The organism is Nostoc sp., from assembly GCF_036919495.1.
Taxonomy (GTDB): Bacteria; Cyanobacteriota; Cyanobacteriia; order Cyanobacteriales; family Nostocaceae; genus Nostoc.
This window is the reverse complement of the sequence record NZ_JBALBZ010000045.1, coordinates 1-57,671: the sequence shown is the minus strand read 5'-3', so window position 1 is coordinate 57,671 and position 57,671 is coordinate 1. Positions and strand designations below refer to the sequence as shown.

At 40.9% G+C, this 57,671-nt stretch carries 55 protein-coding genes, 1 tRNA gene and 2 pseudogenes (1 of these 58 running past the window's edge); 29 read left to right on the top strand and 29 right to left on the bottom strand.

The features are described from left to right. A protein-coding gene (locus tag V7K25_RS05795) for a BON domain-containing protein (RefSeq protein ID WP_335155910.1) crosses the window boundary here: on the top strand, positions 1 to 224 show its 3' portion. It extends 145 nt beyond the left edge of the window; only the last 224 of its 369 coding nucleotides appear in the window; its start codon lies off the left edge, out of view; it ends in the stop codon at positions 222 to 224. Positions 225 to 292: 68 nt separating this feature from the next. Here V7K25_RS05795 and V7K25_RS05790 read toward each other — a convergent pair whose 3' ends face one another. The 6 genes from V7K25_RS05790 to V7K25_RS05765 form a co-directional block, all read right to left on the bottom strand. After that, entirely contained in the window at positions 293 to 1,228 is a 936-nt protein-coding gene (locus V7K25_RS05790; RefSeq protein WP_335155908.1) for an alpha/beta fold hydrolase, read from the bottom strand. A 276-nt stretch (positions 1,229 to 1,504) separates the two neighbouring features. Then, positions 1,505 to 2,494 carry an arsenosugar biosynthesis radical SAM (seleno)protein ArsS gene (gene arsS / locus V7K25_RS05785; RefSeq protein ID WP_335155906.1) on the bottom strand — a complete coding sequence of 330 codons (990 nt, stop codon included), beginning with the start codon at positions 2,492 to 2,494 and terminating at the stop codon, positions 1,505 to 1,507. Between the two features lie 47 nt (positions 2,495 to 2,541). Then, positions 2,542 to 3,501, bottom strand: coding sequence for an inorganic phosphate transporter (locus V7K25_RS05780; protein WP_335155904.1), 960 nt, complete (start codon positions 3,499 to 3,501; stop codon positions 2,542 to 2,544). A 196-nt stretch (positions 3,502 to 3,697) separates the two neighbouring features. After that, a complete protein-coding gene (gene arsM / locus V7K25_RS05775; protein ID WP_335155902.1) occupies positions 3,698 to 4,666 on the bottom strand; it encodes an arsenosugar biosynthesis arsenite methyltransferase ArsM in 969 nt (322 codons plus the stop codon). Positions 4,667 to 4,891: 225 nt separating this feature from the next. Beyond that, positions 4,892 to 5,566, bottom strand: coding sequence for a response regulator transcription factor (locus tag V7K25_RS05770; RefSeq protein WP_335155900.1), 675 nt, complete (start codon positions 5,564 to 5,566; stop codon positions 4,892 to 4,894). A gap of 195 nt (positions 5,567 to 5,761) precedes the next feature. Further along, positions 5,762 to 6,049: a Mo-dependent nitrogenase C-terminal domain-containing protein gene (locus tag V7K25_RS05765; RefSeq protein ID WP_335155898.1), complete on the bottom strand. Its 288-nt coding sequence runs from the start codon at positions 6,047 to 6,049 to the stop codon at positions 5,762 to 5,764. A 299-nt stretch (positions 6,050 to 6,348) separates the two neighbouring features. Between V7K25_RS05765 and V7K25_RS05760 the strand changes: the two genes are divergently transcribed. Next, entirely contained in the window at positions 6,349 to 6,966 is a 618-nt protein-coding gene (locus V7K25_RS05760) for a class I SAM-dependent methyltransferase (RefSeq protein ID WP_335155896.1), read from the top strand. 98 nt (positions 6,967 to 7,064) lie between these two features. Here V7K25_RS05760 and V7K25_RS05755 read toward each other — a convergent pair whose 3' ends face one another. Beyond that, positions 7,065 to 7,577: a GNAT family N-acetyltransferase gene (locus tag V7K25_RS05755; protein ID WP_335155894.1), complete on the bottom strand. Its 513-nt coding sequence runs from the start codon at positions 7,575 to 7,577 to the stop codon at positions 7,065 to 7,067. Between the two features lie 259 nt (positions 7,578 to 7,836). On the opposite strand from V7K25_RS05755, the gene V7K25_RS05750 reads away from it, so the two are divergent. The 6 genes from V7K25_RS05750 (at position 7,837) to V7K25_RS05725 (ending at position 12,380) form a co-directional block, all read left to right on the top strand. Then, a complete protein-coding gene (locus tag V7K25_RS05750) occupies positions 7,837 to 8,031 on the top strand; it encodes a hypothetical protein (RefSeq protein ID WP_335155892.1) in 195 nt (64 codons plus the stop codon). Between the two features lie 451 nt (positions 8,032 to 8,482). Then, positions 8,483 to 8,812, top strand: a complete 330-nt coding sequence (locus V7K25_RS05745) for a hypothetical protein (RefSeq protein WP_335155890.1) — start codon at positions 8,483 to 8,485, stop codon at positions 8,810 to 8,812. A 72-nt stretch (positions 8,813 to 8,884) separates the two neighbouring features. Continuing rightward, complete coding sequence (locus tag V7K25_RS05740; protein WP_335155888.1) at positions 8,885 to 9,433, top strand: GIY-YIG nuclease family protein; 549 nt, start codon at positions 8,885 to 8,887, stop codon at positions 9,431 to 9,433. A gap of 48 nt (positions 9,434 to 9,481) precedes the next feature. Next, a complete protein-coding gene (locus V7K25_RS05735) occupies positions 9,482 to 10,936 on the top strand; it encodes a protein kinase domain-containing protein (RefSeq protein ID WP_335155886.1) in 1,455 nt (484 codons plus the stop codon). A 789-nt stretch (positions 10,937 to 11,725) separates the two neighbouring features. Then, on the top strand, positions 11,726 to 12,085 hold the full coding sequence (locus tag V7K25_RS05730; RefSeq protein ID WP_335155884.1) for a Mo-dependent nitrogenase C-terminal domain-containing protein: 360 nt from the start codon (positions 11,726 to 11,728) through the stop codon (positions 12,083 to 12,085). Positions 12,086 to 12,107: 22 nt separating this feature from the next. Next, the gene (locus V7K25_RS05725) at positions 12,108 to 12,380 is read left to right on the top strand and encodes a cupin domain-containing protein (RefSeq protein ID WP_335155882.1); all 273 of its coding nucleotides are present in this window, start codon (positions 12,108 to 12,110) and stop codon (positions 12,378 to 12,380) included. Between the two features lie 62 nt (positions 12,381 to 12,442). Here V7K25_RS05725 and V7K25_RS05720 read toward each other — a convergent pair whose 3' ends face one another. Further along, positions 12,443 to 13,003 carry a hypothetical protein gene (locus V7K25_RS05720; RefSeq protein WP_335155880.1) on the bottom strand — a complete coding sequence of 187 codons (561 nt, stop codon included), beginning with the start codon at positions 13,001 to 13,003 and terminating at the stop codon, positions 12,443 to 12,445. A 106-nt stretch (positions 13,004 to 13,109) separates the two neighbouring features. Between V7K25_RS05720 and V7K25_RS05715 the strand changes: the two genes are divergently transcribed. Continuing rightward, on the top strand, positions 13,110 to 13,856 hold the full coding sequence (locus tag V7K25_RS05715; RefSeq protein ID WP_335155878.1) for a creatininase family protein: 747 nt from the start codon (positions 13,110 to 13,112) through the stop codon (positions 13,854 to 13,856). Positions 13,857 to 14,036: 180 nt separating this feature from the next. On the opposite strand, the gene V7K25_RS05710 is transcribed toward V7K25_RS05715, so the two are convergent. The 4 genes from V7K25_RS05710 to V7K25_RS05695 form a co-directional block, all read right to left on the bottom strand. Further along, positions 14,037 to 15,449, bottom strand: a complete 1,413-nt coding sequence (locus V7K25_RS05710; RefSeq protein WP_335155876.1) for a hypothetical protein — start codon at positions 15,447 to 15,449, stop codon at positions 14,037 to 14,039. Between the two features lie 344 nt (positions 15,450 to 15,793). After that, positions 15,794 to 16,588 carry a hypothetical protein gene (locus tag V7K25_RS05705; protein WP_335155874.1) on the bottom strand — a complete coding sequence of 265 codons (795 nt, stop codon included), beginning with the start codon at positions 16,586 to 16,588 and terminating at the stop codon, positions 15,794 to 15,796. 538 nt (positions 16,589 to 17,126) lie between these two features. Next, positions 17,127 to 19,394, bottom strand: coding sequence for a pentapeptide repeat-containing protein (locus tag V7K25_RS05700; RefSeq protein ID WP_335155872.1), 2,268 nt, complete (start codon positions 19,392 to 19,394; stop codon positions 17,127 to 17,129). A gap of 9 nt (positions 19,395 to 19,403) precedes the next feature. Next, positions 19,404 to 20,408 (bottom strand): zinc-dependent alcohol dehydrogenase family protein, encoded by a 1,005-nt coding sequence (locus tag V7K25_RS05695; protein ID WP_335155869.1) that lies wholly within the window; start codon positions 20,406 to 20,408, stop codon positions 19,404 to 19,406. Positions 20,409 to 20,923: 515 nt separating this feature from the next. On the opposite strand from V7K25_RS05695, the gene infC reads away from it, so the two are divergent. The 3 genes from infC to V7K25_RS05680 all read left to right on the top strand — a co-directional run bounded on the left by infC (position 20,924) and on the right by V7K25_RS05680 (position 25,120). Continuing rightward, positions 20,924 to 21,457: a translation initiation factor IF-3 gene (infC, locus tag V7K25_RS05690; protein WP_109010020.1), complete on the top strand. Its 534-nt coding sequence runs from the start codon at positions 20,924 to 20,926 to the stop codon at positions 21,455 to 21,457. A gap of 281 nt (positions 21,458 to 21,738) precedes the next feature. Then, positions 21,739 to 24,744 carry an MFS transporter gene (locus V7K25_RS05685; protein WP_335155867.1) on the top strand — a complete coding sequence of 1,002 codons (3,006 nt, stop codon included), beginning with the start codon at positions 21,739 to 21,741 and terminating at the stop codon, positions 24,742 to 24,744. 169 nt (positions 24,745 to 24,913) lie between these two features. Then, positions 24,914 to 25,120, top strand: a complete 207-nt coding sequence (locus V7K25_RS05680; RefSeq protein ID WP_335155865.1) for a hypothetical protein — start codon at positions 24,914 to 24,916, stop codon at positions 25,118 to 25,120. Positions 25,121 to 25,512: 392 nt separating this feature from the next. Here the strand turns inward: V7K25_RS05680 and radC are convergent, their stop codons facing one another. Together radC and V7K25_RS05670 are read right to left on the bottom strand one after the other, a co-directional pair. Next, complete coding sequence (gene radC, locus V7K25_RS05675; RefSeq protein WP_335155863.1) at positions 25,513 to 26,244, bottom strand: RadC family protein; 732 nt, start codon at positions 26,242 to 26,244, stop codon at positions 25,513 to 25,515. 686 nt (positions 26,245 to 26,930) lie between these two features. Further along, entirely contained in the window at positions 26,931 to 27,869 is a 939-nt protein-coding gene (locus V7K25_RS05670; RefSeq protein ID WP_335155916.1) for a phosphoribulokinase, read from the bottom strand. Positions 27,870 to 28,265: 396 nt separating this feature from the next. Between V7K25_RS05670 and V7K25_RS05665 the strand changes: the two genes are divergently transcribed. The 3 genes from V7K25_RS05665 (at position 28,266) to V7K25_RS05655 (ending at position 32,153) form a co-directional block, all read left to right on the top strand. Continuing rightward, positions 28,266 to 28,928, top strand: a complete 663-nt coding sequence (locus V7K25_RS05665; RefSeq protein WP_335155861.1) for a class I SAM-dependent methyltransferase — start codon at positions 28,266 to 28,268, stop codon at positions 28,926 to 28,928. 153 nt (positions 28,929 to 29,081) lie between these two features. Further along, positions 29,082 to 30,461 (top strand): AAA-like domain-containing protein, encoded by a 1,380-nt coding sequence (locus V7K25_RS05660; RefSeq protein ID WP_335155859.1) that lies wholly within the window; start codon positions 29,082 to 29,084, stop codon positions 30,459 to 30,461. Positions 30,462 to 30,590: 129 nt separating this feature from the next. Then, on the top strand, positions 30,591 to 32,153 hold the full coding sequence (locus tag V7K25_RS05655) for an AAA-like domain-containing protein (protein WP_335155857.1): 1,563 nt from the start codon (positions 30,591 to 30,593) through the stop codon (positions 32,151 to 32,153). A gap of 42 nt (positions 32,154 to 32,195) precedes the next feature. On the opposite strand, the gene V7K25_RS05650 is transcribed toward V7K25_RS05655, so the two are convergent. The 3 genes and pseudogenes from V7K25_RS05650 to V7K25_RS05640 all read right to left on the bottom strand — a co-directional run. Continuing rightward, positions 32,196 to 32,372: a hypothetical protein gene (locus V7K25_RS05650; RefSeq protein ID WP_335155855.1), complete on the bottom strand. Its 177-nt coding sequence runs from the start codon at positions 32,370 to 32,372 to the stop codon at positions 32,196 to 32,198. Beyond that, positions 32,362 to 32,616: a transcriptional regulator gene (locus V7K25_RS05645; RefSeq protein WP_335155853.1), complete on the bottom strand. Its 255-nt coding sequence runs from the start codon at positions 32,614 to 32,616 to the stop codon at positions 32,362 to 32,364. The genes V7K25_RS05650 and V7K25_RS05645 overlap by 11 nt, the downstream gene beginning before the upstream one ends. Further along, a pseudogene (locus V7K25_RS05640) lies at positions 32,606 to 32,830 on the bottom strand (type II toxin-antitoxin system HigB family toxin); the annotation flags it as partial. The pseudogene V7K25_RS05640 and the gene V7K25_RS05645, both read right to left, overlap by 11 nt. A gap of 245 nt (positions 32,831 to 33,075) precedes the next feature. Here V7K25_RS05640 and recQ point away from each other — a divergent pair. From recQ to V7K25_RS05620, 4 genes are all read left to right on the top strand, one after another. After that, positions 33,076 to 35,235 (top strand): DNA helicase RecQ, encoded by a 2,160-nt coding sequence (gene recQ, locus V7K25_RS05635; protein ID WP_335155851.1) that lies wholly within the window; start codon positions 33,076 to 33,078, stop codon positions 35,233 to 35,235. Positions 35,236 to 35,286: 51 nt separating this feature from the next. Beyond that, positions 35,287 to 35,859, top strand: coding sequence for a Uma2 family endonuclease (locus V7K25_RS05630; RefSeq protein ID WP_335155849.1), 573 nt, complete (start codon positions 35,287 to 35,289; stop codon positions 35,857 to 35,859). 12 nt (positions 35,860 to 35,871) lie between these two features. Next, positions 35,872 to 37,068 (top strand): MFS transporter, encoded by a 1,197-nt coding sequence (locus V7K25_RS05625; protein ID WP_335155847.1) that lies wholly within the window; start codon positions 35,872 to 35,874, stop codon positions 37,066 to 37,068. Between the two features lie 202 nt (positions 37,069 to 37,270). After that, positions 37,271 to 37,972, top strand: a complete 702-nt coding sequence (locus tag V7K25_RS05620; protein WP_335155845.1) for a hypothetical protein — start codon at positions 37,271 to 37,273, stop codon at positions 37,970 to 37,972. A 91-nt stretch (positions 37,973 to 38,063) separates the two neighbouring features. Here V7K25_RS05620 and V7K25_RS05615 read toward each other — a convergent pair whose 3' ends face one another. The 4 genes from V7K25_RS05615 to V7K25_RS05600 all read right to left on the bottom strand — a co-directional run bounded on the left by V7K25_RS05615 (position 38,064) and on the right by V7K25_RS05600 (position 41,444). Further along, positions 38,064 to 39,575 carry a radical SAM/SPASM domain-containing protein gene (locus V7K25_RS05615; protein WP_335155843.1) on the bottom strand — a complete coding sequence of 504 codons (1,512 nt, stop codon included), beginning with the start codon at positions 39,573 to 39,575 and terminating at the stop codon, positions 38,064 to 38,066. Next, complete coding sequence (locus V7K25_RS05610; RefSeq protein ID WP_335155841.1) at positions 39,568 to 40,131, bottom strand: hypothetical protein; 564 nt, start codon at positions 40,129 to 40,131, stop codon at positions 39,568 to 39,570. The genes V7K25_RS05615 and V7K25_RS05610 overlap by 8 nt, the downstream gene beginning before the upstream one ends. Before the next feature lie 76 nt (positions 40,132 to 40,207). Then, complete coding sequence (locus tag V7K25_RS05605) at positions 40,208 to 41,101, bottom strand: trypsin-like peptidase domain-containing protein (RefSeq protein ID WP_335155839.1); 894 nt, start codon at positions 41,099 to 41,101, stop codon at positions 40,208 to 40,210. A gap of 1 nt (position 41,102) precedes the next feature. Continuing rightward, positions 41,103 to 41,444: a CU044_2847 family protein gene (locus V7K25_RS05600; protein ID WP_335155837.1), complete on the bottom strand. Its 342-nt coding sequence runs from the start codon at positions 41,442 to 41,444 to the stop codon at positions 41,103 to 41,105. A 706-nt stretch (positions 41,445 to 42,150) separates the two neighbouring features. Here V7K25_RS05600 and V7K25_RS05595 point away from each other — a divergent pair. After that, positions 42,151 to 42,573, top strand: coding sequence for a CVNH domain-containing protein (locus V7K25_RS05595; RefSeq protein WP_335155835.1), 423 nt, complete (start codon positions 42,151 to 42,153; stop codon positions 42,571 to 42,573). Positions 42,574 to 42,681: 108 nt separating this feature from the next. Here V7K25_RS05595 and V7K25_RS05590 read toward each other — a convergent pair whose 3' ends face one another. Next, positions 42,682 to 42,927, bottom strand: coding sequence for a hypothetical protein (locus tag V7K25_RS05590; protein ID WP_335155833.1), 246 nt, complete (start codon positions 42,925 to 42,927; stop codon positions 42,682 to 42,684). A 276-nt stretch (positions 42,928 to 43,203) separates the two neighbouring features. On the opposite strand from V7K25_RS05590, the gene V7K25_RS05585 reads away from it, so the two are divergent. Together V7K25_RS05585 and V7K25_RS05580 are read left to right on the top strand one after the other, a co-directional pair. Then, positions 43,204 to 45,180, top strand: a complete 1,977-nt coding sequence (locus V7K25_RS05585; protein ID WP_335155831.1) for an AMP-dependent synthetase/ligase — start codon at positions 43,204 to 43,206, stop codon at positions 45,178 to 45,180. A gap of 42 nt (positions 45,181 to 45,222) precedes the next feature. Further along, positions 45,223 to 45,672, top strand: coding sequence for a YlqD family protein (locus tag V7K25_RS05580; RefSeq protein ID WP_012412623.1), 450 nt, complete (start codon positions 45,223 to 45,225; stop codon positions 45,670 to 45,672). Between the two features lie 48 nt (positions 45,673 to 45,720). On the opposite strand, the gene V7K25_RS05575 is transcribed toward V7K25_RS05580, so the two are convergent. After that, positions 45,721 to 46,242 (bottom strand): hypothetical protein, encoded by a 522-nt coding sequence (locus V7K25_RS05575; RefSeq protein ID WP_335155829.1) that lies wholly within the window; start codon positions 46,240 to 46,242, stop codon positions 45,721 to 45,723. 455 nt (positions 46,243 to 46,697) lie between these two features. Between V7K25_RS05575 and V7K25_RS05570 the strand changes: the two genes are divergently transcribed. Next, positions 46,698 to 47,993 (top strand): dihydrolipoamide acetyltransferase family protein, encoded by a 1,296-nt coding sequence (locus V7K25_RS05570; RefSeq protein WP_335155827.1) that lies wholly within the window; start codon positions 46,698 to 46,700, stop codon positions 47,991 to 47,993. A gap of 331 nt (positions 47,994 to 48,324) precedes the next feature. Continuing rightward, positions 48,325 to 49,185, top strand: coding sequence for an Rpn family recombination-promoting nuclease/putative transposase (locus V7K25_RS05565; RefSeq protein WP_335155825.1), 861 nt, complete (start codon positions 48,325 to 48,327; stop codon positions 49,183 to 49,185). 88 nt (positions 49,186 to 49,273) lie between these two features. Here V7K25_RS05565 and V7K25_RS31545 read toward each other — a convergent pair whose 3' ends face one another. Together V7K25_RS31545 and V7K25_RS05560 are read right to left on the bottom strand one after the other, a co-directional pair. Then, positions 49,274 to 49,378, bottom strand: coding sequence for an ATP-grasp domain-containing protein (locus V7K25_RS31545; RefSeq protein ID WP_442948063.1), 105 nt, complete (start codon positions 49,376 to 49,378; stop codon positions 49,274 to 49,276). A 96-nt stretch (positions 49,379 to 49,474) separates the two neighbouring features. Further along, entirely contained in the window at positions 49,475 to 50,656 is a 1,182-nt protein-coding gene (locus tag V7K25_RS05560; RefSeq protein WP_335155823.1) for an RtcB family protein, read from the bottom strand. Positions 50,657 to 50,991: 335 nt separating this feature from the next. On the opposite strand from V7K25_RS05560, the pseudogene V7K25_RS05555 reads away from it, so the two are divergent. The 3 genes and pseudogenes from V7K25_RS05555 to V7K25_RS05545 form a co-directional block, all read left to right on the top strand. Next, positions 50,992 to 51,399, top strand: a pseudogene (locus V7K25_RS05555) (methyltransferase type 11); the annotation flags it as partial. Then, positions 51,396 to 52,124 (top strand): HAD family hydrolase, encoded by a 729-nt coding sequence (locus tag V7K25_RS05550; RefSeq protein WP_335155821.1) that lies wholly within the window; start codon positions 51,396 to 51,398, stop codon positions 52,122 to 52,124. The pseudogene V7K25_RS05555 and the gene V7K25_RS05550, both read left to right, overlap by 4 nt. A 65-nt stretch (positions 52,125 to 52,189) precedes the next feature. Beyond that, positions 52,190 to 52,262, top strand: a tRNA-Ala gene (locus V7K25_RS05545). Between the two features lie 180 nt (positions 52,263 to 52,442). On the opposite strand, the gene V7K25_RS05540 is transcribed toward V7K25_RS05545, so the two are convergent. After that, on the bottom strand, positions 52,443 to 52,988 hold the full coding sequence (locus V7K25_RS05540; protein WP_335155819.1) for a shikimate kinase: 546 nt from the start codon (positions 52,986 to 52,988) through the stop codon (positions 52,443 to 52,445). A gap of 138 nt (positions 52,989 to 53,126) precedes the next feature. Between V7K25_RS05540 and V7K25_RS31540 the strand changes: the two genes are divergently transcribed. Next, positions 53,127 to 53,330 carry a DUF5615 family PIN-like protein gene (locus V7K25_RS31540; protein WP_442948064.1) on the top strand — a complete coding sequence of 68 codons (204 nt, stop codon included), beginning with the start codon at positions 53,127 to 53,129 and terminating at the stop codon, positions 53,328 to 53,330. A 536-nt stretch (positions 53,331 to 53,866) separates the two neighbouring features. After that, entirely contained in the window at positions 53,867 to 54,061 is a 195-nt protein-coding gene (locus V7K25_RS05535) for a hypothetical protein (RefSeq protein ID WP_335155817.1), read from the top strand. 19 nt (positions 54,062 to 54,080) lie between these two features. Here the strand turns inward: V7K25_RS05535 and V7K25_RS05530 are convergent, their stop codons facing one another. The 3 genes from V7K25_RS05530 to V7K25_RS05520 all read right to left on the bottom strand — a co-directional run. Next, the gene (locus V7K25_RS05530) at positions 54,081 to 54,779 is read right to left on the bottom strand and encodes a LapA family protein (RefSeq protein ID WP_335155815.1); all 699 of its coding nucleotides are present in this window, start codon (positions 54,777 to 54,779) and stop codon (positions 54,081 to 54,083) included. 166 nt (positions 54,780 to 54,945) lie between these two features. Next, a complete protein-coding gene (locus V7K25_RS05525) occupies positions 54,946 to 55,566 on the bottom strand; it encodes a flavin prenyltransferase UbiX (RefSeq protein WP_100901789.1) in 621 nt (206 codons plus the stop codon). Between the two features lie 17 nt (positions 55,567 to 55,583). Next, the coding region (locus V7K25_RS05520) for a ribonuclease R family protein (protein ID WP_335155812.1) at positions 55,584 to 57,671 on the bottom strand (2,088 nt) is incomplete at its 5' end.

Here is a 57,671-nt window from a genome sequence, read left to right as displayed (position 1 = left end):
GCGGCGAATATGACCAAAGTGGTTTGGCAAAGCGGGTAGCCTTGGCATTTGATGAAGACCCCCAACTCGATGATGTTGATACCCTTTGGGTTGCTCAGACTGGTAGCACTGTAGTGTTAAAAGGTAAAGTTCCCAGTCAAGAAATTCTCAACAAAATGATTTCTGTAGCTCGTTCTGTTAGTGGGGCTACAGATGTTGACACTAACCAAGCCACGATTAGCTAGGTGTTAAGCAATTCAAAATTCAATAGTGACTGCGATCGCACTCATAATATTTAGGGAGTAAGCAACGGTTAGCGATGCCTGCGGCGGGCTACGCCTACGCTAACCCACCCCTCAATCCAATCTAAAATAGCTTGGTTAACTTGTTCAGGACATTCATCATGGGGACAATGACCCACGTCTTCTAAATTTAGCACTTCCAATTTCTCGTTATATTGGGCAAATTGGTTAGCAAGGGCTGGGGGAACAAACCGATCCTTTTGTCCCCAAATTAACAGCATGGGAATTGTTAAGGTTGGTAATACTGTCTTGACACTGGGACTAAAGTTAATACCGATCGCAGCTTTGAACAAAGCACTGAAAGCTCTGGCGGAACCTCTATCTTGGGGAGGCCCCGCTAAAATTTCTATAAGTTCATCGGTAATCGCCTCTGGATTAGCGTAGGCAAGACTAGCCCAACGACGCAGCACCCCAGGACGGCGCACGAAGTTAAATACAGGTTTAAGAATTAACGGCGAAGCGACTATATTTTTAATTGCTCTGACAACTGGTTGCAGTACAGGCGGAATTGCTTCTTGCTCTAGTGAAGGATCGGGTAAACTCATCATCACCATACCCAGCACCATATCGGGGTGAGTGGCGGCGGCAGCCATAGAAATCAGTGAACCGTTGGAATTGCCCACCAAAATTGCTGGTTGACGGATAAATGTTTTCCAGAAATCGTAAACTTGCTCAACCCAGAGTTCGATGCTGTAATTAGCTGCGGCTTTTTCAGAAGCGCCAAAACCTAGCATATCGATGGCATAAACTGTGTGATGCTCACCCAACACTTCTAAATTATGTCGCCAATGACCAATAGAAGCGCCAAAGCCATGTAGCAATATCAGTGGTGTTGTCTTCTGGTGATTTTGGCTAGGGCGAATGTAAGTGTAGCGTGTTTGCCAGCCGCGCCAAACCCAGTCTCTTTGATTACCAACCCGTTCCTGCCAGTGTAATGTTGTGGTCACAGTCTCCTTTAATTCAGCAGCGTGAAAATACTATTATAAAACGTTCTTTAACTGAGACAGAGGTTGGGGGCTATAGGCAGTTACCTATTGTGATGGAATATGTGAAAGAGGTATTTACAGAGGATATTTTAAATAATAACCACAACCTAAAATGCGATCGCTCTATATTCAACTAGAGTTTTTCAGATTTTCCTATAATTGTTGATGGAATAATTTTGTGGTTTTAGATTTATAAAAGTCTTAAAAAATGAGTTGGTTACGCTATTTTATTTGTCTTTAGAGCAAAGCACCACCACAACTAGAACCACATCCAGCAGTACAACCATAGCAATAAGCAGCAGTTTGTATCTCACTAATCAGGTCTAAACTGTCAGCTTCTAAGAGTTTGCTAACCGTCAAAGTTTCACCATTATGATTTTTTGCAGGCAAATTCATCATTTGGTTAAAATCGCAATCATATACATTGCCTAGATAGTCGATTGAAACTTCATCGCGGCACATCAAATGTTCAACTGTGCCAGGATTAAAATGCGACTCTAAAAACTGTAAATAGCTGGTGTACAGTTTTCTTCGTTCTAAATGCATTTTGGTTCTACCAACTGGTAGGTTGGTAATGGTGAAGAGGTTGCTAAACACAATATTAAAATGTTCTTGTAAGAACATTTTGTAATCTCGTTCTAGGTTGGTCTGTTCCGGAGCTAAGGAAAAATTTTCATTTGTGGGTAACTGGGGATTAAATACCAAGTCCAAAATTAAATTTGGCTCTTTACCATAGCCGAGTTGGTTAAGCCACTGCAAAGCTTTGACGGAACTATCAAAAACACCAGCGCCGCGCATTTTATCAACATTATCTGCTAGGTAGCAAGGTAGGGAAGCCACAACTCTTATTTGGTGTTGAGCGAAGTATTCTGGTAAATCAGCAAATCCATCTTCAAAATAAATGGTCAAATTAGACCGGACTATCACCTGCTTATCAGTTGCTCTTGCGGCTTCTACCAATGGCTTAAATCCATAATTCATTTCTGGTGCGCCACCAGTCAAATCTACAATTTTAATTTCGGGGAATTTATGGATTAGCGAAATCAATTGTTCGCAAACTTCAGGAGAAAGTTCTTCTGTACGTTTTGGCCCAGCTTCGACATGACAGTGTGTACAGGCAAGGTTACAACGCTTACCTAGATTAATTTGTAAAACAGTGATCCCCTTTTTTCTAAAAGGAGAATTGAGTTTGTTTTTAAATGGTGTAACTTTAGATTGAGTTTGCATTAATTGCTATTCCTTAAATATGGCAAAAATATATTCAATCAATTTTTCTAACCTTGCAATAATCGGTAGGTTATTGCACTAATAATTGCAGCAGTAGGTAAAGTTAAAATCCACGATAATAGGATCTGATAAAAAACACGCATATTGGCTTTTTTGCTAGTCAATCCTACTCCAAAAATAGAACCAACTGAAACGTGAGTGGTAGAAACCGGAAGCCCAAACTGACTAGCTGCAATTACCAGAATTCCAGTTACTATATTTGCTGATAAGCCTTGAGTATGATTCAATGAGGTAATCTTTTCACTCATGGTTACTGCAACTTTTTGGGAGTTGAGTAAACCGCCAAGTGCCATTGCGATCGCAATCGTGATCATTCCTCCCTGAATCGAAAAATACTCAATAACTAGAATGAGTGAAAAAATCTTGGGAGTATCATTTAATCCTCTAGCAAAACTGACAATTCCAGCGCTGAGAAAATGGCAAGTATCAATTATTTTATGATTAACTGATAGATTCCATTTTGAAATTATATAGTTATATAAACTGAAAATTCCTGCCCCCAAAGGAATAGCAATAATTGGACTGAGTAATAGAGGCAAAATAAAAGAAGTTCCCAAAGCTGCAAAATTAACTTTGAGTCCGATCGCAACTAATCCAGCGCCAACCAGCGCACCCGTTAAACTGTGAGTTGTGGAAATGGGAAACCCCATGAAAGTGGCTATCAGTACAGTTAAACCAGCTGCGATCGCAACTGCCAAATGAAACTCTGGTGAATTAGCGATCGCATCAGGCACTAGTCCTTTACCAGAAAAGTTTTTAATTAGTGTACTTGCCACAAAAGTCGCAGCAACTGCACCAGCAAAAGTTGTAAAAGTTGCCCATAAAATTGCTGTTTGATAGCTACAAGTTCGGCTACCAAACAACGTTGCTACCCCTTTAAAATTATCATTTGCACCATTAGAATATGCTAAAAAAAGCGTAGCGATAAATAAACTAATTAACAGCATTTTGGAGTTTATAAAGAAGAAATCAGAATCCATAATCCAGAATTAAGAATGCAATTTGTAAAATATTCAAATTATGCATTCATACCCCAGTCGTACAGAATAATTCTGTTAGCGGTAGCGGGGCATTTAGCCCATTCTGACCGGAGGCGGAGCGGCTCCGGCTCCGCTCCTGACACCTGAATTCTTTTTTACAAAATTAACAGCAACCACCACCGCTATAGTGCCAGGTTGAATTGGTCACAATTATTTCTGCTGGCTTAATAGCCGCAAGTTTAGCAGCAGTTTTATCACACACTGCGGCCGGAATCCCCCGTTGGAGTATATGACCTGCTGAATCGTCGAAAAAGGGTTCTAAGCCAGCATAAACTGCTGTTTTTCCTGTAAAGATACAAGCACCATCTTCTGGAATAGCAACTTTAAAGGAAACAGAATCCAGACTTTCTAAAAGTAGGTGTTCTTCTAAATTATAAGTTTGGGAATCTAGTAGACGGTAAGGACGACGGGCGCGAATTTCAACTTGACCAAAGCCAGCATTTGTAATCCTTTCAGTATACTGTTGATATGTGAGTGCGCCTGATAAACACATGGCTCTTAGTCGGTCATCTTGTTGAAGATGTACTGGAATTTCACTAGTAGCAATTGGATCGCTCATCTGCAAACGTCCGCCTGGTTTTAATACCCGATAGGCTTCTTTTAAAGCACGGGTTAAATCTTCTGGCTCAAAGATGTTGAAAAGGCAATTTTGCGCCACGATATCGACGCGAAGATCAGCAACAGGTAAGTTAAAAGCATCACCTTCGCGGATTTCTACAAAGCTGGTGTCAAACCACGGGTTTTCTTGAGCAGCAATTTCCAGATTGCGTGCAGCTGCTTCCCGCATGGCTCCAACCGGTTCAACGGCAATTACAGCACCTGCATGGCGGGAAAAATAAGCGAATTGCAACGCTTCTAAGCCGCCGCCAACACCAACATACAGCACGGTAGGTTGGTTTCCTAGTTCAGTGGGGTGAACAGTGGTGCCACAACCATAGTTCATTTCCTGCATTGGTAAAGGAATTTTCAATCCTGGTAGTTGCAGGGGTGTACTTTGCACACAACAAAGTCCAACTTGCGGAGTTTCGGCAACTTCGCGGTAGAATTGCGCTGCTGTTTCTAGATAGGTCATGCAGTTTTAGATTTTAGATGATGACAGCTTTGTGCATCCTAATATAATTAACCCTGAGTTGGATGAGTTTTTACTCAGATGGCCAAAAACCCCAAATCTTCCTAGAATAGAAAATTTTGGGGTTTTACCGTTATTTCACACTGGATAGGGGATGAGGAAGTAGGGGGAGATGAGGGAGATGAGGGACAAGAATTAATAACCAATTCCCAATTCCCCATCCCAAATTCAATCATGCAATGTGTAGCCGACACCACTCACAGTTTGAATGAGGCACTTTTCGTTATTGGCTTCAAGTTTCAGCCGTAGGTAGCGCATCTGAAGTTCGATGATGTTGGCATCACCCATGAAGCCGTAACCCCAGACTTCCTCTAAAATGCGATCGCAGGTAATTACCTGTCGCGGATGGGCCAGTAAATATTCTAGTAAATCAAATTCCTTAGCAGTTAACTCAATTAACCTCCGATCTCGGTACACTTGGCGGGTGCGACGATTTAAAGTCAGGTCTTTAAATTCTAAGACATCTACGCTGTCTAGTAGCTGGCTTCTTCGTAAGTGAGCGCCGACTCTGGCTAATAATTCATCAACGCTGAAGGGTTTAACGAGGTAATCATCAGCACCAGCATCTAAGCCTACAATGCGATCGCTCACTTCGTCTTTGACGGTTAATAAGATTATCGGCACTTTCTCAGCAATACTTCGCAAGCGGCGGCAAATTTCCAACCCCGATAAACCAGGCAACATCCAGTCTAAAATTACTAAATCTAGATGTAACTTACGCGCTGCGGTAAGTGCAGTTAATCCATCGTAGGCAATACTGACTTGATAGCCTTCATAATTCAATTCCAATTCGACAAATCGTGCCAGTTTGACTTCATCTTCAACCAGTAAGATGTGCGTCATGATAATGTTAATGATTTCAGCAGGATACGGTAAGCAAAAATACTGTCTGGAAACACTGTCTTCGTGGTGTCAGCTACTTAAATAGCCAAACATCTAAATTGGGTGTACGTTAGCTTAGTATAAACCTGAGTAAGTAACAACCGTAAATCTACAATTACCGATCGCTGCTTGATCAAATAACGATCCAACTGGCTATTAGCAATAGACTGTGACATCTTCACCGCATTCATCGGCAAGATAACAGAGCGCTTTAAAACGCAAACCAACCACTTCCTCGTATAGGGGATTTAATTTACACATTGGAGGAATGTGAAACAGCTTCCGGCTAAAAAGCGTAATGTCTCGCTCAAAGGGACACTGGGCAGGAATAGCTTTGCACAAGAAATGAGCCAATTTGGAGTTATGAATTTCTATCGTTTCCAACCACTGGCGGACTGGATGGAGTAAATCATTGTATAACCGGGTTTGAATAAAACTTGTCATAAATTTTCACCTTAATAATTTCAAACTAGATCAGTTGGTTGTATTTGAACCTCTATAAATACATACGGTTAGGTTCTATAGTTTTATGCACTGATTGCTCGTTTTTTAGTTCTCTACACAGATAGAATGAATCTCTAGGCACACTGTTAACTACAGATTCAATTGCCAAAATTTCGGATGATTTGCCAAGATGAGCATACTAGATATTGTCGGACTGCAAAACTATAGTTAACCAACTTATTTGAGGCGCAGCTACTTACCCTAAAAAGCATTCAGCTTCAGGTGAACTGCGAAAACTAATGACTAATGACTTTTTTAGTAACAAAAAGTTCCTTTTTGACCGATGGGCACCAAGTTATGACTGGCTCTTTCCTTCAGTGTTTTATCGAGCCGTTCACAAACGGTTGCTGGAGTACGTGGATTTACCAGAGTCAGCAAATGTACTTGATATCGGCTGTGGTACTGGACGCTTACTTGAGCGCCTTGCTATTCAGTTTCCCGACCTGCAAGCGATCGGATTGGATCTATCTGCTAATATGTTGCGGGTAGCCAGACAGAGTAACCGCCACCGTCCACGCTTAATTTATGTCGAGGGCAAAGCTGAGTCTCTTCCGTTTGCTGATGGTCAATTTGATGCTGTTTTCAGCACTATCAGCTTTTTGCACTATTTGGAACCTAAACAGGTGCTTAGTGAGATAGCACGGGTACTTTCTCCCGGTGGACGCTTCTACTTGGTTGATTTTACCTCCATAAAAGAGACAGAACCTCAATTATTACCAGTTTCTCCCCTTGGAATTAGACTCTACAGCCCTAATCAACGTCAACTTCTTGGCTCCTCGGCTGGGTTATTGTGTTTGAATCACCACTATTTACTAGGGCCTGTGTTGCTAACAGTTTTTGCTAAACCTCAGATTTGAAAAGCTAGGCTTTTAGCGTCTTATAGAGAGCGTCATTACGAATTACGTTAGCGAGTCTTCGTTCGCTTTTAGCGTCTCGTAGAGAGCGTCATTACGAATTACAAATTACCTTGATGTTCCATAAACACCACAGGAACTCTGAACAGCCTTTTAGCTAATTGCGAAAATCTAAATTTCCCCTTGAGCGAAGACTTACCTCTTGTTTTGGGGAATTCTGGCAAGTCTTCAAAAGATATTGGCACAAAACCAAAGCGACTGTAAAACTGCACCAATCGTTCACCTAAACATTCAAGATAAAGTGGTTGCGTTGCTGTATTAATCAAATGCTGCGTTAGCAAAGTACCCAAACCGCTACCTCTCCAAGGTGATACAACGACCAAACTACCAAGTTCTTGTGCCCCTGAGAAATTACGTAGCTGTCCACAAGCTACCAGATTGCGTAGGCTTTGCCCGCCGTAGGTATCGCATTCAACTACCCAAAATTGCTGCCAATTTAATTGGGTTGGGTCGAGTTTCGCTGAAAATACCAGCAATCGAATCGACCACTGATCCCCAGAGGTTGCCTTGCGAAGCATACACCCAGATGGTAACGATAGATTGCTTTGATTCATTAATTACACTTTGATAATTTGTATCACAATATCTTATGCACCTAGTACAGGTCGGCGGCAATAAACCTTCCTTAACCATAGAAAGCGCTGTAAGGTTAAAAAACTCTACATTTATGGATTTTTATCAGTATACATGAGTAGTACTAAACAATACTTTCGATAGAGGTAGAAATCAGCCATAACTATATCTGGATAGATGCACTCACGCTGTTAATCTTCTTAAGATAATACCAACAATAAAATTATTAGGAATGTAATAATGTCTGAACCACAAAAAGCTGGTAGCCAAGAAAATACACCCGGTTCTTCTGGTAGTTACGAAACCACTCTTGACGAAAGTAAGCGCAAAACTGGCGATAATGAAAAGAGCGATGCTAAACCCACTGCTACACCAGAAGCACCAGAAAATGATTCTGTAGCAGGTAGCCCCAATCAGGGAACTGAGTCACGTTAATTGGTTTGAAGTTTGCCAAGTTTCAATAATCTACTTGGGTTTTTCTAGTAAACCCGATTTACTAAACTTTGAGTGGATAATTGTGGTTTATATCACGATTATCCACTCATTTTTGTTGTGGAGAAATCGTTGCAGGAGTGGGATCTGGTGTGATAAGTGCGTAGGCGCAGCCCACCATAGGCTATCGCTTTAGTACAATATCTGAAGTTTGTCAGCATAACGTTAAGAAAAAATCATCTATCCTTAGAAATCTGCTAAACTTCACGATTCTTAATCATGCCAGCTTACTCCTGTGGCTGACAGAAGTCACACAATCCAATAGGCTGATCTTAAAGTGATAATTTTTCACAAAGCTCATCTGCACCAAAAGGCAGGCTTCGTTGTCCAGCACTTTTGGATTCTTGCCTATCCTCTCTTATCACTTAGCCCTTAATAGTTACTTACACAGAAAATGCCCCTTAAAATCGTCCAGAACTTTGATAGCAGTTTCACACTTGAAGCACAAGCTCAAGAAACTCTATTCAATTTATTAACCAGCGAGGCTTTCTTAAACCAAATTCGTCAACAGTTAGAGTGTGAGCAAGTTAAATTTACAGAATTACTTTTTCAACCAGTTCCTTACAGCTTAACTACCACTAAAGGAATGCCAGCAGAATTTGAAAAGTATCATGAATCTGATGAATATGCCATTATCAACGTACCACCAAATTTTATGTTTAGTGCTAAGATTTTTAAACCCAGTCGCCTTTGTGCAATCTACCAAAAAGTGGATAAAGGGTAATTCTAAAGATAGTTTTTCCTTAATTAACAATTCTGAATTTTGCAGGCAAATAGTAAGTTTAATATTTGATCTATGGCTCTTGAAACGAATCTTTCTTCTTTGGCAGCTCTAGAATACATTCCTTACATTGATGATCGCGGCCAATTACCCGAACAATTTCAAGGTAAAATCGGGGTATATGCTATCTTTGACCAAGAAAAAGTGCTGCAATTTGTAGGATATTCCCGTGATGTTTATCTCAGCCTCAAACAGCATTTAGTCCGTCAGCCACAGCAATGCTATTGGGTCAAAGTTCAAACTATAGAACGCCCTAGCCGCACAATTTTAGAAAATACTGAAAATGCTTGGATTGCGGAAAATGCTAGTGTCCCTTGGGGAAATGGGGATCAAAAGGAAAAATGGACTCATCCCATTGATGTCAAAGTCGTAATGACACCTGAAGAACAGGCAAAATATCAACATCCAGCTAATGATGAATTAGCACAAATAAAAATTCTTAAAAATGTGGCGCGGAGAGTAGAAGCAGAAATTTCAACCCATTTATTAGAAGTGCGTGGTTTGCAAATGCAAATTCGCTTCAATCCGAAATTGAAAGAAGAAGGTTTACTAGATTTGAAATGAAGATAGTTTTGGGGAAAACTATCTTATGAATGTTGCTTGTAATTTCCCATGACAATACAGCTGCTGAACGATCGCTATCAAGTTATCCGCACACTGGGCGCTGGTGGGTTTGGTGAAACCTATCTAGCAGAAGATACCTATATGCCCTCAAAGCGCCGTTGTGTGGTTAAACAGCTAAGACCGATTCACAACAATCCCCAAATTTACCAGTTAGTACAAGAGAGGTTTCAACGCGAAGCAGCTATTCTAGAAGAACTCGGTGGCGCAAATGACCAAATTCCAGCATTGTATGCCTACTTCTCTTCAGGCGGACAATTTTACTTAGTTCAAGAGTGGATTGAAGGCGATACCCTAACTGCAAAAGTTCAAACGCAGGGGCTATTTAGTGAAGGCGCCATCCAGGAATTATTCATAAATTTATTACCTGTCCTGGATTACGTTCACTCTAAGCATATCGTTCACCGCGATATTAAACCGGATAACATTATTGTGCGTTATCGGGACGGTAAACCAGTTCTGATTGATTTTGGCGCTATCCGCGAGTCGATGGGAACAGTAGTAAATTCTCAAGGCAATCCTACCAGTTCGATAGTGATTGGTACACCTGGCTATATGCCGAGTGAACAAGCCGCAGGTAGACCGGTTTATTCGAGTGATTTATACAGTTTAGGAATGACGGCAATTTATTTGCTGACTGGTAAACAGGCGCAACAACTAGAAACGGATTCCCAGACGGGTGAAATTGTCTGGCGACAGTACGCGAGTCATGTTAGCCCAATTATGGCAGGAGTAATCGATAAAGCGATCGCATATCATCCACGCGATCGCTATCCTACAGCCAGAGCAATGCTGGATACTTTGCAGAGCATAGCAAATCCAATTCTACCGACGCAACCCCTCTTAACTCAACCGATAGTCTCTGCACCGCCACCTCAAACAGTACCTGTAAAACCACAGCCTACCCCTCAAAGTAATAGTCAGAATAATATCCTCATCAGCAGTTTGATTGCAGGTGGGCTAATCGGTGCATCTGTGATTATTAGCCAAGTGTTACCAAAATCTTCTCAATCTACAGCAGATAAAACGGTATTACCTTCACAAACGCCGTCAACTGGCACAAGCCCCGTGATAGAAACTCCTAAATTTATACCAACCACCCCATCTCCAACTCAATCTACATCTTCGGTAAAGACAATATCGCCAGATGCTACCACGGCTGTCAGTACTTATTTCTGGCTTTCCCAAAGACTTATAACTGATACAGATTTGGATGGGAAAGACGGTTTTGAACTAGATATTATGCGAAATTCGATTTTTGCTAGTCACGGTCGCCGTTTTGATACTCCTGAAATACAAGATTACTTTAATAAGCAACCTTGGTATCGCCCTATATATTCACCAAAAGCATTTCCACCTAAATTGCTGTCAAAATTAGAGCAACAGAATGTAGAGTATATCAGCAAATATCAAGATCGTTACGGCTTGAGATATTTTAAGAAATAAGATTTTTGTTATTATACCATTTTTTTGTAATTAAACCATTTCACAAAATATCTGATATATATATAACGGTTCTCCTTTGCATAAACTACTTTTTTAAACCTCACCCCTAACCCGTCTCCTTAGTAATGAGAGGGAAGTATTTGCAGACCTCAAATACGGGATGAGGTTCAGACTGTATTGCGCCCAAGTGAGAACTGCTATATTGCTAGGGGCATACTGCTCTACGTCCTTACACGCGATGCATTTATTGCAAAATATTCTTGTAAATGTTATAAGTTCTAAGTATATTAGCTTGGACTTATCAAAGAGTTTCTTGCTACTTATTAGATAATATCTAGGCTAGCTAGTGTAACATACCAGACAGATTACTAGATATTGAATAGCTTAAAATTAGAGGCTAATCCTAGCGAAGTCTATATGGAGTTAGAGCTAAACTGTTATTTTCTTACCCAAAGTCCATCTCTAGATACTAGGCAGTTTGAGAACCAGGCATTTATATCTAATATATAAGATTGCTATCTCGGATATTAGCAATCCATAAGTTAAAGAAATGCCATTTTTATATTTTCTTTGTTATTTTGTATTTAACGGGACAGTTCTTCCTGATTTGGTGGGCTTAAATAACAATTAGTTAAACAATTTCCCCCCAAAGATGCATGTAAATTATTTGCCTTGTGCTTTTTTTACTGGCTAATTTACAAGCATAATGCAAATTGGTTAACAGATTACATGTTAATATTCCCAATCGGCAAATAGTTCATCTACACAAGGAAAACCTTGCCTACTACTATGCTTAAAACAATTAATCAGCGTATTTTTCTGCCTGCTTTTGTTAGCCCTTTAGAAGAAAAGAATCAAAAAGGTAATAAAAAGCAATTTGCTAGACCTAAATTAGATTTACTGCAACCATTACGTCAATGGGTGGATAAAATTGACGTTCAGAATCGTAAATTAGCCAAACTTATTGCTAAAGTGATCCCTGCCCAATGTCCATTTGAGCGCGATCTCATGCTTTTTGGTCGCAAAATAGGGCATATTCCGCCAATGTGCAAACTTAATCCGCTTTATAACGAACTTGTCTACTTGCGTTTTCGTGCTTTGTGTTATTTAGTAGATCAGTGTGGAGAAGATATTCAATCCTACTGCTGAACATAACTAGATAAAACACAATATGGAAATTAAAATTGAGCATCAACCCAAGCAGGAACGCCTCAATGAATTGGGTGTCTCTAAATGGGGAATTTGGCAAAAGGAAGTTTCAAAATTTCCTTGGACTTATGATTCTCAAGAAACTTGCTACTTTTTGGAAGGTGATGTTCTTGTTACTCCTGATGATGGACAGCCAGTGCAAATGGGTAAAGGCGATTTAGTGACTTTTCCTGCTGGCATGTCCTGCACCTGGGAAATTACAAACGATGTGAAAAAACATTATTACTTTGATTAGTCAACAGAAAAGATTGATCCCCGTTGTCTAGTTGATGATCCACAATACTAACGTCTTAAAACTCAATTTGGATTTCTACTATAAGGGGGTTCGCAACGAGTGTCATAGGATAAAGTTGCAGAATCGGTAAATTGCTTATATCCATATCTCTCAAAACTTGTTGCGACTCCATCCCCTAAACAATATTCATAGAAATAAATAGTTTCATTCCCTCCAAATTTGGCAGAAAGTTCTTGCCAGGTTGGTGGCTGATAACTAAAAATATAGTTGTAAAATTTTGCTGCCTCAGCTTGATCGTAATTAGAACTTCCTTGGTATTGAGAAAAATTACCGTTGAAATTTAGCTTGATATATTTGACCTGATTGTTCACAAAAACGATCGAGAAATTGCTTTTAGGAAACTGACGAAATAGCCGCCGAAAGCTTTGTGGAGCATAGATATAGCTAACGGTATCGCCATTGGTTTGTTTGGTAATATAACGGCCAAAATAAGGCTCGATTCTTTGAGGCGTTTGATTGAAAACATAGCGTCCCGCCATAGCAGAAGGGCTATAAATACTGTTGATGAGCAAAAATATTCCAGTTAATGCGATAAAAGTTTGCCAGAGATGATGGAATTTCATAGCGTCGCCACCACAGAAAATCTAGAGAGTTCATAATCATGGTAGTGGGAGTTTAGTAGAGAAAGGTTTCGTCCCACCGCAATTTTATTGAGGAAAATCATCAAAAATGTTACTGCATTTAAGTACTTGGCAAGAAGTCGAAGCTTATTTACAGCAGTCAAAGGGGATTATTTTCCCTATTGGTTCCACTGAACAACATGGGCCAACTGGGTTAATTGGCACTGATGCCATTTGTGCAGAAGCGATCGCATCTGGTGTAGGTGATGCAACGAGTGCGATCGTTGGCCCTACAATCAATGTGGGCATGGCACTGCATCATACTGCTTTTCCTGGCTCAATCAGTCTACGTCCCAGCACTTTAATTCAAGTAGTCCGAGATTATGTAACTTGTTTAGCCAAAGCTGGTTTTAGCAAGTTCTACTTTATTAACGGACATGGTGGTAATATCGCCACCCTGAAAGCTGCTTTTTCCGAAACTTACGCGCATTTAGAAGATTTGCAGATTCCTAATGCTCAACAGGTGCAATGTCAAGTGGCAAACTGGTTTATGTGCGGTTCTGTATATAAGCTAGCTAAAGAATTATATGGGGATCAAGAAGGTTCTCATGCAACGCCAAGTGAAGTAGCACTCACCCAGTATGTTTATCCAAATGCGATTAAGCAAGCGTATCTTTCACCAGAAGTTGCAAGCGGACATCGGATTTATAGCGCTGCTGACTTTCGAGTGCGTTATCCAGATGGACGTATGGGATCAAATCCGGCTTTAGCAACGCCTGAACACGGTAAGCAATTTTATGATTTGGCGGTGAAAGAACTTAGCAGTGGGTATTTGGAATTTGTGAACGCACAATAAAAGTCATGGAAAGACGCTGTAGAGATGCGAGTAAAATTGCGTCTCTGCACAAAACATCTTGAGAATAATTATTTGATAACTCTTGCGGCTTGCAATTCTCACAAATCAAATTGGATTATTAAATACAAGTAGTATTACACTGTGTTGCGATCGCAATCAGCTTGAAGGATTAAATTTACGTTAACAGTGTTGTTGTTTTTTGAACAGTGACAATAACAAACACACGAGTCCCATTACTACCAATGGCACTGAAGAAGCAGCTTCTGGGACAGGCTGAGGGTTTTGCACAGGCTGATAATTGATAAAATTTCCTTGAATTGGGCTGAGTGATGCCAAAAGTTGCTGAATATCGCTAGATATATTAGTGTCATTACCAACACTTTTAGAAGAGATGAGGCGGTTAAATGTTTGGCTACTCGATTCATCAAAATCTCCTGTGAAGCCAAGAAAATTTTGACCTATTTTACCTATAAGAGAGTCAATCAGATTGTTAACATCAGTTTTGATCCCTAGTGGGGATAACTTCAAACTGCTGATATTATTGACGTTTCCAATTTTTGTGTTGTCAGTATTTGCTAACCAATTGCCATTACCAATAATTTCATTTCCACTGGTAAAAACCCAGTTACCATTACCAATAATTGTGTTATTAGTACCAAAGTCCCAATTGCCGTTTCCAATGGTTGCGTTGTCACTGCCGAAGTGCCAATTACCATTACCTAATGTTGAATTATTACTTCCGTCGTCCCAATACCAGTTGCCATTACCAAGAGTTGTATTACTCTTTCCAAATAGCCAGTTGCCATTACCGATGGTTGTGTTGTCATTATTAAAGTTCCAGTTGCCATTCCCAATGGTTGCGCTGTTACTGCCATAATCAGAGTTAAAATTACCAACAGTTGCGTTATTATCACCAAAGTTCTTGTTACCTTTACCAACCGGTGCGTTGCCCTCATTAAAAGTTTGGCTACCCGGATTAGATGTATTCCCACCGTTACTAAAGGGTATGTTGTTACCAAGGACTTCTTTCAACGGATCGAAAGGCGATTGTTGAAGCAGACTTCCAGCACCTGCGATCGCATTATCACCGCCTGCAAAGGGGTTTGCACCACCTGCGCTCGGGTTACTTCCTCCTGGAATCGCATTAGCACCGCCTACAAACGGGTTACTACCTCCTACAAACGGGTTACTTCCTCCTACAAACGGGTTACTTCCTCCTGGAATCGCATTACCGTTACCTGCTAAAGGGTTAGTAGCCCCACTTGGAATCGGATAACCACTGTTTGCAAAAGGATTACTACCTCCTGCCAATGTGTTGTCAATACCTTTGAAAAAGTTATCACCTAAAATTGACTTTAATCGATCAAAGATTAATTTCTGAAGCCCACTGCCAGCATCGCCTGCAAACGGGTTAATACCGCCACCTGGAATGGGATTGTTACCGTTACCTACTAACAGATTGGTATCACCCGGCAACAGGCTGCCTTCAACAGAAAAACTGCTATTGCCAGCAAAGGGATTAACGCTGTTAGGGCCGCTTACACTTAAGGGATTAACACCATCATTAAGGGGATTGACAACAGACTCTTCCATTGGCACTAATTTTCCTATTTTTAGTTAAAAAGGTTATGGGATCTTCAGTACTTCTTATACCAATTGTAAATTTGCTAAACCCAAAATATCTCTAATAATAAAGGCTTTAATCATCTTACTGTCAAATTAACAGAAAATGTTTCTCAAATCTTTACCTGTAAAGGGTTCTAGGTCGTAAAATAGTAAGCTAGTACGATAAAGTAGAAGGCACATAACTGATAATACACGCTTTTGAGCTTTCTCAAATGGTATGTTTATTTGCGCCAAACTGTACTAGCATACTATGTACTGAAGAACTCATTATTGTTCCCTCTATTTATCTGCTGATTTTCGCAATAATTCTATTAAGCGAAAGGAATTTGACCACCACCAAATGAGGGGATTTGTCCACCACCAAATGATGGAGTTTGACCGCTACTACTAAATGAAGGGATTTGACCACCAAATGAGGGGATTTGTCCACCACTAGATGATGGAGTTTGACCGCTACTACCAAATGAAGGGATTTGACCGCCAAACGAGGGGATTTGATCGCCACCACCAGATGATGGTATTTTTCCACCATCCAGTTCCTTGCCAAGCTTTGAGTTAACTAGCTTGTCAATAGTAACCCTCAAATCGAACCCGTTCGGTATTTCACTTGTGCTAATACCATAGGTTTGGCTACTAGTACCAGTCAAAGGGTCGCTACCACTACCTTGGTTACTACTTGGGGATGGCTTACCACCACCTGCGAATGGGTTACTACTACTGGCCCCAGCACCAGTTAAAGGGTCGCTGCCACTACTTTGGCTACCACTGCCTGCGGGTGGCTTACCACCTGTGGGTGAGTTACCACCGACTTTGGATGGGTTGACACCGCCTGCAAAGATATTCCAGAAGTTGTCGCCAGCGAAAGGATTACCACCATAGGCTAAATCAGCTTTACTGCTATCGGCAGCACCAGTACCAGTAGCACCGCCACCAAATGGACTACCGCCACTTTCTCCTTTACCAACACCACTGAATATCTTGGGGAGGTCTTTCTCAGGGATAACTTCTTTCAAGCGACCGAAGGGTGATTGTCCAAATTTTTCAATCGCATCGTTCCCATTAGTAGAGGGCTTACCGCTACCACTATTACTTGAATTATCTGCCATTAGAATTAATCCTCTTATTGTTTTGATGAAAATCTTGCTAGCGTCGCAACATAAAATAGACAAAACTTTAAGTTTGCTTTGTGACTTTTTTATTGTCTTTTTATTAGCAAGACTAGTTAGTAGCTATTAGATTATTTGGTTATCTTTGTTAAGTGGAGATATCGATTTTTAATCAACGCTACTTACACTTACAATTTATATGATTTAATTTTGAAGTACAATGAAAAATGTTTTGATATATTTATCATACTTGTAGATATTTTTAGAGAATGATTGGAAAAATTAACTGATATATTTGTCTAATAAAATTAGATTTGGATTAAAGATTATATTGCAATGAACAATCTTTTGATAAACTTGCCAAATTTTTAGATATTTAATTAATTTGCGTTTAAGCGGGGTTTTATCACTTTTAGCCGATGTAATACTGCGAGACTGATAACAATAAATAGCACGGCTTCTAACACACTGCAATATGTTGCATCATGTTAGGTTAGCACCACTACGAAGTGCAGCGAAAAAAAGTTCAGTGTAGGGATTACTTCAGATAAATCAGCAAATTCAATCCCGGAATTGTGCGGGAAAGCGTCCACAAAACTAGCGTGATGTAAATTACACCCAAACTCCATTGATACCAAGCAAGTGCAGAGATGATACCAGGTAGGTGTTCGTCTCGTAGGCGAATGTCGTTAAATCCTAATTTAACTAGGTTGTTAAGACTAAAATCATAGTAGTTGAGCCAGTTCCAACGGCGATCGCACAACAGAGGCATATATCGTTCCCGAAATGTCTGATTCCTTGGTATGACTGGCAAACGTCCAATCAACAATCGTAACTGACGGAATGTGCCGTCTTCTGTGAAGTAAGAAACATCCATTAAATCGTGATAACGACCTTGTTGGTAAAGTCGGATCAATAAAGCCATTGGGACGGGGACAATAATTATTAAAAGACACCCCAATGTCAGCCAAGGTTGTTGAGCATTACGAAAGATGGCTAGTAAGCTCAATAATTCTAAAACGCTAAAACTCACAAATATCGAAATGGTTTCGTAAAATGTGGGAATAATTGGTACAGGATGCAGCCGACGATAACGATCCACTAGCCAAAATACTAAGCCAAAATAAGCGATCGCAACTCCTCCCACACCAAACACTAACCAAAAATTTGTACCGTAGCCACTCAACAACAGCAGTACACTCAACCCCAACCAACTCCAAGCTTGCAGTAACCACCCAATGAGAGAAAGGGGTTCACCAACAATTAAGCGCTTACTCAGTTGTGTGTATTTTTCTAAATCGATGTCTGCTAAGGTGAGTAACTCACTGCTATTGCGAAATGATTTTATCAGACGACGCTGGGCGATCGCTTCGGCTTGAGTTGCAGAAAAACCCAGGTTAATCAAACTTGCAACGGAGGCACTATTAATATTTGTAGCCGTCAAACGGCGACTCATTTCTACTAATCGGAGTTGTTGTTTTGTGTATTCCAGTTCATTAGCATCGGCAACTTGTTGTTGCTGACGAAAATTTTGTCCCAAATTCCGCAATATGTTTTGATTACCTTGCAATGTAGGGATGCAGAACATCTTACCAATCTGACCCGGATTACCTAAAATTTTTGCTTGGTTAGAGTTAAAAGTTAAACCAGTTACGCTTAAACAAGCTTCTGTAGAAAACCTTGCATCGCTAAAATCTGCTTGGTTGAGAATGCTTGCACCTTGCAAATTTACCGATTGATTAAACTCCACTTCTCGAAATGTGACAGCTTGCTCAAAAGTCGCTTCTGTTAAAAGGAGGAACTGATTAAAATTTGCTTTAGTAAACTGGGCTTGATTCGCAAAACGTACATTAGAAAAATCAGCATTATCTCGCCACTGCCCACTATTGAATTTAGCCAACTGTTTAAAAGTTGCTTGGTTGAAGTTGGCAGTTTTTTCAAAGATGCTGCCTTGAAAGTCAGCAGTTTCTTGAAATTGAGTTTGTTTAAAATTAGCTTTTTCAAAAAAAATACTGCCTTGAAAATTGCTTGGTTGTTTAAATTTAGCACCGTTAAAGTTGACGGGACGAGCAAATCTAGTTTCAGTCCAATTAGTGGATTGGAGAAAAGTTGCACCTTGGGCATCCACAGACTGAAGAAAGAATGTATTAGAGAACTTCATTTCGCCATTGAAACGAGTTTGCACTAGTGTTAAGACACCACGAAAGACGGCAATTTCACTGGATGGAGTTGACTGTGTTCCCAAAAGCGATCGGCAATCTTTAGAGTTTGTGAGTGACTCTAGACAAACGAAGCGCAAACGTTCTAGTTCTTTTTGTTCGGGGACGCTGAAAATCGAAGCGATCGCTTGGGCATACAAGGGGATTCTTAAACCCAAATCGCTGCCCACAAAATCCCCTAAAATTAGGGTATAGCTAAGGTCTAAACCCAGAGGTTTTGCACCTAGTCCTTTTCGCATGAGTTGGTAAAAGGCATCACGAAAGCTAGTATTTTCTGGGCGCAAATCAATCACCATTTTCTGCAAATCTACGGTCAAATTGCCTTCGCGGAGTGTAGGTGTGCGTAGACGTTCTTGTAATAATTCTAGAGTTAAGGGTGTGCGTTCTGGTTGCGTTTGTGCTGCTGAAGTAGGTAGGGGGAAGAAGAGGAGAAGTAAAACGCAAAGGAACGCAATCGCAAAGCGTCTGTCTGCGACACGCTGCGCGAACGCAGAGAAGGGAAGCGCAGAGGTACGCAGAGTGAGCTTTTTGGGTGTTTTTGGGTTTAACCTCTGGGTGCATCTGTGTTTAAAAAATAAATTATGCAAATTGTTCGATTAATCGTCGCTAATTAGTAGAACAATTTTACCTGTCACAGAACCGCTTTCAATTAGTTGGTGCGCCTTAGCCGCTTCTTTTAAAGGGAATTTGTGATTAACATGGATTTTTAATTTGCTTTCATCGATCCAGGTGGCACATTGTTCGAGAATTTCTGCCTGGTGCTGGAGGCTTTCTTCTAATCCTAGCAACGCTGGTGTGAGCATTAATTCTAAACCTATGCGGAGATTGCGTTGTCTAGCAGTTTTCCAAACAGTATTGGCATCTGGTTCGAGAATCGTCACAATATCACCATATACTCGCACTGCGGGGAAGGTTTTGTGAAAGGTTTCGCCGCCTACGGTATCAAAAGCCAAGTCTACGCCTTCGCCGTTTGTCCAATCTAATGCTGCTTGTACAAAGTCTGTTTGTTTATAAAAAATTACATGATCGGCACCTAGTTGTTTGACAAAATTAGCTTTTTCTTCAGAACCCACTGTGGTGGAAACAGTAGCACCTTTAAGTTTCGCCAATTGAATTGCTACATGCCCGACACCACCAGCACCCGCATGAATCAAAACTTTTTCGCCAGGTTCCAACCGTCCCCGTTCGTATAAAGCTTCCCAGGCGGTGATTAACACTAAAGGCGCTGCTGCTGCTTCGGCAAAGGAGATAGACGCGGGTTTACGTGCCACAAACCGCTCATCCACAACAGTATACTCAGCATAATTACCTTGGTGTGCGCCCAATCCGCCATAGCAAAAATATACCTCATCACCTGGGCGAAAACGCTGAACACTAGCACCTACCGCTTCGACTATACCAGCACCATCACATCCTAAAATTGTCGGTGTGCGATCGGGGTAGAAAGTGCCTCGGCTACGAAGTTTAGTGTCAATGGGGTTAATGCCAGCCGCCACCAAACGCACTAAAATTTCAGTATTCCCTGGAACAGCAGGGTTTGGCACTTCCTGTAGTTGCAGAACTTCGGGACTGCCAGCTGCTGTCATCAAGACTGCTTTCATAACTCTTTCCTCCTGGCTTTAGATGCGCGTTCTTATGCAACTTTAGCGCAAGAGGGTGGATACAAAGTTATGTCTGATTTTTAAGTACCCTTTGTGCTTACTACGAACTCACCAAAATTAATGGGACAGAACACTAGGCTTACTGAATGTAATGTAGCATGTTACATTAGTTTTGATAGATGTCCTGCATCTGTGAGCTTGGTATTATGGAGATATAACAATGTTGCTCAATGCGATCGCCTAGGGTGGGCGGTTACGCCATTACAAAAAGTATTGCTAAATCATTGTAATAATATTTAACATGAGTCTAGGTTGTGTAATTTAGATTAACTATTGCAGAGAAATTCTCTCAGAGTTAGTAGAATGGCAAATACAAGGACACAACTCTTTTATGGATTAGTTACTCTAGAACTGTAGACTATGTTTTCAGTCCTGAGTTATTTTTGTATTTTGCCTCTGAGGCATACCAATCAAGACCACACCAAATCCTTCATTAAGAGCTCCCAGAAATCATAATGCCTGTGATTGAGAAGAAAAGAACTCGCGATCTGCCCCAAATTAACGAACGAATTCGCTACCCGAAAATTCGGGTAATTGATACTGATGGTGCCCAACTGGGAATTATGCTCCCACAGGAAGCACTACAACTAGCAGAAGAGAAAGAGTTAGATTTGGTGCTAATAAGTGACAAAGCTGACCCGCCAGTTTGTCGGATTATGGACTATGGTAAATATAAGTTTGAGCAGGAGAAAAAGGCGCGGGAAGCCCGGAAAAAGCAGCACACGGCTGATGTCAAAGAAGTTAAGATGCGCTACAAAATAGAAGAACACGACTACAACGTGCGTGTTAAGCAAGCAGAGCGCTTTTTGAAAGATGGCGATAAAGTCAAAGCTACTGTCATGTTCCGGGGTCGAGAAATTCAACACAGCGACCTAGCAGAAGATTTGCTCAAGCGAATGGCAACTGATTTGGAGCCTTATGGGGAGCTGCAACAAGCGCCTAAAAAAGAAGGGCGAAACATGATGATGCTCATCTCTCCTAAAAAATAATCCTTTCACTGTATTAATAGACCAAGTTTGAAAATCCCCTGGCTTAAAGTCAGGGGATTTTTTGATGTTTCGTTTCGATGCAACATGCACCCAAAGCTGTGAGGTTGTATAAATTTATCTAAAATTGATAATCCTGAAGCCTAAGTGGGAAACATAATACTCAGTTGCTCAGGAATTTTGCTATTTCCAGCCGATGAGGGGGATGAGGAAATATTTTCTTCCCCTTCTCCCTCTGCCCCCGCTCCCCATTCCGCGGTGATACTACCAGAAAAGAAAACTGCATGGAACTGAAAAATCACTGGTTGGCTGCAAATAAAGTTGCTTTACCACGACTAAGACTACTACAGTGGGTGAATCTCCGACCAGAGGAGAGCGAACGAACTCAACTAATGTTCTTTTTTTACACAACTGTATGTGTAGGATTGCGGTGGGCAGAGGACAGTACTGTGGCGCTGTTTTTGGATGAATATGGGACTCATTTACTGCCGTGGATGTATATTGCTAGTGCCTTTATGAGTGCAGCGCTGGTTTTTTTATACTCTTGGCTGCAAAAGATTTTTCCTTTGCGCCGGGTGATTGTAGCGATCGCCCCTTGCATGTTAATGCCATTACTATTATTAGTTGTATTACGTTGGGGAGCGCATGTTTCATACCTGGCAGTTATTTCGGCATTTATGCTGCGGCTATGGGTAGATGCCCTTTATGTGGTCAATGACCTTAATACTTCCATCGTCGCCAACCAAATATTTAATATTCGGGAGATTAAACGGACTTACCCATTGGTGAGTAGTGGGCTTTTAGTCGCAGATGTGATCAGTGGCTTTAGTTTGCCTTGGCTATTGCAATACACCACGCTGAATAAGATCATCTTCATTGCCTGTATAGTAATTTTATTCGGATCGGGGATTTTATTATATTTAACTCATCAATATCGAGCGGCTTTTCCTGAAACCCCACAAAAACTAGTTACTGAAGAACAAGCTTCACGACAGCGTTTTATTAAAAGTCCTCTGAAGCGCTATGTTTGGCAACTGTTTGCTTTTGTCGGTCTGTTGCAAGTCATTGGGTTGTTAATAGATTTTCAATATCTACGTGAACTCCAATCTAATTTGGGCGACCGAGAACTTGCCAGTTTCTTAGGTCTTTTTGGTGGGACTTTGGGACTGTGTGAGTTGTTGTTGCAGTGGTTTATTTCCAGCCGACTCATCGAACGGATGGGGGTATTTTTCACAGCGACGCTTTTACCTATCACCGTAGGCTTTTCACTACCAGGAGTGCTGATATTATTTTATTTAATTCCCGCCATCCAATCGCAAAGCTTTTTTTGGGGTTTGGTAATTGTCAAATTCTTTGATGAACTCCTGCGCTACACCTTTGTCATGAGTAGCGGCCCCATCCTGTACCAACCAATTCCAGAGGCAATTCGCAGCCGGATGCAGACTTTATCTGGCGGAACTGCCGAAGCGATCGCTACAGGTTTGACAGGAGTGCTAATTTTTGCAACTATATTGTTTTGTGGGCAGTTTATACCCGTACCTTTGCAAAAGTGGGTGTTAGTAGCAGAAACAATGCTGATAACTGGCACCTGTTTAAAAGTAGTTTGGGAATTGCGATCGCGCTATGTTGAACTGTTAGTCTTGAGTGTGGCACGAGGCCAGTTGAGTGCAACTAATGTAGGCTTACGATTCTTCAAGCAAGGTGTAGTCAAAGCCTTGGGAGAAAAAGGCAGCGAAGCAGATAAACGCTCTTGTATTGAACTTTTAGCCCAAATTGATCCCCAAGGATGTGCGGAAATTTTAGCACCTCTGTTAGTCAAGTTAACCCCAGATTTGCAGCGCCAAAGTTTGGAAGTCATGCTGATAGCAGGTGCAAATCCCGCTTATCTATCCGCCATCCGTCCTTTGCTAGAACAACCCCAAGAAACTAACTCCGAAGTTTTCGCCCTAGCGCTGCGCTACATTTGGCTGGCTGAACCAAATCCCAATTTAAGTATCTTAGAAGAATACCTGAACCCCCGGCATAACTCACTCATCCGCGCCACCGCCGCCGCTTTAGTTTTACGTCAGGGAACGCCTATGCAAAAGGTAGCAGCTACCCAAACCATGCGTCGGATGTTGACTCATAAGAAAGAACGGGAACGGGTAAATGGAGTTAGAGCGCTTAGAGAAGCAGTTTATTTGCAGGCGTTGCGGATTCACATCCCGAATTTGTTACAAGATGAGTCGTTACGGGTGCGCTGTGCCGTATTGGAAATGATTGCAGCAACTCATTTAGAAGAATACTATTGTGCATTGATAGCAGCACTTTATTACAAATCAACCCGCACTACAGCAATGTCAGCTTTAGTACGACTAGAGAATGAAGTTATAGAGATGCTGTTGCGGGTAGCTACCAATATTTACAAACCAGAAGTAGTGCGAATGTACGCTTGGCGTACCATTGCTCAAATTGGTACTCAGGAAGCATTGGAGATTTTATGGGAAAAATTGGAAACATCTTGGGGTACAACTAGGGATCATATTCTTCGCAGCTTACTAAAAATACACAAACAACCAGGAATTAAAGGTTTAGTAGATCGATTTTATGAAAGTCGAGTAGAAAATTTAATTGAGCAGGAATTAAAGTTTTTAGGCGAGATTTATGCCGCATATATAGACTTGAAAACACTAGACGAAAAAGAAAATCACCAATCCAGTGAGAGGATTGTCCTTGTCTGTGAGTTATTGCAACGCGCTCTTTTAGAATTGGAATTGGATGTCAAAGAGCGGCTGTTACTGCTACTGAAACTGCTTTACTCGCCAGAAAAGATGCAGGCAGCAGCATTTAATTTGCGATCGCTCTCAGTGGTAAACTTAGCACGAGGGTTAGAAATCCTAGAGCATACCATAACTTTGTCTTCAAAATCTCTGTTGCTGAATATTTTAGATAACCGACCGCAGCCAGAAAAATTGCAACATCTGGTAGAAGCTAAGATCGTAGGATATGAAAATATGATAGTTAGCGATCGCCTCCACAGATTGCTGACATTGGGTAACTTCCTTTCTGACTGGTGTCTAGCTTGCTGTTTTCATTTTGCTCAAGTGACTCGTACCAGATTGACAAGTTCTGAAATCTTAGTGAGTTTGCGTCATCCAACCGGCTTTGTTAGAGAAGCTGCGATCGCATATTTAAATATGGTTTCACATCGCGTTCTTTTGCAAATCCTCCCCCAGTTAGAAAAAGATCCACATCCTTTGGTAGCTGCTCAAGTCAAAGAGTTACTCGAAAAATGCCAGTTTAAAAATTAAAATTTATAGCCTTAACTCACTAAATTAGTGCAATTACCTCTAACTTCTTACCAAAGAAAATTTGATTCCTCCCTGTGGAATGTAGTACAACCTGTCACGGAAGTTTATCATGTGTTCACTGATATGGATGCTATTAAATATTCATTAAGCAAACAACAGCATTTTAAATATGAAACTACCTCAAATGATCGTCACAACAGTGGCAGCAATCACTTTTGGATACATTGGTTCCCAGTATTTCACCAGAAATATTATGTATATCATAGGGGGTGGAATGGTTGGGGTTGGTGCAGTAGCATACGTAATTCCGCCGAGAACCAAACAAAAGTCAACCCACACACAACCGAAGGAGCCTGCGGAAACTACTCGCCACTAAGTGCAGTAATTCTCAGATGGGAGGCTCAAAAAATTAATGACTCATCATGTGCCTAAACCTCAAACTCACGCCGAAATTTTTTCACTAACAGCTTAATGTATAATTTATATTTTTAACGAATCTGCTGCAACTGCTGCAATTTTTTATAGTGCTTGAATCCGCGATCGCCGAGGAAGTTATTATAAACAATCTCAAGCAGTTAAGAAAGGAAAATTTATGCAGAGTAATCACAGACAAAAGACAAGAGGAAAAGGGGCAGGAGAAACCCCATAAATAAATTTATTTGCTCTAAAAAACTTGGACGCATTATTTCTCGTGGCACTTTCGGCTAGAAATCAATATTTTTGCTTTTGGAATGAGCATACTTTCTCCCCTGCGCCCCTGTTTTTTCGTTAATCTCCCTGCGGATGCTCATCCCACAAAGTTGTCAGTTCCCGTAAACTCTGATGATTGCCATTACCCAAAATAAGATGATCTAGTACCGGAATGCCCAAAAGCTGCGCCCCTACTAATAACTGACGCGTCAATTCTATATCTTCCTGACTGGGTTCGAGGTTTCCAGAAGGATGGTTGTGGGCAACTATTACCCGCGTTGCACCTTGACGAATAACTTCTCGAAAAATATCACGGGGAGAGGCTAGGGTTTCGGTTGCTGTACCAATGGTAATTACTTGTGTACCTAATAAGCGATTCTTAACATCTAATAGCACCACTGCAAAACGTTCTTGTATCTGCCACATCAAATCTTGACTAAGGGTAGCAGCAGCAGCAAGTGGGCTATCAATTAATGTGCGATCGTTGGGACGAGATTGAAAGGCGCGTTTACCCAATTCAATTGCTGCTAAGATACTTGTTGCCTTCGCTGGGCCAACACCAGAAATTTGCATTAACTCAGCAGGGCTAACTTCTCGCAAAACTGCCAAAGGATCGCGTTGGTGTTTGCCTAATTCGCTCAAAATATATTGTCCCAAACCCACAGCAGACAGTTTTCCTGGCCCCTGACCGGTGCCTAGAAGAATTGCGATTAATTCTGCTGTGGCTAAAATTTTGGCACCATGCGTCATTAATCGCTCACGCGGACGCTCATTTGTAGGTAGGTCGGCAATTCTGAGGCAATAGGTCATAAACTAAGATAATCGTCACCACACATCAAACTATCTTTAGTTATCCCTTGTTTGCTCTAGAAATTATCTTTATTTGAAAAAATCTTTAATCTTTGGCAATTTTTTCCTTTCGGCACATCTTGCCTTCACAAGAATAATGGTCATCAATAGCAAGCTGTTACACCTAGAGTTAGGCGGTTTCTATCAACTATGCTGTTATATGTGTGGTAATTGAGATTAGATAAGTGTTAGTTTACCTAATGTAATTCAATAATCTGTTATAAATCTCCGATATGGAACTCAATATCCGTTGATAATCTCGAAGTGATTCGCCTAACCGCTCATGTTATTGATTTCAATACCGCTTCAGTAAAGGTTTTAGAGAAAAACAGATTTAAGCTAGAAGGGTGCTTAAGGCAACATACGAAAACTCAAAACGGTATATTCAATACACTTGCCTACGGTTTGCTTAAAGGCGAGTGACAGCAGCCTAAAATCTATAGTCTAGATTCTTCGTTGTGCTTCTTTATGAGAGGCTTCGCTCAGAATGGCAAATTATACCTTCTTGGACTTTTCAAACATCCTCTGAAGTTTGAATAGCGTCAGCAAAGGGCGTAGTTTACCGCCGTAGGCATCGCATAATTCAGCAGCCCAACAAACTAACTACACGCAATCGCAAACCCAGTAAATCTCTTCATTTTCACCGCTCACTGATAAATTTGCGTTGCTTTGAGCATGTGGTAGGTAATTATTAACTGAGTCAAAGCGAGAGGATAACTCTGGAGTGTTTCTCCAGTTGTACCAGCAATTTTACCCAGTTCGGGATTACTTTCGCGATCGCAAATACTTCGTAAATGGGGCATATCAGAACAAATAATATGCTCTAGCTTATTCACCTGTTCTAAGGTTGCATGACCATCAACTTCTAAAACATCCACCGGCTTACTCATATCTCTGTCTAGCCCCAGGCGGATTGCTGAGTCAGAATTACCATAGCCAGGGTTGATAATCGGGGTAAAATCTGGGTGGGGAATTGTCGGACGTAGTACCAAACGCACATTTAAATGTCCATTGGTTTCATCAGCTTCCTCAGTGGGTGGGTAGAAACTGATTACTATATCAGACCATTGTCGCTGTGGACGGATAAAATCTGCTGAGTCTGGTTCGCGTTTTTCTAATTCTGCTAGTACCTGTTCAGATGTGTAACCCCGTTTTTGCGTGTCTCGCTTAACTTTCCACGTAGCGCGTAGTGGTTCCGGGGGTGCAAGGTAAACTTTAACGTCGTAAGAATCACGGGCAGCACGAGTAGAATAACCGAGTAATCCCTCAATAATCACAAATTTATTGGGCTTGATATACTGCGGTGGCTCGAATGTGCCGGTTTTATGGCTGTAAACTGGTTTAAGAATTGGCTGTCCTGTGCGTAGCAACGACAGATGTTGCTGCATTATATCTAAGTGGTTGCAGTCCGGGTGGAGAGCGGTGATGCCAATCTCTGCACGCTGTTGGCGATCGTAACGGTGATAATCATCTGTGCATATCAGCGTCACATTTTCTGGGCCGAGTACCTGGGCGATTCCTCGCGTTAGTGTTGTTTTCCCAGCAGCGCTGTCGCCTACAATACCAAGAATTATTGGACGGCTCATCATACCTCCCAGAATACAAGCAAGTTTAGTAATAAAATTTCCCTACAATAGTTTTTATTGTAGAAGGGTTTAGGCAAGTAACTCAAACAAAGGGTTGGTATGCAATATCTCTACATATATAGAATGTGTGTGCAATCGCTTTTGGCACAATAATTACAATCTACATTCCTTTTAGGGCATTGCTGATTTCATATATCAAAATGATTCTGCATGATATTAAAATCCTTGTAGAGACGTTGCAATTGCTAGTCTCTACATCTTCTTTGAGGTTTGGCACGATCTAAAAATATCCTAAGCGATCGCTTTGCCTATCATACCGAGTTGCATTTAAAGATAATTTTGACTTTTAAAAAATCGTCCACGAGTATCAAAGACTCATTCCCAATCCCTAATCTTATGACAACTCAAACACTAGGACTCGAACAAAACCTCTATGGCTACTTACTATCAATCTCTTTGCGAGAACCGGAAATCTTAACCCAACTGAGACAGGAAACAGCCCAGTATCCAATAGGGAGAATGCAGATTGCTCCCGAACAGGGGCAATTTTTGGCGTTATTGGTGCAGTTATTGGGAGCTAAGAAAACTTTGGATATTGGGGTATTTACAGGTTATAGTTCCCTGGTGGTGGCATTGGCATTACCGAGGGACGGTAAAGTGGTAGCCTGTGATGTGAGTGATGAATTTACAACGATCGCTCGGCGCTATTGGCAACAAGCGGGAGTGGCGGATAAAATTCAACTGCACATTGCCCCAGCTTTAGAGACTTTGGATCGGCTACTAGCAACCAAAGAAGCGGAAACCTTTGATTTTGCTTTCATTGATGCAGATAAGAGCAACTATGATGGTTATTATGAGCGATCGCTACAATTACTGCGTCCGGGGGGATTGATTGCGATCGATAATGTCCTCTGGTCAGGTAAGGTTGCCGACCCCCAAGTGCAAGATAATAGAACTAAAAAGATTCGTGCCTTTAATCAAAAGCTGCATCAAGACCAGCGAGTTAGTCTTAGTTTAGTAGCGATCGCAGATGGCTTAACTCTGGCACTGAAGAAGTAATGTCTTTGAATCCCATTTCTCTATTTGTTAGGAACGCAGAAGTGTATTGAATTTTGAATTTTGAATTTTGAATTGTTAATCAGTTGTATATTATTACTAGACCAAAGTGAATAAATGTCTCTACTAACTGTTTAACCTTTAATAATAATATTCGTGGAAGATATTCTGCAAGCAGTAGAAAGAATTTTGCAAGATAAGCCTCTTGCATCAATTCAATGTTTTGTGCTATCTCAATCGTGGTTGGGTAAAACTTACGATGAAATGGCAGAGGTATCAGGCTACCGCAACAATTACATCAAGGAAGTTGGCTCTGAGTTGTGGCAAGACCTTTCCGTTGCACTTGGAAAGAAAATAACGAAAAAAAATTTGCATTTAGCCTTGGAAAAATACCTCCAAGAGAAGATAAACGATCAAGAGAATCAGAGCCAAGAAAAGTTGGGTGAAGAATCTAGCTTAGAAATGGTTTTTCCGGACTTTTCTTCAGCAAGCAAGATTGAATTTCCTAGCGGCCCTGTACCACTGGGTTCTCCTCTGTACATCAACCGCCCTCCCCTGGAAGAACTTGTTTATAACGAGATTTTACACCCTGGTTGCTTAATCCGAATCAAAGCACCTAGAAAAACGGGAAAAAGTTCACTGCTGAACCGGATGATTGCTTATGCTAGAGAGCAAGGTTATCAAATTACATATTTGGACTTTCAAGAAGCTGACGAAGATATTTTTGCTTCTCTGGATAAATTTTTGCGTTGGTTTTGTGTTAATGTCAGTAGGCAATTAAATCTCCTTCCCTGTCTAGATGATTTTTGGGATACGGAAATGGGCAGCAAAGTAAGCTGCAAAATCTATTTTGAAGCATATTTGCTGCAATACATTGAGCAAAGTCCTGTAGTTTTGGCTTTGAATGAAGTCCATCGAGTTTTTGAACATCCGAATATTGCCCAAGACTTTCTGCCAATGCTGCGATTTTGGCACGAACAAGCAAAGCAGGATCAAATCTGGCAAAAACTCCGAATGGTGGTAGTTCACACCACAGAAATTTATATTCCACTCAAGCTAAACCAATCGCCTTTCAATGTTGGGATCACAATTACATTGCCGCCGTTTACCCTGAATCAGGTGCAGAAATTAGCATTAGCTTACGGGCTACATTGGGCAGCAGACTCCGAAGGGGCAAAACGCCTTGTACCCTTACAAACAATGGTAGGGGGACATCCCTATTTGGTGAGTCTGGCGCTTTATCATCTATGTCATGAAGAAATAACATTAGAGGTGTTACTAGAAAGCGCATCTACACAAGTGGGAATTTACAGTCAGCATTTACGAGAACTGTTGAGCTTACTCCAAAAAGAACCAGAATTAATGTCAGCTATGGAAAAGGTAATTGCAACAGATGAAAAAGTGGAGTTAGACGCGATCGCTGCTTACAAGCTAGAAAGTATGGGCTTGGTTCAACTAAACGGCAATCAAGCTCACATAAGGTGTGAGTTATATCGCTTTTATTTTAGTCAACAACTGGGACGCTCAAGGCCATAATAGTTCTGGTAAACTGTTGAAACACAGATAATTAAAATACTTGTTCTCGTTATTAATATGAATTTTATCAATTATCCCGATCCAAATTCATTTATTAAAAACGAGAACGAATTTAAAATTTTAAATAAAATGGACAATTATCGATACCAAGTTGGTGGAACCCTGACAACTGACGCTCCTAGCTATGTTGAGCGCAGAGCAGATGTGGAACTTTACGAAGCCTTGAAGCAGGGAGAATTTTGCTACATCCTGAGCAGTAGGCAAATGGGCAAATCCTCACTTATGGTAAAAACAAAGCATCGCTTTCAACAAGAGGGGTTTAAATGTGCCACCGTTGATATGACTAATATCGGTTGTGATAATATAACTCCAGAGCAATGGTATAAGGGAGTGGTAGGTGATTTATGGTTAGGTTTTAAACTGTTAGGTAAAGTCAATTTAAAAACCTGGTGGCAAGAACAAAAGGATATTTCTTTAGTTCAGAAACTTAGCCGATTTATTTCAGAAATTCTGTTAGCTCAGTTTCCTAACGAAAGACTATTTATTTTTATTGATGAAATTGATAGTATTCTCAGCCTCGATTTCTCTGTTGATGACTTTTTAAGCTTGATTCGCTTTTGTTACAACCAACGTGCAATTGATCCAGAGTATCATCGGATTACATTTGCAATTTTTGGTGTTGCAACACCTTCAGACTTAATTCGATATCGAAATAATACTACGCCGTTTAATATTGGTAAAGCCATCCAAGTAAATGGATTCACCTTTGAAGAAGCTCAACCCTTATCTTTAGGACTAAATATTAAAGATAATCATCCCCAAAAAGTTTTGAAAGAAGTATTAGCTTGGACAGAAGGACAACCATTTCTTACTCAAAAGCTATGTCGCCTACTTGTCAGTTTATCTCAAAATGATGTGAGTAGAAAATTTAAAATTCCCCCTGGTGCAGAAGAATTTTGGATAGAAAATGTGGTGCGATCGCACATCATCGAAAAATGGGAATCACAAGATGAACCGGAGCATTTACGGACAATTCGCGATCGCATCCTGGGAAACGAACAAATTGCCGCCAGATTGCTGGGAATTTATCAACAAATTCTCCAAGGAGTGAAAGTCCCAGCCGACGATAGCCGAGAACAGGTAGAACTGTTGCTATCTGGTTTAGTAATCAAAAAGCAAGGTTTTCTCCAAATTAAAAACCGAATTTATCAAGAAGTTTTCAATTTAGAATGGGTTGGAAAAAAATTAGCTTACTTACGCCCCTACTACGAAACCTTCAATGCATGGATAGCCTCAAAGGAAAAGGATGAATCTCGCCTATTGCGCGGACAAGCCTTAATTGATGCTCAAGCTTGGGCAAATGGTAAAAGCTTGAGCAACTTAGATTATCGATTTTTAGCTGCTAGTGAAGAATTAGATCGGCGAGAAATGCAGCACGCATTAGAAGCCGAACGCGCCAAAGAAATTGAAGCACGACTTGCAGAACAACAAAAAAGGCTGATTCAACAAAAGAAAACTGCTACAATAGTGACACTTTTGCTCGTGGGTATGACAATCAAGCTAGTGATTTCTATAGTGTGGGGAGTGTCGCTTTTACGAAAGATTGATGCTTTAGAATTACAGTTAAAATGTACCCACATAGGGCATCAAGGAAAAGGAATAACTGCAAATTCTCGGTTAGGTAGATGCTGACGAGAGCATCCCAAATGTTTAAAAACATAATATTCAATTTTCTCAATGTTCAAAGTCAAGAGCCGTTAGAGAAAGTGCAGAATAATGGTCATTAAAAAACTTAGGTAGGGACTCAGCTTCAGATTGGCTAACTTTCCGTTGACCATTAACCACTTCCTTAACAATCTTAACAGAGCCAAAAACTTCGACTAAAGCAGTTAGTTCCACATCAAACTTCATGTATCAGGGGTTCCAAAGTAGCCACAGGTTTTGATTTACTCATCGAATAATGATGTTCTTCGTAATTTTCAATCAGAAGAACCAACAATTCAAAAATCGCAGTTTCAGCCTCTGCTAACTCACCAGACATCATCCCCTCTACTGCTGTTAAGGCTCTGTTATACTCCTGCTCTGTTTTAATTGGTTTAGGCTGATACTGAATCAGTAAATCAGTGTAGGTTTGTTGACTAGAACTAGGGGTCATCTTTCCACCTTTCTTTATCATATTCAGGATGGGTAAGAACGTATTTAATAAAAATTGTCTGGCTGGAATATCTAATATCTACAATCAAACGATAGTTATTACCTTTGATGTTAAATACTGTAAAGTTACCAACCGCTTCTGCCTTCGGATATCTTTTCTGAACATCCACCAAATTAGACAAGTTTTTATCTATTGCAAACTTGTACCAGTCATTGAGAGCATCTTCAGAATCAGCGTGTTGAACTTAGAATTCCCGCAATTTCACTTTGCTGATTACGTGCATCCCTAAAGTGATAAATTTGTGCTTATCATAGCATTGATTGAGCCGAACGCCAGGGCAATAGTTGCGCCTACGCACTCCAGAAACGTAGACCTGACCAAAGCTACCGATGATGTAAGTTAAAATCTTGATATCTTCAATAACTACTCACGCAGACAGCCCCGGAAAAAGCGATCGCTATGCTTCAGTACCCTAATCTCGAACAAGCGCTAAAATATCACTTCGGTTACGACAGATTCCGCCCCGGACAACGGCAAATTATCGAAGATGCGCTACAAAATCGAGATTTATTGATTGTGATGCCTACGGGTGGGGGAAAATCTTTGTGTTTTCAGTTACCTGCATTAATTAAAACAGGTTTAACTGTAGTAGTATCGCCATTAATTGCTTTGATGCAAGACCAAGTGGAAGGACTGCGAAACAATAATATTGCTGCCACATTTTTGAATAGTAGTCTGAATCCGTATAAGGTGCGATCGCGGGAAGAAGCTATCCTCAGTGGTAAAGTTAGACTACTTTACGTCGCCCCAGAACGTCTTTTGAGTGAAAGATTTCTCCCCTTTCTCGATTTAGTCAAAGAAAAAATTGGCATTGCGGCTTTTGCCATTGACGAAGCCCACTGCGTCTCTGAGTGGGGACACGACTTCCGCCCAGAATACCGTCAGATGAAATCTCTGCGGAAACGCTATCCTGATGTCCCTACACTCGCCCTCACCGCCACAGCAACCGATCGCGTCCGTGCTGATATTATCCAACAACTAGGGCTAAAGCAACCCAGTATCCACATTGCTAGCTTTAACCGCCAAAACCTTTATTACGAAGTCCGTTCTAAAACCAAGTCTGCGTATGCTGAATTATTAGAACTCGTCCGGGAAAATGAAGGTTCAGCAATTATCTATTGTCTGACACGCAAAAAAGTTGATGAACTCACCTTTAAATTGCAAAATGATAAGATTTCTGCCTTGTCTTATCATGCCGGATTAAGTGATGAAGAACGCAGCAGTAATCAAACTCGATTTATTCGAGATGATGTGCGCGTCATGGTGGCGACAATTGCCTTTGGGATGGGAATTAATAAGCCAGATGTGCGGTTAGTAATTCACTTTGATTTACCGCGTAATTTAGAAAGTTATTATCAAGAATCAGGTAGGGCGGGAAGGGATAGTGAACCTTCACGTTGTACGCTTTTTTTCAGTTTCAGTGATATTAAAACCATTGAATGGAGTATTAACCAAAAAACTGACCCCCAAGAACAGTTGATTGCTAAACAACAACTGCGTCAGGTAATTGACTATGCTGAAGGTACTGTTTGTCGGCGGACAATTCAGCTAGGTTATTTTGGGGAACGTTTTCCTGGTAATTGCGGTAATTGCGATAATTGCCGTCATCCCAAACCAATGCAAGACTGGACAATTGAAGCCATGAAGTTTTTATCTTGTGTGGCGCGTTGTAAAGAAAGATTTGGGATGCTGCACATTATTGATGTGTTGCGGGGGGCAAAAAAAGACAAAATTATCCAGTACGAACACGATAAACTTTCTACCTACGGTATTGGCAAAGATAAAAGTGTAGATGAATGGCGAATGTTAGCGCGATCGCTTTTACATCAAGGCTTGCTAGAACAGACTAGCGATGGTTATTCAGTTTTGAAACTTAACCCCCTCAGTTGGGAAGTGATGCGGCGACAGCGTACAGTTTCCCTTGTTGTTCCCGTAGCACAAAAGGTTACTTGGGAAGAAGGGAGTGAGAAGGCTGTTGAAGCAGAGATATTAATGCAGAGGTTACGATCGCTCCGTAAACAACTTGCTGATGAACAATCTGTACCACCTTACGTTGTCTTTCAGGATTCTACCCTAAAATTGATGGCACAGGTACAACCTACAACACTAACCGAATTTGGTAAACTTTCCGGCGTAGGTAGTCACAAACTTTCTCAATATGGCGATAAATTCCTCACAGAAATTCGCACTTACCGCCAAGAAAAAGGTTTGGTAGATCCACCCCAAGTTAGTTTTACACCCTCAGTTAGCTTACCTTCCGACACAGAAATATTCACATTCCAATTACATAAACAAGGTTTGAGTGTTAATGAAATTGCCAAAAAACGCAACATTCGCCCCACAACAATTATTCGCCATCTGACAGATTTGATTGAGAAAAATCAGCCTGTAGACATAAATCAGTTAGTACCTCTTGAACATCAACAAAAAATTTGGCAAGTTTTAGAAGTGCTTGGTGATATCTCTTTAACGCCAATTAGAGAACAACTCGGTGAAAGCTACACTTTTGATGAAATTCGTTTAGTACGAGGTAAATGGCGGCGCGAAAATCGTAAGTGATAATTAAATCTTATAATTAAAATACAAGCCCAAGATTAAAGGAGCTAGCCGATGAGTCAGGTGCTTAATACAGGAGTACGCTGGACAACTCAGGATGTAGAACTCTTCGCAGAAAATGAAGGGACGCGCTACGAGATAGTTGATGGAGAATTATTTGTGAGTAGGGCATCTCACTTTAAACATCAGCAAACTTGTGGTAGGATTTTCGGACAGCTTAACATTTGGTCAGAGTCTACTGGTTTAGGAGAAGCTGCGATCAACCCAGGCGTTTTGTTTTCAGAATCAGATAATGTAATTCCTGATGTAGTTTGGGGTACTAAAGAAACCTTGGCGCTAACATTGGATGAAGCAGGACATTTAACTGGCGCACCAGATTTAATAGTAGAAGTCTTGTCTCCAACCAAGTCAGACGAAAGACGGGATAAGGAAGCTAAACTTAAACTTTATTCTTCCAGAGGAGTAAAAGAATATTGGATTGCTGATTGGCGATCGCGTAAACTAGAGGTCTACCGACGCGAACAAACTCAACTTAATTTGGTAGCAACTCTATTTAGTAGCGATATTATAATTTCTCCTTTATTGACTGGTTTTAGCTGTACTGTAAACCAGTTTTTTCCTGTATAAATTTTAGGTTTAATGGAAAAACAAATCTCAAGTAACGGATTAACTAAAGTCCAGGTACTGATTATGGCGATCGCATCTGGTGTCTGTGTTGCTAATGTTTATTATAATCAGCCAATCCTCCAAGATATTGCATCATCTTTTCGAGTCAGTGAAGCCGAAGCGGGTAGCATTTCTGTGCTTACGCAAGTTGGTTACGGTTTTGGGCTTTTCTTTTTAATCCCCTTGGGCGATAAAATCAATAAGAAAAAATTAATTCTTTGCTTACTGATAAGTTTATTCTGTTTGTTAATATTCATGACGTTTTCCCAAAACATCATCGAAGTTTGGATATTGAGCATAGCAATTGGGATTGCGACAGTCTCCGCTCAGATTATTCTACCTTTAGCAGCAAGTATAGATAGAGTAACTACAGGGCAAACCGTAGGCAATATTTTTACTGGTATATTGATTGGAGTTTTAGGAGCAAGGGTTTTTAGTGGATATATTGCTGAATGGTTGAGTTGGCGTTATGTATATGGATTTTCGGCAGTAATGATTTTAATTGTTATTGTTTTACTAAATATATATTTGCCTAATGTCGAAAATGAATTTAATGGTTATTATTTGGAATTATTAAAATCAACACTTTACCAATTAAAACGTTTTTCGTTATTAAGAGAAACGTCTTTAATTGGCGGGTTATTGTTTGGTGTGTTTTGCTCATTTTGGACAACGCTGACTTTCCATTTAAGCGGAGCGCCTTTTAATTTTCAATCTGACATAATTGGGATGTATGGCTTTGTGGCGATCGCAGGTGCATTAATGGCACCGATTTTTGGTAAACTAGCCGATCGAGGTAACTCCCAACGTTCCTTGACTATTGCTGTATCGATGGTGATTGCAAGCTTAGTAATTGCTAAAATTGCTTCTAATTCTGCACTGGCGATCGCTGTTGCTGTATTGTTACTAGATGTAGGTGTACAGGCAATCCAAGTCACCAATGTTGCAAGAATATACACTCTTGATGCTCAATCTAATAGTCGCATCAACACAGTTTACATGACTACCTATTTTATCGGCGGTTCTATAGGTACTAGCATTGGTTTATTATGCTGGCATCTTGGTGGCTGGAATTTGGTGACTTGGCAAATGTTAGCTTTTACTTTGCTCGGATTTTTTATTATCGTCAGACCTAAAACAACTACAGCAAGAACAAATAATAAATCATAGACCTCTTGCAAAAGTCCCTAACACCCCTCCCCGATGCTTTGGGGAGGGGTTCTATTTATGCAAGAGGTCTAATCACTAAATTTTCTCCTCATCAAGGCGATATCTATAGAACCGCTATAGTATTTTCTTGACAAGCTTAAATTAATTACTGTAGTATCTGAATTTACATGTAGCTCAGTAAAATAAATAATACAAAATAATCATGAGCAATAAAGTTAGCATTTTGATAGCAGCAGTATTGCTTGCAAATTCTACAGCAGTAAAGCCTTCTAGTGCCACAGAAAAAAATCCTGCTTTGCTTGCTAATAATATTAGCTTTATAGCTTCGGCTGAAATTAAAATAGCACAAGCTATAGAACCTAGAGTTATTAAGCTTCGTCTAGCAGATTCTGGTGTTTCAGTAGGAAGTGTGTTGTCTTGGGGATTTGCTGGTTTGATTCAAAAAAGATCAACTGATTGGGTACGTTTAGAAATAAGTGATAATCAAGTAAAAGTAGTACATACCACAAGAACAACTAATTGGTTAACTCAGGCTTCTAAATGGTGGGATCATCCAGTCAGGAAAATTGCTTTTAAACCAGATTCTTGTAAAATAGATAACGTGTCAAATCAAGGTGGATCAGGTATAGAAACTCAATTACTAGAAATAAAAAAATTATACGATTCTAAACTAATAACTGAGCAACAGTATCAAGAATTGCAGCGTAAAGTTATTAATCAAATAAATACAACACCAAACCAACCTACCACCAGTAATTCTGAATGTGTTCTACTAGGAGAAAATGCCATAGTAAAACTTAAAGATATGACTTTATTAACTAAAGGAGAATTTAAAATTGAATATTTAGAGGGTAATGAATGGAAATATGCAGCTTTTAGAGTACCAGAAAAAGAATATCAGTAGCAACTTGCAAATAATAAATTTTTTCAGATATAAGCGCTATAGCAATTAATAAGATCCCCGACTTCGTAAAAGTTATCGGGGATCTTGTTTCTCAGGAATCATTTAGAGGATAACTATATTTGAGAAGGCGTAAGCCCTCTAGTCGCAGAGCTTCAGGATAGAGAGCTTTGTAAATATTGCAATTTGGAGATTGAATATCATAACGACCTGTAGCCTTAAACGTTGCTAAAGCACAACCACCTGTACACCAATATTTCCACTCACATGTACGACAGCCTTCTTTTTCCTCAACGGACAAATTCTGAATACCTGTTTTATCTTCTCGCACAACAGTTAAAGGATCTTGAGTGTTAACTGAGGTTACAGTTTTATGTAGCTGCATTTGACATTTAGCAATTTGCCCTTTGTAATCAAATACAAGATAACTTTGTCCAACTCCACAAGTTCGTTTATGAGGAGACGATAAATTAGCACGATCAATCAATGAACCTAGCAGACTCCGATTAGGTAATTTCAATTCGATAACTTTGAACGCTGCCAACATTCCCTTAATCATCCGAGATTCTTCTAGTTGCAAGTCCTCGTAAGAAGCTGACAGTTCGTTTTCACGATAGAAATTTAAACTAAAGGGTAGATTATATTCTAATATCCATTCCAGAAGATCGGGCAATCCTTCTGCATTACGCCCACTAACTGTAATGGAAATATCTGGTATAAGACTATTTTGTAAAGCAATCTTAATACCTCGTTCAACATCTTGAAACGATCCCTTTCCTCCTGCATAAGAGCGTTGGATATTATGGAAATTTGATAATCCATCTAGTGAAATCATCAGACGCAGATTCAATGTTTGCAGCATCTCAATAATCTCAGGCGTAATCAATGTTCCATTACTGAGAACAACTCCATCTAAAATAATATCTGTTTTTTTGCTAAGGGATTGAGCATACAAATGGAGATCCTTAATTAAAGGGGAGCATAGTAATGCTTCGCCGCCTGCATACTTCAGTTTGACGCGGCGGTAATGATTTAAACTGGCAGAGCGAAATATAGAATCAATAGCTGCTTTACCTATATCTATTGACATATCTTTTGCTACATGAGGAAGGTAGCAGTAGTCACATCTTAAGTTACAGCGATCGGTAATATGCAACCATACTGTTAAAGTTTCTGGTATTTCATTTAGGTTAAAAGAGCAATTATGCTTAGGTGCTATCAAACGTGCTTGATATAGTTCCTGAATAGCTGTCTGTAAGTCTGTTTGCTCAAGGTGAAGATGCTTTGTTTTAAGGTCATCTAATTTATGTGGATCTGTAAATCGATTTAGTAAATATAATGCTGATTTATTCAAAACTGCTACTTTATGATGAGTACCATAACAGATAGAATAAGTATCATCTAAATTCATAATTTGCGAGTTAGGAACTCTCACAAACTCTGTATTTAACATCTTCAGTGATGAGCGAATATCTGAGCTTAATTCTGCTAAAGAAGAAAAGTCACAGGCACAATCCCCTCCATCACAATCGCATTGCCCAGTTGGTACATAGGTAGAGCTGAGAGAAACTAAAATTTGGGGTCGATCAATTTTTTTACTAAGCATGAGAAGATGGCTGTTTTGTAGCACGTATTCTAGTCAAAAACATTTGTTGATCGCACCATTCCTTAAGAGCTTTATGATCCTTCCACTGAGATTTGAGTTGCTGGATCAAAGTTTTAGAAAGTTCTATAGGCAACCGTTCGATTTTCTTTTGGATTAAATTTAGCTCATGTTGGATCGAATAAGGACCGAAACCTCCATGCTGAAAGATTTTGGGTATTCCTTGAGCATATTTACTAAAAGCAAAATCGTAGTTAGCTTGTTGAAATGCAACATCACCTTCTATGCGTAATATACGACCAAAGTATAGTGTATGAATATTTTGATATGATTGGAAGCGATCGCTAAGTTCTTGTGCATAGTCTGAAATATGCTCGTAGGCTTTTGCATAATAATCAAATTCTGCTTTACCTACCAAGCTATCAATGGCATATCGCATGTCATTGTACTCTAGACTAGTCTGATAAGAGCGATCGTTGAGTTTTAGAGCTTGTTCTTGTAGAGAGCGATCGCACTTTTGAAACCCAAGATGCCAATAGACACTGGCAGTTTGGTGCAAAATTCTAGGTAATTCCTCTTCAAGTCATAGTCATTTCGTAAATCTGAAGATTTTTTCATGGCATTTAGGTATTAAATTAATGGCTTATAACATTAAGTTCGCTTTCTACTTGCTCAAGTTCTTGTAGTATGGTATTGATTTGGCGTTGGATGATATTGCGATCGCTCGCACTAAGTGTATTATTGAGTTGATTGTAAGCTGCCTCATAATCACTACTTAGAACGTCAAAGCGTTGTTGCAAAGTTTTAATTTTGAGTTGTTGGACTCTGCTCTTAATAGCCTGGGTATGTGCATTTGACGAAATCGACAAGGCTATTTCATCCCAGGCTTTGAGCAATACATCCGTAGGAATCATAAAAGCAGTCTTGATATCTTCTCGCCGCTTCTCCGCCGCTACTGCCATACCAACCACTCCTACAAGGGTTTCATCCCATATAGGCGCACCACTAAAACCCGGTTCTACCCTGTAGCCAGTTACCTTACTATCTTCCAATTGCACCCATCCCTTTCCTTGGCCGTCTCGCAACACCCCCGTGGCCCAAACGCCATCATTGTGTCCGTTAGGAAAACCGAATATGCGGAAAGGATGCTCCCAGATATTGCTAGCTCTTATTAGCCTGAGAGGTTGAGCATCTTTAGGCAACTGTCCTTCTATTTGCAACCCGGCAATATCTTCCGGTTCGGAGGTTGATGCATTGCTGACAACGGGTTGCCAAAAAATAACTTTAGCTTTTAGTTGTTGCCCTGATGCAATTAAGGGGAAATCTAAATAAATATCATTACTAGGAGCTTCAACTATATTCTCTGGTAAAGATAGAGCAGATGTAACAACATGAGCGCATGTCAGAATGTAATTTCGAGTCTGCCCAGAGACTAAAAAACCTACGCCAACTACCGTACCATTGGCATGAAAAATCCGGGCGATCGCTGACCTAAAAGTTTGAATATAATTATCTGTACTCGCTACCATACTATGCCTTATCTTGCTTCCATTTCAAGGTAATTTCGTAGTTAGCTTCACCATTTACAGAAGTGAAAATTGCACCCACAGCAGCATTTAACTTAATACCAAACTTAACCTCTACCTCATCGGCAGGTGTATTAAGTTTACTCAGTTTAGTAATAATTTCTGAAGCCACAGGTTGTATTTGGTCTAATACCTCGTCAAATTTCTTTTTAGCTTCAACTACCATTTGTCCTGTGTCTGGTCTGGCAACACGTACAAGAGAATTACTATTTTCTGGCTCATCAACTTCAGCTAAAAACTTTGTGCCATCGTTGAGAGAAAACTCTGTGATTTGTTTCCGATTCATAGTGAAACCTGTTATTTTAACTAATCGTTTAATGCGTTGATCGTCAAAAGAGTTGGCAGAAATTTTTGTAATTCTATTCTCATTCAACGGTTAACTCGTTAAATACTTCTTCAACAATGTAGGTAGGGAAAATTCATGAATTGCCCCTAAGAAGAAAATCTGGGTTTCGGCTATTGTTCGCGTAAGCTTTGTAATATTAGCCCATCAAGTCAAGTTACTTAGTGCTTGAGTGCTTAATATTACAATTGAAGTCCTGACTACAAACTTATTTACCCAGCATAGTTGACTTGACAGCGTACCAGAAGTTTGTGAAGTTTCTGAATAAACTGACCAAATTCTTGCTGCTTGGGCATTACAAGCTGCTTGACTGTCATGTAATAGATATAACAATTGTTATGTCAATTGTTATATTAGTTATATCTGTAGCTTTACTCAATTAGTAATTATACTGACTCAGCTAGAAAATTACTTGATTCTAAGTAAGTAGCCAAGAATAAATTAAATTATATTACGCAATGTCAATTTAATTAAATGTTCTGCTGGTGGTCTGTCAGCCCCTTCTCTGCGAGACGCTACGCGATGTACTCGCAATCATATAGTTAATTTTTTTAATTACCTATTGAACAAAGGAACTGGTAGTATTTATGTTGTCCTTTTTTATGTAAAAGAAGGGCAATAAAATTCAATTTCTCAAAGGAAAATACTCATGTCTTATTTTGCAAAGCTAAGTCGTTCGCCACGTTTAATGACTCTTGCGGCTTGTGGTGCAATCATAGCTACAATTCCTATTAATGCTGCTTTTGCAGCACCCACCGATCCTAGTAGTTATCCAGCTTCCTGTCGGAATATTCGTGTTGCTGGAGCTACCTTAACGGCAAGTTGCCGCAGAATTAATGGCACATATAACTCAACCTCAATCCTAATTCGGGGAATATTTAATGGTAATGGAGTTTTGCTTTATAGTAGTAATCCCAAATCCGCTAGTAGTTATCAAAATTCTTGTCGGCGGATTGGTGTTGCTGGAGCTACCTTAACGGCAAGTTGTCGCAGAATTAATGGCACATACAACTCAACATCAATTCTGATTAAGGGAATATTCAATAAAAATGGAGTTTTGCGCTATTCATAGGTAGACATTAGGCAGAGTTAAAGTCGGTTGTGCTGCCAAAATTTAGGTGAGGTAGTTGATCTACCTCACCTAAATTTTAAAAAAAATAATTTGCTGGCAATTTGTCCATCAATTCGGAGAACAATTAGGACAGAAATTAGGACTAAATTTACAGAATTGGCTCCCTGTCAATACATAAGCTGTACAATAAGGAAAACTGGTAAGTTCAATTTTCGCTGCTTGTAATTTGGAAGCATTCGGCAACGCTTCAGTAAGTTTGGTTTTCTGGGCCAGAAAAAGAGCTAAAAGCTTAGGAAACGCCATGCAAGCAGCAATGTTGAGCAGCGTTAGCAGTATAGCGTCTATTAAATTCATAGGTAATCATCTCCTGTGAAACGTAGGCGACGCCGATAGCGAAGCGTTAGCGAGCGTCATAGCCCGTCGTAGACATCGCTGTTCTTAGCTGCAAACATAATCATTGCTTGCAGTCTATGTAAATTAACTTTAACATAAATTTTTGTAAATATAAACGTGGAATTCCTGGAATTATCATACACAGAGGAGAATGTGGATAATAACGACGGTTATTGTAGCGGAATAACAAAATAAGCTAAGAATTACGATTAGTTTACGACATTTAGGTAAGGTGTTATGTCAAAAACCCAAACCGCGTCTTCTTTCTTATCTAACATCAGTGAACAAGAACGCGAGGCATTAAAGCGGTTGGTAGATTACACAAATGTGGAATCGCTGCCAGAAATTTGGCCTTTGGCAGCTCAAAAATTTGGTGATGTTGTCGCCCTCCGCAACCCTCATGCTAAACCAGAAGTAGCGATTACTTATACCCAGTTGGCAGAGCAAATGCAACTATTTGCTGCTGGGTTACAGGCGTTGGGAGTAAAGGTAGGCGATCGCATTTCCTTAATTTCTGACAATAGTCCTCGCTGGTTCATTGCCGATCAAGGGATAATGACTGCTGGAGCCGTTGATGCGGTGCGTAGCTCCCAAGCGGAAAAAGAAGAACTGCTATTTATCATCGCTAATAGTGGCAGTACAGCAATAGTAGTTGAAGATTTAAAGACACTTAAAAAACTGCAAGACCGTCTCAAAGATTTACCAATTCAGGTGGTAATATTACTGTCGGATGAAGCACCACCGACAGACGAAACCCTAAAGGTACTGAACTTTACCCAGTTGCTCGAAATTGGGAAAAATCATAACTTTGTGCCAGTCAAGCAAAATCGTGATGCTCTAGCAACCCTAATTTACACCTCTGGCACCACAGGGAAACCCAAGGGTGTAATGCTATCTTATAACAACTTGATGCACCAAGTACTCACTTTCAGGACAGTAGTGCAACCAAAGGTGGGCGATATCGTTCTCAGTATTCTACCTTCCTGGCATAGCTACGAACGAACTGTTGAATATTACCTACTATCTCAAGGTTGCACGCAAGTTTATACCAACTTACGCTCTGTAAAAGCAGATTTAAGACAATTTAAACCCAACTACATGGTGGGTGTACCCCGGCTGTGGGAATCGATTTATGAAGGAGTGCAAAAGCAGTTCCGCGAACAACCAGCCAAAAAGCAACGCCTAATTAACTTTTTATTGGGCATTAGTGAGAAATATATCAAAGCGCGGCGAGTTGCTCAAGGATTGAGTTTAAATAATCTTCATGCTTCAGCCGTCGAACGATTAGCAGCTAAAATACAAGCATCTGCTTTATTACCCCTCCATGCCTTGGGAGAACGACTGGTTTATGCCAAAGTGCGAGAAGCCACAGGAGGACAAGTTAAGCAGATGATTAGCGGCGGTGGTGCGCTTCCTAAACACATAGATAATTTTTTTGAAATTATTGGTGTGCAGATTTTGCAAGGTTATGGCTTGACAGAAACTTCTCCTGTTACCCATGTGCGGCGTCCTTGGCGGAATTTGATTGGTGCATCAGGGCAACCACTACCCGCTACAGAAGCTAAAATTGTAGATCCTGAGACAAAAGCGCCTTTACCAGTAGAAAAGCGAGGCTTGGTATTGTTGAAGGGGCCGCAGATTATGCAAGGCTATTACCAAAATCCCGAAGCGACAGCGAAAGCAATTGATGCTGAAGGTTGGTTTGATAGCGGCGATTTGGGTTGGCTGACACCACAAAACGACTTGGTGCTAACTGGCAGAGCAAAGGATACGATTGTATTGACTAACGGGGAAAACATCGAGCCACAGCCGATCGAAGATGTGTGTTTGCGATCGCCCTACATCGATCAAATTATGCTCGTCGGCCAAGATCAGCGCAGCCTGGGAGCTTTAATTGTCCCCAACGTCGAAGCCTTAGAAAAATGGGCAGCAAGTCAAAATTTGACACTGGATACGCAGAACGATTCGGTTGCTTCTTCACCTAGTCAAAAAATTGACTTGGAGAGTAGAATGATCCAGGATTTATTTCGGCAAGAATTGAATCGAGAAGTGCAAAATCGTCCAGGCTATCGACCGGATGACCGCATTGGAACGTTTAGACTGATTCTGGAACCGTTTTCCATCGAAAATGGCTTGATGACACAAACACTGAAAGTTCGCCGACACGTCGTCACGGAACGCTATCGCGATATTATTGACGGCATGTTTGCCTGATGATTCCACCTCCCAACTAGTAAGAGTGAACGTGAAATATTTATGGATGTCTCCAAATCTAACTTGCTCCTGAAACGTGTTGTTAACGTCAAAGTCATTGTGACTCCCCTCTGGAAAGAGGAAGTACAACAGCAGCTGCAAACGCAAATCAATCAACTCGATCAGCAACTACAACAGCTAGACGTAGAAGGACAAAGAGCGATCGCTGCAATTCAAAAGCAGAGTCTGCAACCACCAGGCCCCCAGACCCTTCAACAAATTGACAATATCCAACTCCAAGTCAATCAAAAGAAAAGTGAATTCCTAGAGCAGAAAAATCAATTGCTGCAAAACCTTCAGCAAGTGCAGTTTCTTCAGCAAGATCAAGAAGTCAACCAATTCCAAATGGAAGGCTTTTTCCGGGTAGAGATCGGTGATAACCTGATTAGCAAAATGCAAGTCGAAATCGTTCTGCGCGATGGCGTTGTAGAAGAAATTCGCGGCGACATTTAAATTTGTCATTTGTCCTTTGTCATTTGTTTTATGACTAATGACCAATGACTAATTACAGATGTGATTTAACTTTGTTTGGGAGCGGCTTCCAGCCCAACATTCCACCTGGGAGCCAGCCCAAACGATTTGCCAGACTGGAGGTGAGCTAATAAAAAGCGATCGCCCAAAAGTAGTCATCTCAACTCGATATTTAATACCAACCGAATCATCACCCCCCTTGATTTGCGTAATCGTCACAAGGGCCTGATTTCGTTGTGGATAAGCTACCTCTACCTTTCGCGTTCCTCCCACTGCTCCTATGTCCTCAAAGGCATTCAGCGCGAGGGTAGCAGGATCGCTACCTTGAAGAGATGAGTTGAGCTTTTCTAAAGGTACGGTTTTAAAATTTGAACGCTCTGAGTATGCCACAACCTCTTGAGACTGATGTATTGCTCTCACCTGCTGGGTTTGTGCATCACTAGTCTCAACAATCGGTGCAGATTGCTGGCTCTGGGTAAAATATACTCCAGCGCCAGCAGTGGCAAAGATACTTAGTATCACAATCAAAAAGAATTTCAACTTTGCCGACATAAAAGTAAACAGGAATTTCAAATAGGTTTATGACCAATTTTGAATTCTAGATTGAACTGCATTCTATATCCTCTACCTGTGAGAAGCTCCCGTATCTTAAGCAGTAGTTATGAGGATATATAAATAGCAATCCCATTTAATCTGTGAGAAACTCGTGATGGTTATTCCAAGTCAACGACTAAAACGAGATCGAGATATTGGCTAACCATTGACGATAGCTCTGTATTATAGACCTCTAAGTTATATTTAGGTTCCTAAAGTTAGGAGTAGAGACGCGATTAATCGTGTCTCTACAAGAGTTAGGAGTTTGGAGTTAGGAACTCCCCCCTGCTCCCTCATCTCCCCCATGCCCAATTAAAATATAAAATCTCCAGTCCAAAACTCTCCTACCAAGATACAATTCGATCTGATAAAAGCTGTTAAAGTCCATAAACCATTGATTCCCAAACCACCCTATGAGCATTCACGAAGTATTTATGCCGGCGCTGAGTTCCACCATGACGGAAGGCAAAATCGTTTCCTGGGTGAAATCGCCAGGGGACAAAGTGGAAAAAGGCGAAACAGTGGTGGTTGTAGAGTCAGATAAGGCAGATATGGATGTAGAAACCTTTTATGAAGGCTTTCTTGCCCATATCATAGTTGAAGCTGGTGAAACTGCCCCGGTAGGATCTGCGATCGCCTTCATCGCCGAAACGGAAGCTGAAATTGAACAGGCGAAATCTCTTGCCAATTCCTCTGGCGTCGCTGCTACTACTACCTCTTCCCCAGAACCAGTCCCCGCCGTAGCTTCAGCTGCAACACCTGCCTTAGCGTCTCAAAACGGGTCTAACCATAAAGAAGGAAGGCTTGTAGCTTCACCCCGGGCCCGCAAGTTAGCCAAAGAACTCAAAGTTGATTTAACTACACTCCAAGGCAGTGGCCCCCACGGTCGCATTGTCGCTGAAGATGTAGAAGGACTTTCTAACAAAGGCAAGCAACCCACCCCAGTTGCCCCACCTGCGCCTGTACCAACCAGCGCCCCAGTTGCACCCTCAGCACCCCGCACACCAGCACCCGCGCCAGTGGTAGCGGCTGTTCCTGGTCAAATCGTGCCTTTAACTACCTTCCAAAATGCCGTAGTGCGGAACATGGTAGCTACTATATCCGTGCCCGTCTTCCGTGTCGGTTATACAATTACCACCGATGGATTAGACAAACTTTATAAACAAATTAAATCCAAAGGCGTGACAATGACAGCGCTACTGGCGAAAGCTGTAGCGGTAACGTTGCAAAAACACCCATTATTAAATGCTAGCTACTCAGACCAGGGTATTGTTTATCATTCTGATATCAACATTTCCGTAGCAGTAGCAATGGATGATGGCGGATTAATTACACCTGTGCTGCAAAATGCAGAGGCAGTGGATATTTATTCTCTATCGCGTACTTGGAAGTCTTTGGTAGAACGTGCGAGGGCAAAACAACTACAGCCCCAAGAATACAACAGTGGTACTTTTACCCTGTCCAATTTGGGAATGTTTGGCGTAGATAAATTTGATGCGATTTTACCGCCTGGACAAGGTTCAATTTTAGCGATCGGGGCATCTCGTCCGCAAGTGGTAGCAACACCCGACGGTTTATTTGGCGTGCGACAACAAATGCAAGTCAATATTACTTCTGACCATCGGATTATTTACGGCGCTCATGCTGCGGCGTTCTTGCAAGATTTAGCAAAATTGATTGAGACGAACCCTCAATCTTTGACACTGTAGTTTTGAAAAGACACCAAATTTAAATGTTAGCGCTATCAGCGAGCAGCAGTTTTTCGTGGAGTAGCGCTAACAACAAACAAGGGACTTCCAAATAAAAAAATGTTCCAAAACTGAGGCAAAAACTCTCTCTATTTCTTCTCTCTGCGTTCTCTGCGCGGCAGTCGCTCATGGGGGAAACCCCCAAGACCGCGCTGCCTTGTCTCTGTGGTTCGTTTCTTGGAATAATTTATTTCTTGGAAGTCCCCAATACCTACACTTAATTTTTTATGGACAAACTATATAGTGGCGATATTACGTCTCTACATGAGTTTATGTCTAAACTGATATCAAAGTGACATACGACAACACCCTGAAATATCTGGTTGAGCAGTACCCAGAAGATTTTATCCGCTACTTACTCGCATCTGAGGCAACGGATATCCAGATTCTCAAAACAGAATTAAATCAAGAACCAATCCGTGCCGATTCTGTAACCTTTTTGCAAACTGCCAATCAAATACTGCATTTGGAATTTCAAACCTTACCAGCATCGACTCCACCCTTACCCCTGCGGATGTTGGACTATTGGGTGCGGCTATATCGACAATACAATTGTGATATCGAGCAGATAGTAATTTTTCTTAAACCGACAAGTTCAGAAGCTGTCTTTGTAGATCAATTTACTGCCCGCAATACTACCCACCGTTACCGCATCATCCGAATTTGGGAACAAGAACCAGAACCCTTACTCTTATCTCCTGGTTTATTACCTCTGGCAACTTTGGCGCGAACAGATTCTCCTCAAAGGTTACTTCAACAGGTAGCAGTTCAGGTGAGTATGATTGAAGAAGAAGCCACCAAGCAGAGTATCTCGGTATGTACCCAACTTCTAGCAGGGTTGGTATTCGAGCCAGAACTAATTCGTCAGTTTTTGAGGAGAGAAGATATGAGAGAATCTGCCATTTATCAAGAAATTCTTGAAGAAGGACTGCAAGAAGGTAGACAACGAGGCATTGAACAAGAAATTGAACAAGGAAGGCAATCAGAACTAAGGCTAGTGATACGTTTATTAACTCGTCGGCTTGGTTCAATTAATTCTCAGTTACAATCTCGCTTGCAAGAGTTGTCCTTGGCTCAGTTAGAGGACTTGGGTGAAGTATTACTAGATTTTGTCAGTGAAGCTGATTTAATGAATTGGCTAAATACAATATAAAGCTAGAGTTTGCTCTAACTTTTGTACGATATTTTTGATTACTAATCTGTTAAATAAACTGTCAATAGCATATATCTTTCAACTTATTTCACAATTCAAGTGCAGGAATGTGGCTCAGACCAGAAAATTGTGCATCGGCTGTTTCTATCACTATCCATTCTCCACTTTCTAATTGCCCGATATCAATAAACAATTATTTATTCCTCAGCGTACCTCTGCGCTTACCTCAGCGTGCCTCTGCGTTTAAAAAATAAAAAAGGTGGGCTGGGCATTACCCACCCTACCTAAATTATCCCTTCACACAAAGAACTTGCTTGAGTGTTGCTACAACCTCAACCAAATCTGCTTGATTTTCCATAACTTGTTCTATCGGCTTGTAAGCACTAGGAATTTCATCTAACACACCCTCATCTTTGCGGCATTCCACACCATTGGTTTGCTCAATTAAATCATCAAGTGTATAGACATTTTTTGCCTTATTTCTAGACATCAAACGCCCTGCACCGTGAGAACAAGAACAAAAACTGTGGGCATTACCTTTACCCTTAACGATGAAAGACTTTGCCCCCATCGAACCAGGAATAATCCCATAATCTTCAGTCTGGGCGCGGACTGCACCTTTACGAGTAACGTATACATCTTCGTCAAAATGCACTTCTTTTTCGGCGTAATTGTGATGACAATTCACCTGCAATAAAGGTTTAGTTGTTTTCCCACCTACCAAATGCTTCTCAACTATGTGCTTAAAACGCGCCATCATCACATCACGGTTGACACGCGCATAGTTTTGTGACCATTGCAAATCGTGCCAGTATGCTTGGAATTCTGGCGTACCAGCGACAAAGTGAGCTAAATCAGGGTCAGGCAATTTATTACCAGCCATTTTTGCTAATTCTCTGGCTGTATGAATATGACACTGCGCTAGTTTATTGCCGATGTTACGCGAACCAGAATGCAGCATCAGCCAAACTTGATTCTCTGCATCAAGGCACACTTCAATAAAATGGTTTCCTCCACCGAGAGAACCCATCTGTTTCATTGCTTTACTTTGTAGGTCTTGCACGCCGCGATGCAAGTCTTTAAAATCATCCCAGTGTTGCCAATTACTGACAGATTTTTCAATGTCTTTGTTTTCGTTAAATCCACTAGGAATTGCTGCTTCAATATCCAGGCGGATTTTCTTCAGTTTACCGTCCAGTTGTTCGGCGGTAAATGATGTTTTGATAGCGCTCATCCCACAACCAATATCCACGCCCACAGCAGCCGGGATAATCGCTTCTTTGGTTGCAATTACAGAACCCACTAAAGCACCTTTTCCTAAGTGAACATCTGGCATTAATGCGACATGCTTAAACACAAATGGTAGTGATGCTACATTCTTGGCCATTTTAGTTTCTTCTGGGCCCAAAGAGTGATTTGCCCAAGATAATACGGGTGCTGGTGTGGTAATTTCTAACTTTTCGTAGGGCATAATTTCTTCTATTTTTGATTTTAAATTTTAGATTTTGGATTGAGTATAAGGCAGTATGGTTTATAACTCATTACCTAGTTAGTTGTAGCAATTTAAATGTTGTATTGTCTTTCATTTTGCTGCCTCAATTTTCGTGAAGCTGAAGAACTACTCTTAAGAAGTTACATTTATATACTACAAATGTAATAAATTAAATTACACTTGTCAAGCTCATACCATAAAGAGGAAGCAGGTATTTCCCAAATGTATTAAAATTTCTAAGTAAAATTACTCTGTTTAAATAACCCCTTAGAGTTCTGACACAATATGGCAGTCCGTCAAGATACAATCTGTGAACGTTTGACTTAGTGACAGCTTCTTTGCTATTCCACAAAACACCAGATGCCGTTTCCCTAGCAATTCTGCGAGAAAGCTTCCGGTTGCTGGTAACTGGAGGGCAAGTATTAATTTTAGATGGGAATCAGAAGACTCTACGTCAGTTAGAATGGCTTAATGATGTTTTTGAGGAGCCATATATTCGTGAGTATGTTGCTGGTAGCGTAGAGGCGAATATGGGTGCAACCGGATTTGAAGCTGTGCGATGTCTATGATGGGCTACGCCTACGCACGATGTATGGTGGATAAATCAGGTAACTAGGGGCGTTAAACCAATAGCAAGCGAAAATATCCGTCGGTATACTCCCACATCAATAGATAATGATTTGCAGGGACTTGGATCTCCAGGATTTGGCATAAGGGCATGAGTTTAAAGGCAGTTCTCTTTGATTTTAATGGTGTCATCATTAACGATGAGCCAATCCACCTGCAATTGATAGATGAGATTCTCATTGAAGAAAATCTCCAACCCCAACGGGTGAGTGAGCGTCAAGCTTCTCTTGGACGCAGCGATCGCGCTTGTTTTGGGCAACTACTCGCTAATCGTGGTAGAGTCGGTAACGAAAGCTATTTAACTCAGTTGCTGTACCGCAAAGCCCAAGCCTATGTGGTGGAACTAGAGAAAATCGAGAAACTGCCTTTATATCAAGGCGTAGAAGATTTAATATTTCAAGTGCGATCGCGGAATCTGAAACTAGGTTTAGTTAGTGGCGCTATTCGCCAAGAAATTGAATTGGTACTCCATCGAGCTAAACTGGCTGAACATTTTAAAATTATCGTCGCGGGTGATGACATTACCACGAGTAAACCAGAACCCGATGGTTATCTACTAGCAGTGAAACGCCTAAATAAAGAATATCCAGAATTGAATCTTCAACCACACGAGTGTCTGGCAATTGAAGATACTCCAGCAGGTATCGAAGCGGCGAAGCGATCGCACATGCAAGTAGTTGGGGTAGCGAATACTTACCCATTCCACATGCTCCAGCGCTGCTGTAACTGGACTGTTGATTATCTCAGTGATTTGGAACTCGAACGCGTGCAGAAGGTTTATTCTCAAAAACAGCCTCAACCATCGGCAACTGAATGTTAGAATACTATATGGTGATGGTGTATTGAGTTAATGAGTAATATTACTCTTGACTTTGCACAGATTTTGGGGAATTAGCTCAGTTGGTAGAGTGCTGCGATCGCACCGCAGAGGCCATCGGTTCAAATCCGTTATTCTCCATTTGTACATTCGCAAATTAAATGTCGAATTCGCAAATTAATGTCGCTTTTTGCCAATTAAGGTCGATTTTGTAAGTTTGTCTCACTAATTTTATTATATTAGGTAGGTTTTCGCAAATTAACGTCGTCTTCTTTCGTCATTAACTGAACAAGATGGCACTGGCATAGGCTTTGAGCCTTTCTAATGAGAAACTTGTGTTTTGAGAACGCCAGGAATTGCCTCAAGTATCCGCTTGGCAACGTCTTCAGGCGTATCTCCCTCTCGCTCGGTGATGTGCAAATCAGCTTGAGAGTATAGTGGTGTTCGTTGTTCGACGAGCGATCGCAATTTCCCTTTAGGATCGGCATCTTGCAGCAGTGGTCTTGTAGTATCCTCAGCTAAACGGCTGTAAATGATCTCCACTGGCGTATCTAGCCAGACTATCAAACCGTGGTGCAGATAACCCCAATTTTCTCGCCGCAGTACAATACCTCCCCCGGTTGCGATAGTCAACTTTGTAAAAGCACAAACTTGTGAAAGCACGTCGCTTTCTAACTGGCGAAACCCTGCTTCACCAACTTGTGCAAATAACTGATTGATAGATTTACCTGTTGCTTGGGTAATAACATTATCGGTATCCACAAATCCATAACCCAATTCCTTCGCCAGTAAGCGCCCTACTGTCGTCTTACCAACGCCCATTATCCCAATTAAGTACAAGTTGACTCCTTGTAATAAGCTGCTCACCAGTTGTATCGCTCCAATTCTGAGTGCTGAGTCCCAGTTTATAATTATAAATTCAATGACTCAATCTCGGATTTAAAAATATGGAGTTTTGCACCTATCGCGTAACCGGATAAAATTACTTAATCAGTAACAGGACTAATAGCTGCATCAGATGGAGAACAATTTTATTTTGTAATGTCTCAGAATCGGGTAATTTTCACCCATGATGATGACTTTATGATACTTCATCATAGTGGCTTTATTATGCACGCAGGAATTATTTACTGCGTTCATAATTGTTGCTCAATTGGGGAAATATTGAGAAGTTTTATTGTAAGCTGGGAAGTTCTTGAGCCAGAATAAATTAGCTATCAACTTGAATTTCTCTGAAAGCTTTTATTTATTTTTAAGTTCTACAAATTCATCTTTTATTTAAGAAGAATCCACTGTCGTTATTACTAACGCAATAGATTAAGATTCTTCTGTGAAATTATCATAAATAATCAACGATGAATTTATCATAAATCTAGTAATATCCCTGATGTAACTTGGTATTTGCTGTATAGCAAGCGCTATGCTTAACGAAAAAATTAATATAGCTTGTTTGAAACTTTATCCAAACAATTTCTGTCTATTTAAATAGTCCAAATTTTAACTCTGGTGGTTAAATTTAAGTATACCTGATACTGTGTTTCTAATATTACAGGGTATTTATTCTAAAAGTTCAGTTATAATAAGCCCTAATCAATTAAATGTTTCCTATAATGGTGTAAATAATGACTTATATCCTGCGATCGCCCAGAAAAGCTTGCCAAGTTGAAATTTCGGCACAAAGACTACTGCATATTTCACCCCAATAAGCCTGAATGAATAAATATAGGATGGATGAGGCGTCAACTATGACTCGAATTCGTGATGTTGTACAAAAAGCTTTAGCAACTGGCTATTTGACAGTGGAAGCTGAAAATCAACTACGACAACTGTTGACTACCCGGTATGACTTGGAAGATTTTAATGCTTTCATGACTTTGCAAGAAGCTGCCATGACTGGTAAGGTCAAGCAAGAGTCTAGAGAGCAGTGTGGCATCAAATAGAGACGTAGCCAGCTACATCTCACCGACGGGGGCGTTTACCATCATCTTCAAAATCATCATCATCAAAAAATTCCCAATCATCATCATCATCGGCTTGATTGGTAGTTGGCGGCTGATAAGGGGGGATGATTACCCGGTAATCAGCATCATAAACAGATTCAGTTTTTCCCGCAGCCGTATTTTTTGGTTCCCGGTAGCTGTAGGAGTAAACTGAACCAGACTGAGAACTGCTTTTGGCTTCTGATTGACGTTCGTAAGTTGTAGAGTCTTTAGGCTGTTGAGCTTGAGAATTAGGAGTAGGTGTTTCCTCTGACTTTTCATCAAAGTTCCAATCATCATCTTTACTGCCATTTGTCTCCCAATCATCAAATACATCACTAGTAGGCTCTTCTTTTTTACTAGCTGGTGGTGGAGAACTGGCAGGGCGAGATGTAGGTTCTTCTCTACGGGTTGCCTTCGCACGAGGCGTTGTGCTTCGGCGGTCAGGAGTTTGGCGTTGTCTTCCTCCAAAATAATTGGATAAGTTAAACAAGGTACTAATTAATATAGATGTGAAAGCACCAGTGGCAGTACTAAACAAAATCCATATCGCTAGTGGTAATGGTTGAGTTCGCACGCCCAAAAATACTAGCGATAGGGCAGGTGAGAAATTTTGGACTAATAACAGCGTTAGTCCTCCCAGTACTGCCACCAATAGAATTAAGCGAATTACAGCCATAGCAATTTTGTCAGTTGTCAGTTATCAGTGGTTAGTAGTCAGTTGTCAGTTATCAGTCTGAATATTCTTCGCTAATTACTGTTCACTGACTACTAACACTATCAGCCATCTCTATCATTACCTTTTTAGGACTATTGTGAAATTTACAATAAATCCATTGAGAATGTTAGCGACGACCTTGCCAACGCTGAATTGGGATGCAGTCAATATCTAGTTGATCTAAAGCACGGGCAACTACAAAATCCACTAAATCCTCAATGGTTTGGGGATTATGATACCAGGCAGGAATCGCGGGGACAATTCTCACTCCAACTTCTGCTAGAGAGGTTAAGTTACGGAGGTGGATGAGACTAAAAGGCGTTTCACGAGGAACAATGACCAGCTTTCGTCCTTCTTTGAGTTGGACATCTGCCGCCCGTTCTAGTAAATCGGAACTTAAGCCAGCCGCTAGCTTTGCCACTGTGCTCATGCTGCATGGAATAATTATCATCCCCAGAGTGGCAAATGAACCACTGGCAATCCCGGCTCCAACGTCACCCCAAGGATGGCAACGAAGTTTACCCGAAATTGCGACTCCAGCTTGCTCTCGCCAGAATTGTTCTTGCCCGGTTGGTTCTGGTGGCATCCGAATTTCCTGTTCTGACTGCCAAACCATGTAAGTAGATTTAGAGGCAACCAATTCAATACTAAACTCCGCTTCTAGCAAAAATTTGATTGCGCGAACAGCGTAAATCAGACCAGATGCGCCTGATACGCCTAAAATTAGAGGTTTTGTGTTATTCGACACGTAAGGCTTACTTAATTTTACTCATCATCAGAGTAAGGGTCTAGGTCATCAGGCTCAATATCATTTGGTAAGTAGAGGTCTGAAAGCTCCTCATTGGAACCACCGCCAGTTAAACCTCTGGGTACGCCATCGCTGCCAACTGTTACCAAATCAATTTGCTGACGGTAGTAATCGACACTCTTAACTTGTACGGCGACGCGATCGCCTAATCTGTAAGAAGCGCGATTTTTACGACCAAACAGTGCTTGTTGTCTGGCGCGATATTCATACCAATCGTCTTTGAGAGAACTGACGTGTACCAATCCTTCTACCCGCAAAGGCACACCAGGATTGCTGCTAGACTCTACCTCGGCTGCTGGTACTTCAATTTCCACAAAGAAACCGTAGGATTGAACCCCGGTAATCACGCCCTGAAATACCTGACCGATGCGTTGCTTCATCAGTTGGGCTTTTTGCAGTCCGGCTAAATCGGCTTCAGCTTCTTGGACTTCTTTTTCTCGGTCGTTGATTTGGACAATTACCCTAGTTAAATCGCTTTGCAGTTCTTGTTGCAATTCTGGGGGTAAAACGTTCCAGTTAATTTCCTCGTGGCTAGAAGAGTGGCGTAGGTTAACGCGCTCTCTCACACGGGTATTGCGGCGATCGCGTCCGTTTTCGAGTAGCGCGTAATACACTCTCTGCATCAGCAAATCTGGGTAACGCCGCAAGGGAGCGCTAAAGTGGACATATTGCGGTAGTGCCAGACCAAAGTGAGATCCTTTGGTGGTGCTGTACGCTGACGGCTTAAGTGTATCTTGTAATAAGTAAGTTAGAACTTGCTCAGAAGGAGATTCTGCAAAAGCTGTGGTCAAATGTTGATAATCTAAGGGTTGGATATCGACTTCTGGATCTAGTGTGAGGTCAACGCCTAAATTGACTGCCAATTTCAGCATTTCCTGGACATCTTCAACATCAGGTGTACCTTGGACTCGCCAGATGGCGGGAACACCAAGAGCATTTAAGTGAGTTGCTACTAGTTGATTAACTAACAATACCAACTCTGTGAGTAGCGATCGCACTGGTAAATCATTCACCACCACAGTGCCGAGAATCCCCTCATCATAATAGGCGTTTTGGCTAGGTGGCAGATTTAGCTGGAGGCTACCACGATTTAACCGTACCTGTTTCACGGCTGTTTGCAAGGCGTGGAGGTCTTGCAGGATTTGGGAAACCTGTGGAGATTGAACTTGAGATTCACCTGTAAGAATTGCTTGGGCAAGTTCTGTAGTCAGTGCAGTTTCGACGTTAATTACACTGGGTTGAATTTCCCACTCTAGGACTTGTCCAGATTGGGGATCAATGGTAATTAAAAAAGAGATAGTTAAGCGATCGCTCCCAGGTACTAAAGAACAGCGTTCTGCCACACCTGGGGGCAAAATTGGCAGCACTAATTCTCCCAGATACACTGATTTGCCCCGTTTGAGTGCTTCTCTATCTAGGGCTTCATCAGGTTGGACATAGTGAGAAACATCGGTGATATGAACGCCTAAAAGCCAATTTCCGGCTAGGTTTTTTTCTAAGCTAAAAGCGTTTTCTATAACTTTGGTATCGCCATTTACCCCTTCAATGGTGAAGGTAAATAAATTACGCAAATCCAGCCGATTTTTCAGGTCTGCTTTGAGTAGCTTTTTGGGCAACTTGGCGGCTGCATCTAGGACATTATCTGGAAAAGTCCGGGAAAGGTCGTGTTTGCACGTAACTAAATCTATATCAGCAGCAGCTTCGGCATCGCTACCGAGGATTTGCACTACTCGACCAAGGGGAGGATATTGTGCCAATGGGTAACGCAAAACTTCTACATGAACCAAGTGATCGATCGCTTCTTCTAACTTTGCCCCGTTAGGCTGGATCTTCAATTCAAACAGCAATCGATCATCTAAAGGCACAGCCCTAAAACCAGCTTCCACCTGCTTAATTCGTGCCAGTAAGGTGTGGTTAGAACGTTCTAAAATCAGCTTCACCTCCCCTTCGGGAGAGCGACGGCGACTGCCTTCTTTGAGAACTCTGACCAAAACGCGATCGCCATTCCAAGCATTACTCAGATGACTTTCGCGGATGTAAATATC

Coding starts and splice junctions, on each gene's coding strand:
- arsS (WP_335155906.1), bottom strand. CDS start 2,494: ATGCAAACTCAATCTAAAGTTACACCATTTAAAAACAAACTCAATTCT.
- V7K25_RS05780 (WP_335155904.1), bottom strand. CDS start 3,501: ATGCTGTTAATTAGTTTATTTATCGCTACGCTTTTTTTAGCATATTCT.
- arsM (WP_335155902.1), bottom strand. CDS start 4,666: ATGACCTATCTAGAAACAGCAGCGCAATTCTACCGCGAAGTTGCCGAA.
- V7K25_RS05770 (WP_335155900.1), bottom strand. CDS start 5,566: ATGACGCACATCTTACTGGTTGAAGATGAAGTCAAACTGGCACGATTT.
- V7K25_RS05765 (WP_335155898.1), bottom strand. CDS start 6,049: ATGACAAGTTTTATTCAAACCCGGTTATACAATGATTTACTCCATCCA.
- V7K25_RS05760 (WP_335155896.1), top strand. CDS start 6,349: ATGACTAATGACTTTTTTAGTAACAAAAAGTTCCTTTTTGACCGATGG.
- V7K25_RS05755 (WP_335155894.1), bottom strand. CDS start 7,577: ATGAATCAAAGCAATCTATCGTTACCATCTGGGTGTATGCTTCGCAAG.
- V7K25_RS05750 (WP_335155892.1), top strand. CDS start 7,837: ATGTCTGAACCACAAAAAGCTGGTAGCCAAGAAAATACACCCGGTTCT.
- V7K25_RS05745 (WP_335155890.1), top strand. CDS start 8,483: ATGCCCCTTAAAATCGTCCAGAACTTTGATAGCAGTTTCACACTTGAA.
- V7K25_RS05740 (WP_335155888.1), top strand. CDS start 8,885: ATGGCTCTTGAAACGAATCTTTCTTCTTTGGCAGCTCTAGAATACATT.
- V7K25_RS05735 (WP_335155886.1), top strand. CDS start 9,482: ATGACAATACAGCTGCTGAACGATCGCTATCAAGTTATCCGCACACTG.
- V7K25_RS05730 (WP_335155884.1), top strand. CDS start 11,726: ATGCTTAAAACAATTAATCAGCGTATTTTTCTGCCTGCTTTTGTTAGC.
- V7K25_RS05725 (WP_335155882.1), top strand. CDS start 12,108: ATGGAAATTAAAATTGAGCATCAACCCAAGCAGGAACGCCTCAATGAA.
- V7K25_RS05720 (WP_335155880.1), bottom strand. CDS start 13,003: ATGAAATTCCATCATCTCTGGCAAACTTTTATCGCATTAACTGGAATA.
- V7K25_RS05715 (WP_335155878.1), top strand. CDS start 13,110: ATGTTACTGCATTTAAGTACTTGGCAAGAAGTCGAAGCTTATTTACAG.
- V7K25_RS05710 (WP_335155876.1), bottom strand. CDS start 15,449: ATGGAAGAGTCTGTTGTCAATCCCCTTAATGATGGTGTTAATCCCTTA.
- V7K25_RS05705 (WP_335155874.1), bottom strand. CDS start 16,588: ATGGCAGATAATTCAAGTAATAGTGGTAGCGGTAAGCCCTCTACTAAT.
- V7K25_RS05695 (WP_335155869.1), bottom strand. CDS start 20,408: ATGAAAGCAGTCTTGATGACAGCAGCTGGCAGTCCCGAAGTTCTGCAA.
- infC (WP_109010020.1), top strand. CDS start 20,924: ATGCCTGTGATTGAGAAGAAAAGAACTCGCGATCTGCCCCAAATTAAC.
- V7K25_RS05685 (WP_335155867.1), top strand. CDS start 21,739: ATGGAACTGAAAAATCACTGGTTGGCTGCAAATAAAGTTGCTTTACCA.
- V7K25_RS05680 (WP_335155865.1), top strand. CDS start 24,914: ATGAAACTACCTCAAATGATCGTCACAACAGTGGCAGCAATCACTTTT.
- radC (WP_335155863.1), bottom strand. CDS start 26,244: ATGACCTATTGCCTCAGAATTGCCGACCTACCTACAAATGAGCGTCCG.
- V7K25_RS05670 (WP_335155916.1), bottom strand. CDS start 27,869: ATGAGCCGTCCAATAATTCTTGGTATTGTAGGCGACAGCGCTGCTGGG.
- V7K25_RS05665 (WP_335155861.1), top strand. CDS start 28,266: ATGACAACTCAAACACTAGGACTCGAACAAAACCTCTATGGCTACTTA.
- V7K25_RS05655 (WP_335155857.1), top strand. CDS start 30,591: ATGGACAATTATCGATACCAAGTTGGTGGAACCCTGACAACTGACGCT.
- V7K25_RS05650 (WP_335155855.1), bottom strand. CDS start 32,372: ATGAAGTTTGATGTGGAACTAACTGCTTTAGTCGAAGTTTTTGGCTCT.
- V7K25_RS05645 (WP_335155853.1), bottom strand. CDS start 32,616: ATGACCCCTAGTTCTAGTCAACAAACCTACACTGATTTACTGATTCAG.
- recQ (WP_335155851.1), top strand. CDS start 33,076: ATGCTTCAGTACCCTAATCTCGAACAAGCGCTAAAATATCACTTCGGT.
- V7K25_RS05630 (WP_335155849.1), top strand. CDS start 35,287: ATGAGTCAGGTGCTTAATACAGGAGTACGCTGGACAACTCAGGATGTA.
- V7K25_RS05625 (WP_335155847.1), top strand. CDS start 35,872: ATGGAAAAACAAATCTCAAGTAACGGATTAACTAAAGTCCAGGTACTG.
- V7K25_RS05620 (WP_335155845.1), top strand. CDS start 37,271: ATGAGCAATAAAGTTAGCATTTTGATAGCAGCAGTATTGCTTGCAAAT.
- V7K25_RS05615 (WP_335155843.1), bottom strand. CDS start 39,575: ATGCTTAGTAAAAAAATTGATCGACCCCAAATTTTAGTTTCTCTCAGC.
- V7K25_RS05605 (WP_335155839.1), bottom strand. CDS start 41,101: ATGGTAGCGAGTACAGATAATTATATTCAAACTTTTAGGTCAGCGATC.
- V7K25_RS05600 (WP_335155837.1), bottom strand. CDS start 41,444: ATGAATCGGAAACAAATCACAGAGTTTTCTCTCAACGATGGCACAAAG.
- V7K25_RS05595 (WP_335155835.1), top strand. CDS start 42,151: ATGTCTTATTTTGCAAAGCTAAGTCGTTCGCCACGTTTAATGACTCTT.
- V7K25_RS05590 (WP_335155833.1), bottom strand. CDS start 42,927: ATGAATTTAATAGACGCTATACTGCTAACGCTGCTCAACATTGCTGCT.
- V7K25_RS05585 (WP_335155831.1), top strand. CDS start 43,204: ATGTCAAAAACCCAAACCGCGTCTTCTTTCTTATCTAACATCAGTGAA.
- V7K25_RS05580 (WP_012412623.1), top strand. CDS start 45,223: ATGGATGTCTCCAAATCTAACTTGCTCCTGAAACGTGTTGTTAACGTC.
- V7K25_RS05575 (WP_335155829.1), bottom strand. CDS start 46,242: ATGTCGGCAAAGTTGAAATTCTTTTTGATTGTGATACTAAGTATCTTT.
- V7K25_RS05570 (WP_335155827.1), top strand. CDS start 46,698: ATGAGCATTCACGAAGTATTTATGCCGGCGCTGAGTTCCACCATGACG.
- V7K25_RS05560 (WP_335155823.1), bottom strand. CDS start 50,656: ATGCCCTACGAAAAGTTAGAAATTACCACACCAGCACCCGTATTATCT.
- V7K25_RS05550 (WP_335155821.1), top strand. CDS start 51,396: ATGAGTTTAAAGGCAGTTCTCTTTGATTTTAATGGTGTCATCATTAAC.
- V7K25_RS05535 (WP_335155817.1), top strand. CDS start 53,867: ATGACTCGAATTCGTGATGTTGTACAAAAAGCTTTAGCAACTGGCTAT.
- V7K25_RS05530 (WP_335155815.1), bottom strand. CDS start 54,779: ATGGCTGTAATTCGCTTAATTCTATTGGTGGCAGTACTGGGAGGACTA.